The organism is Novipirellula herctigrandis, assembly GCA_007859835.1.
In the GTDB taxonomy this organism is placed as follows: domain Bacteria; phylum Planctomycetota; class Planctomycetia; order Pirellulales; family Pirellulaceae; genus Novipirellula_A; species Novipirellula_A herctigrandis.
This window is the reverse complement of record SJPJ01000001.1, coordinates 5282986-5340656: the sequence shown is the minus strand read 5'-3', so window position 1 is coordinate 5340656 and position 57671 is coordinate 5282986. Positions and strand designations below refer to the sequence as shown.

Here is a 57671-nt window from a genome sequence, read left to right as displayed (position 1 = left end):
CCCGCCGCGCCGCATTCAGCACAAATTCGAACGATCAACCAAATCTATTATGCGATCGACGACCCCGATTGCCCTAAATCTCATGATACGGGAATCGAGGCAACGACCGGTCGCGACCGGCCTAATGATGGCTTGCTGATGATCCAAGGGCCATTGGTGGTAAAACACGAGCGACCTTGGAGAAAACCCAGTGTCGAAAATGGCAATGTCGCCCGGTCCCAACCGTTGCTGGGCAACCGAGTGGATGATTGGTTACGAGCGAACGTCACTGTCACAGGACATTCGAAATGGCAATTCATCAAACTGCATACACATGGAGGAAAACCAGCGAACGCTGACGTTTGGCTCAGTGAAGAAGCCAAACGATTCCATAATCAACTCAATCGAATCGCTTCCGAACGAGACTTTCGATACTACTACGTCACCGCAAACGAAATGGCAAAGCTCGTCGCACAAGCAGAGCGGGGGATCATGGAACCCGATTGGGACTCTCTATGATGAATCATTCAACCAAAGGTCCTGCCGCTGGGTTACGCCGACTTGGATTGACGCTCAACGCACCTGCGTCAGCGACAGTTTCAACCACGCCCTTGTACTCTTCCTCGATACTGACCGGGAGTAATACCGAACATCTTTCGAAACTGTGCGGCCATGTAAGGCGTATTTCGGAACCCACTGTGAGCGGCAACTGCATCCAGCTTTAAGTCCGTCTCAGCAAGAAATTGTTTGACTCGTTTCAAACGAACTTGACCGATTTCCGCAAGCGGTGAATGACCGACCTGGTCACGAAACCGACGCTCGAGTGTACGACGCGATAGCGGGACATGATCCACGACATCACTGACTTCGATTCCATCGCAGGCATGACGCCGGATATAGGCCAAGGCCGTGGCGATGGCACGATCTTCGATGGCTAACGTGTCGGTCGACCGGCGAGTTTTCACACCGCTAGGCGAAACAATGACGGAACGCGCAACCGATTCGCCTCGCATTAGTTTGTCGAGCATCGCAGCGGCCTCGAATCCAATTTGCTTGGTGTCATGCATCACGCTCGAAAGTGGCGGCTGGCTGACTTCACAGAGCACTTCATCATTGTCGACCCCAATCACCGCAACGTCTTCGGGAACCGAAATCGATAGTTCTTGGCATACATCCAATACGACTCGCGCGATCACGTCATAGCAGCACATCACGCCAATCGGTTTGGGCAAATCAATCATCCAATCGACTAACTTCTTCCGGATTGGTTCCCATGTTTCGATTTTGTGGTTCGGGCCACTCGGCTCAATCACCGAGCAATCAAACCCCGCGTCACCGATACAACGGACAAACTCGTCTCGGCGTCGATCGGACCAAACGTGTCCAGAGATTCCCACGAATCCAAAATGGCGAAAATTTCGTTCGAGTAAATGCTCTGCTGCCAAATTTGAACAAACGACCTCGTCACATCCAACCGCATAAACCCCCGGCGGGTTGTCCTCACCGACACAGACCGTTGGAATCGAACGCTTCAAAATCTCGTGCATCTGGCTTTGCTGGCGAGTGCGAAGGATGATGCCGTCGAAGTGGTCGCTCGACAATCCGCGGGGGATCGGATCATCAAGCCCGCGTTCCTCAAAATACAGTGACCATCGACCGTGTAAATGAGCGTAGCGACTGATACTTTGGAGTAAACCACGCCCGAATGCCTTTGACGTTTCTACGATCAGGGCGACCTTTTTGCTGCTTTTCATAGGGAACACATGGTTCGCATTTGTTGAGTCGTATGTTCACCGAAAGACGAGAAACGACGTAAAACCCGCCAATGCATTGTAATTGGATTGTCGCAAATGTGATAGAAGTTGGCGTAAACGTGAATTGATTGTTTGAACAATTCCTGTAAAAAGGGAAACAGAAGGCGAGCCAATCGCCATGATCCAACACGCTTTATGAATGTGAGCCGACAATGCCCAATGCCGACCCGTCTGTGACATGGAAACAAATGCTGCCGGAGCGACTTGGCCTGCTCGGCCATCGCAATTGGATTGTAATCGCCGACGCGGCCTATCCTTGGCAAACAGCACCCGGGATTGACACTCGGTGTACCGGAGAAGACCAGTTAACCGTGCTACAGGAAACGGTCGACGTGATCGCGAAATCGTCCCACGTTCGACCGATCATTTATCTCGATGGCGAATTGCCTTTGCTAACCGAACAATACGCTCCGGGAATTGATTCTTATCGCAAAGAATTGGACCAATGCCTTCAAGGCAAAAATGTTCATTCGTTGCCGCATGACGATATTATTGCCAAGTTGGACGAGGCGGGAAAAGCGTTTCATGTCTTGTTGCTCAAAACAACAATGACGTTGCCGTACACGTCCGTGTTTATCCAACTCGATTGCGGCTATTGGGGCGAAGAGGCCGAACAAGACCTACGAAGTCGATTCAAATAGCCTCATCACGATAGCCTCTTGTCGCCCAACTCACACAAGAAGTCCATCACAACAAAAATCACTGCGTCCTCTTTCGATACTTTCCCTCCCCCTTCAATAGGTAAATTGCGATGTCATCCACCCCAACTTCCTTTTCAATTGCAGACGACGGCGTCGATCCGGCGGCGGTTCCATTCCATACGTTGCCATCCGGTGACAAGATGCCTTCCCTTGGGTTGGGCACTTTCGGCAGTGACCATGCGGATCACGAATCGGTAGCCGAAGCAGTGGTCGCAGCTGCGTCGGTCGGCTATCGGCACTTCGATTGTGCGGCGGTCTATGGCAATGAAGCTTACATCGGCAAGTCACTGAAACAGATTACCGATGGTGGCGTCAAACGTGAATCGCTATGGATCAATTCAAAGCTATGGAATGACAAGCATGCCGAAGAAGATGTGATTCCGGCATGTAAGCAATCGCTAAAAGATCTGCAACTCGACTACATCGATTTGTATTTTGTTCATTGGCCTTTTCCAAATTTCCATGCTCCAGGTTGCGACATCACCTCTCGCAGTGCCGATGCGAAGCCATATATCCATGAAAGCTTCATGAAGACATGGCGTCAGATGGAAAAGTTGGTTGAGATGGGCTTGGTCCGAAACATAGGCACATCGAACATGACGATCCCGAAGCTAAAGTTAGTCCTTCGTGATGCCAAGATTAAACCGGTCGTGAATGAAATGGAAATCCATCCCCATTTCCAACAACCCGAACTTTTCCAATTCATCGTCGACAACGGGATTGTGCCAGTCGGTTTTTCGCCGATTGGATCGCCCGCTCGCCCCGAGCGAGATCGAACGGCCGACGATACGGTGGATATCGAAGATCCAGTCATCGTCAAAATTGCTGCGGATCATAATATCCATCCTGCAGTCGTCTGTTTGAAATGGGCTGTCCAACGTGGTCAGATTCCGATTCCAATGTCAACCAAACGACGCAATATTTTGGCCAACTTGAAGGCGGTCACCGAAGATCCGTTGAGCGACGCTGAGATGCAAGCGATCGCAGCAATCGACAAAAATTGCCGGCTTATCAAGGGCCAAGTCTTCTTGTGGAAAGCAGACCAAAGCTGGGAAGACCTTTGGGATCTCAATGGCGAGATAACCCCTGCGTAATTCTCTTTTTCTCCTCCCTGTTTTAATCATCCATCCGACAAGGAAATAAACTCTATGTCTTCGATTCCACAAAAAATGACCGGCGTTGTACTACCGGGAAACAGCACAGTTGAATTTCGCGAATACGACGTACCCGAACCGGGGCACGGCCAAGTTCTCTTAAAAATGAAGGCCTCGTCGATTTGCGGAAGTGACATCCGAGCCATTTATCGCGAACATCTTGGCAAAGGCCCTGAAGCTTACCAAGGTGTGATTGCGGGCCATGAGCCAAGCGGCCAAGTTGTCAAAGTTGGTCCGGGATGCCGAGCTAGATCAGTCGGTGACCGTGTGGTGATGTACCACATTTCGGGTTGCGGTGTGTGCGAAGATTGCATGCATGGCTACCAAATCAGTTGCACGAGTGAAGAATATCGCCGCGCATACGGATGGCAACGCGATGGTGGTCACGCAGAATACCTTCTGGCCGACGAAATGGACTGTATCCCGCTTCCGGATGAGCTAAGTTATGTCGACGGAGCGTTTATGGCTTGCGGTTTTGGAACGGCATGGGAATGCTTGGAACGAATGCAAGTATGTGGCAAAGACCGATTGCTAATCACAGGCCTTGGGCCCGTTGGATTAGCCGCTGCTCAGCTTGGGCGTGCACTTGGTGCCTACGAAGTCATTGGTTTGGACTTGGCCGAAGGTCGTTTGAATCTCGCCAAGGAACTCGAATACCAATCAGGCGTTCCACTGGTCGACCATGTGATCAAATCGGATGACTCCGCGATTGACATCATCAAAGATTTGACGGGTGGAAAAGGAGCCGAAGTGACCATCGATTGTTCAGGAGCAGCGCCAGCGCGTTTACTTGCTCTGAAGAGCACTCGGCAATGGGGTCGATGCGGTTTCGTTGGTGAAGGTGGCAAGGTTGAATTCGATGTTTCGCCTTACCTGATTCATGAACAAGTCACCTTGTTCGGATCTTGGGTCACGTCGCGAAAACACTTGTCGGATTTGGCTCAGCTATTAGCGGTGCGTGGTGTTCATCCCGAAGCAACATGCGGTCGTAAATTGCCAATCTCAGAAGCAGCAAAAGCTTACGAGTTGTCGGACCAAGGCCAAGAAGGCAAAGTCTGCATCGTGATGGATTGACGCTTGCTTCCTTGATAAAATGAATTTTGCGACGTACGCTAGGCTTTCATGCCTGGCGTACGGCTTCGGAAAGGCAGTCACAAAAGGCTAGCTAAACAGCGCCACATTGGATTAAAAACGTCGTATTTTTCGATACGATTAGCCGCAGTGCGATATCGCGAGAGTCGGGCGTTGTCTTTACGCAAAAAACCGTGCGCTAGTACACGACAGCCAATCAAAAGCGGGCTGTTCAGTTAGAATTCGACACCCATCATCGCGTGATCGCTGCGGTTTCCTAGATTCCGAAAGAGTTCCGGATCAATATTTTGATCGATAAAGCGAATGGCTCCATCACCGAGCACGAACTGCGCACCGCCTTGATGCTTGCTGCTAAAACTGCCCACGCTTTCAGGATCCGCCTCATCCCAAATGTCCGGCGCGACACTCATTCCAAGTTGAATTTCACCGGTGTTACGAAGCGAGGAACTCGTCCCCGAAGCCCAACCAAGACTTTCTGAATTGGGTAGCATCTCACCGATTAAAATCGTATTGCTACTACCGTCGAAGATATCACCGTACCGCACCTTGCTGTTCAAAAACAAAAGTCCATCATCGTCCTTGTCGACCATCGCTTCGGTACTATTGTGACACCCTGCGTAGTTCGTCAGCCCCGCGGTTTCGGCAGAGTTCATGGAGGCGGGAAATGACGGGCAAAGAAATATCGAAACCGTCTGGGCCCGTGCTGCTGCATTCGCTGGATCGTAGGTCCCTTTGGCGATCTCGAAGTGCTCGGCGATTCCCTGTTGTTCGACATAGCCAAGTAATTGAACGAGAAAGCTAACATGTTGGCCAATCGGCTCGTTTCGGATCGGACCATCGGGGTTGAGGACACCACTTGGTAGGTATTCCCTTGCAAACTCAAAATTGTGAACGGCAATTCCAAGTTGTGCCAAGTTATTTTGACAAGAACAACGTCGCGCGGCTTCGCGAGCTGCCTGGACCGCTGGAAGCAAGAGTCCTACCAACACGCCGATGATCGCGATCACGACGAGCAATTCGACTAGCGTAAACGCGTCATGACGACGATTGAGAAAAATGGTTTGGGATGGGCGTCTCATTTTCAGCTTCTTCCTCTATTTCAGTTGGATTAGGTGCGATCATTTTTGTCTTGCGACAGAGCGACTAGAAATGAATGAGAACGACGCGTTGCATGTGCCAACGAATCATTTCCGCGAATCTCAGCGGTGACATTTATCCGAGTTGCGTTTGCTTCGGAACCTGACTTCATCACCGCGATCTCGATTCGCGATATCCAATTTGGTCCGAGCGATGGTGTTACAATCCATGTTTCCCCGTCGTAGCCAGTGTTGTTTTTCAATTGACTCGATGCACGGGCGATACCGGCGTCCAGAAGCCAACGAGTTTGCTCGAGTTGTCTTTCATGTTGCATTTGTCGTCTTGCTTGAAGGCTCGATTTGACCGATGTCAGAACGATTGCAGTCGCAATTCCCAAGCAAACCAAAACGCAAACGAGAATCGCACCCGAATGTTTTGAGGTCCGTATTAAGTTCGGTCTTTTGTTCATTTCAAATCTTTCACCATCTGTTTAAAACGTCCAAGTTGGGCCTTTACAAACAATGCGGAAGGGGCGGCAGAAGTGTCTTCGAACTGCGACAATTCGGCGGTCTTGCTTCCGAGAAAATATGCTTGTTTTGGCTTGGACGTGATAACCATTCCAACTTCGTCCCCCAGATCCAAGACACTCCATTGAACAAGGTAGTCGGGTGCAAGCCAATACTGTTGGCGGTGTGTCAATCTGTCATTTTTGGCGACTTGGCGCTCCACCGAATCACTGCTTCGGAATCGATAGGTGATGGATTCCGAATCATTCTGCTTCATGACAAGCGTATTCGGTGCAGGCAATTTCGCTGAACTGGCTGAATGAACATCATCTCGAAAATCACGAGCAAGTTGCAGCATACTTTGATGGCACCGGCTTCGATCTCGCATCGTCGACGCATGCTTCATCGCCCCGATGATCCACCCCACGGTGATAGTCATCAAAACAGCCGAAACGCTGATCACAACCATCAATTCGATGAGTGAATACCCATAACGTCCAATTTGACGATCATTCATGGTGCGGTCTCCGCAATCCACGTTGCCATCTCTATTGGCTTGGAAGGGTGTAATTGCGACCACGACAATCGCAAGGTCAAACGGCTTCCTAGTTCGTCTTGCGTCAACTCACCTGACACTTTTGGATTGAACAAAGACAACTTAGCTTCTGCTGAAGGCTCGAACTTTTGCAATTCAGATTGAATTTGCTCAGCGGGCATAAGACTTAATCGGTCAAGTTGATTGGAGAGTTCATTCATCGCGGCACGTTGATGGGCAACATCTTTCCAAACCAAATCGACACGATACATCAGTGTGGTGACAAAACTCATCACCGTGATGAGTAGACCTGCTGCAATTACGACTTCAATCATTGTTGTCGCAGTTCGGCGACAGCGTGTTAACCGATTCATGACAGCCCCCAAATCAAGTCACAAAGTGGCAAGAAGACTGCTATGGCCGTCCATCCGACGACGATCGCCAAAGTCAACGTAAGAAGCAGTGACAGCGTTTCCGTCCAGGCAAACCTTTGACGGTCACGGCGAGATTGCCGCTTGCTTGCAGACCAATCAAGAAGCCAGGCCTGAGTGTCCGGCGATTGAGTGAGCGCAAGTGCCCTCGCTTCACGGGAGCACAGAACCTTTGATTTTGCAAGTGCAGTCCATCCATCAGCGCCTTGTTCGATTCGACTTACGGCTCGCGAAAGCCGCTTGCCCGTATTGCCATGCCTATGTACATGGGATAGTGAGCAGACGATGGTCTCAATCGACTGTCCCGATTCAATCGTACTTGCTAGCAGCGAACGAACCTGCACCGGTGGCGAAGCTGTTTTTTTCCCCAGCGACATCAAACTCCATGTATTCCAAAGCGAACTGGCGAGCACAGGCGAACGAATCAATAACAGTAAGACAACACCCAAGATTGCTAACCCGATGTATGGCGACAGGTGCGCTGCGACAGCGATGAGCAAGACAGTGGGCGCAGGGAGAACAAGCCCGAACTCGTCAAACATCTTTTCAAATGTAGGCATGATGAATAGGAGTAGAAAGGTAATCACCATCAACGCAAAGAAAAAACTTGCTAAGACGCGAAGCATCATTTGGGTCGGGCTTTCGCCATCAACTCCCACCTCCTCCTTGCACCCATGATCCTGATCCAACAACGACTGGTAAGCTTCCGATAGCGTTCCTGATTGATTCGCAAACATGAGTATCGCATCGACCGATGGCGAAACGATACCGGGAAGCCCATGGATCGCATCAACAACGGGCACCCCTTCTGCTATCCGATTTGACAATAGCGAAATCCGATAGCCGTACGCTCCTGAAAATTCTTTGGCCAACGCGGCGACCAGCGGCGCAGGGTCGATATTGCGACGGTAACAGCGAGCCAGCACTCGCAACAGCGATCTTTCCGGTAACGAGATGATTGGCGAGGCTCTCATGACAATCCCGAAATGAGCTGAATTAGCGGACCGAAGATGGCTTTCAATACGATGGCGATTCCCATTCCGACCATGCCCGTCGTGATCAGCGGCAACCAAGTTAACCACCATCGTTCCTTATTCGAAGCGCGTTCCCAATACAACACGGCAGCCTCTCGCAAAAAGACGATCTGATTTTCGCGGTCTATCTGGTTGATCGCTTCATACATAAACGGGTAAGTGACTTTCGGTGGCCCTTCATTGGATAACGCGATGCCCACATTGGATTGGCCCGCGATTTTTTTTGCATCGACTTGCGACAGCCCCGCTTCGAGCAGAAAGGCAACATGCCAAGCCCAGTTTGCCCAAGTGTGCCCCGACATCCGCAATCGACGAACGACGAAATCCATCCAATCAGGCAACCGGCCCTGGCGTTGGTAGTACCGGGTAACCCCAAGCCCCACTATCGCTGCGACGGCTAGCAAGAGAAGCGTGCGGACTCCTTCTTGCCGAACCCATCGTGAAATCCCAATGATCCGCTGCGTTGGTCCATCCGTTGTCAGTCCAAACTCTTGGAATATTTGATCAAATTGAGGGACTAAGTAGATGCAGAACACGATGAAAACGGTGATGCTCATCAACATCAAAACTGAAGGATAAAGCAGCAATCGGACCAACCGTCGGCCACGCAGCGAATGCATATTCATCCGGGAAATACTTTGGCGGACTCCTTGTTCGATCAACTCAGGCGTCACGGAATGTCCGCTGAGCACCTGCGATAACGTTAGACACACCGTCAATGCATCCGAATCGAGGAGTACCTCCGCTGCTGAAATGGGGCGTCTAAATCGCCTGCTCAATCGTCGCAGATTCCGTCGTGACGCCCCCGAAAAATCCACCGATATCGACTCGATCACCGTAGAAATCCGTTCTCGATCACGCAGCACAAGCTCGATGGAGGCCTCTACTTGGGAAAGGGGAATTGGATTCATTTACAAACTCGTTGGCACCGCTAAGTCTCGAATCATCATGACCAGTGGCATGAACAACGCAAGACAATACGCTAGCACTGCCGCGCCTCCCAAGCAAAAGACAAGAATCATAGGAAGAGCAACTTTCATAACGACAAGACGGTCATCCGCCGCTGACTGAAAATTATCGGCAATCGCCCCCAGACTCCCAACTGCCGATTGCTCGGAAAGCCCAACGGTTGAAGATTGAATCATTGTTCGTTGCTTGGTGTTTGCGTCGACGAGGTCCAACGCAATCGAAACAGAGTCCCTGAGCGTTACGCCCTTGAGAAGCATTGCACGCGAAACTTCAGCCGCAGTTGCGGCCAGTAGGAGGTTTCGGAAGCGGCGGCCCCCAACCCAAAAAGCAAGCCAATACGTTCCTCCAAGAAAACGCACTGCTGCGGTCACCACGATCGCGACGAGCATCAATACAAGCAGGAAAGTCAACCAATGCGTTGTCTCGGAAGCTGTATCGACAATCATAGCGGGTGGTAGCTCTAAATCTTGTCGCATCTTCACAAAGCTAGGTGTGACCAGATCGCGAAAAAAACACAAACCAAACGAGCCCAGCGAGAAGAGGATGAGCAAGTAGGTTGCCGATGAGCGAAGCAATTGGGCGAGTTGCCGGTGGCAGTACCCATGGATGCTCAGTCCTTTGAGTACGATCGGCATTGAAGCGGTGGAGTCAAATGCGGCGAGTGCGGCAGCGTACTGAGACGGCAATTTGCTTCGAATACTCGCTGTGGATGGGACAACGTTCTGCAGTTCAGCGAGCTTCGCCGCCGTTGCATTTCCGCTGGGCAACGATGGATCGTGAGCATGCCCAAGCCGGATCGGGACCCCCAGCAAGACAGCTGCTTTCAATGCTTGATGAAAAATCGTTTGGCTACCTTCCTCACTCATCGACACCGCCATAAGCCTATTCTTTCACCGCATCGCCGCACTTTGAATCGCACTCGATTTACGAATCACTCGACATTGATGCAGTTCGAAAACTCTCACTTGACAGATTTTAGTGCAGAGAAAGACCCCACGCTATAGCGTCAATCAACAGTATCCGTTTTTGAAAAGTCTAGTTACTCAGGCCGCAACAGCTTCTGTTGGATCTAATAAATTTCAGCCTACTCCAAAAAAAGGGCATCGCGTTTCTTCCGTGCGAAGCATTGTTCGACTGCCGCCACCATAATTTCACCATCGACAATTAATGCCGCCGCCGAATCGTGATAGAATGCAGAGAGACCTAAAATGGCAGTCTTGAAAGTTTTGGCGTCAATGAAGTCGATGAATAGGAAACCGAACTTTCGGCGGTTCAGGCGTAGCAAGCTCGCTGCCTACACCGCAAGTAAATCACAGGCAAATTGGCATGCGTATGAATGCTCCCGCTCTAGGTGCCAAGCGATGGACACCGCGCCAAAAATGCTGGCTGTTCCGATTGCTGGCGGTGCTAATCGGTTTAATGCCAGCCCTTTTCTTGGAGGTGTCACTGCGAGCCATTGGTTGGGACCCCGCAGTTCCATTGAGTGACCCGTTCGTGGGTTTCCAAAGCGAGCGTCCGCTTTTTGTGCCCTCTGACGATGCCCGTCGCCTCGTGACTGCGCCGGATCGACTTGAGTATTTTCGACCAGAGTCGTTTGCGAATCCCAAGCCAGCGAATGAATTCCGAATTGTGTGCTTGGGTGGTTCCACGGTACAAGGTCGACCGTATGCAATAGAGACTTCCTTCAGCACCTGGTTGGAACTTTCGTTGCGAGCGGCCGATCCCGATCAGCAATGGGAGGTGATCAACTGCGGCGGCGTGTCCTATGCCAGCTATCGACTCGTTCCCGTGCTTGAGGAAATGCTCCGGTACGAACCGGACCTGGTCATTCTCTATACCGGACACAATGAATTTTTGGAGGATCGATCCTATTCGGCATACAAGCAACAACCGGAGTGGATCGCTCATGCTTACGGGGGTTTAGCTCAACTCCGCAGTATCAATTTCTTGCATCAACTGGTGTCCAACAACGCTCCATCGAGCCACCAGCCAGCTGAAAAGGACGTACTCTCAACGGAAGTCGATGCCTTACTTGATTATCGCGGAGGTCTAGAGGACTACCACCGAGATCCAGAGTGGAAGCGATCGATTATCAACCACTTCGAGTTCAATCTTCGCCGCATGACTCGCTTGGCTGCTGCTGCCAAAGTGCCAATGGTGCTTGTTGATCCGCCGGTCAACATGCAAGGATGTCCTCCGTTCAAAGTGGCTGACACCGCAGGACTTTCGGCGGAAGAGTTGGCTCAGTGCCACAGGCTCGTCAACGACGCCATTGCAATGATCCAGACTGACCGAACCAAGAGCATAAACCTGCTAGACCAAGCCGTCGCCGTCAACAACCAAAATGCAGGATTACATTATCAGCTTGGTATGCTACTTCATCAGGAGCAACGATTTGCTGAGGCGAAAATTCACTTGCAGGCGGCCAATGATGAAGACATTTGTCCGCTGCGAATTTTGAAACCGATGAACCAAATCATTCGTGCCTCCGCCAACGATTCCCGCTGTCCCTTGTTAGAGGCTCGACAACGTTTTTCGGAATTGAGCAAAGGCGGGATTCCAGGTGACAACCTTTTTTTGGATCATGTGCATCCGACCATTGTCGGTCATCAAATCCTAGCTGGCGACATCACGGACAAGCTCGTGGAGCAAAACGTGGTAACACCTCGCCCGGGATGGGAAAAGCAACGCGACAAACTCTACAAACTGCACTTGAACTCACTCGACCTCGTGTACTTCGAAAAAGGCAAGCAACGGCTCGAAGGTTTGCGAAGATGGTCCCAAGGTCGGGCGAAAAAACAACGAGTGCCGACGTCCAACTTGAACCAGGAAGCATTACAACCCGGTGATAACGCTTCCGCTTCACAGACTCGGCCTGCTCTGAAAAGATGGCATACGCATGCCGATGTCCCTCGGCGGATCGCCCAATTCGACTCGGTATTCTGGGACGCGCAAGATACCGACACTTTGCGTCCCATGTTGCGGGATGAGTTGAACGGAGGATCCAAGCGAGTACTCGAAATTGGCACGGGCACAGGTTGGTTGACGCTGTTTTGTTTGGATGCTGGGGCGGATTCGGCAGTAGCCACCGACATCAATCCCGCGGCGGTGGCCAATGCTCGCTTCAATGCAGCCCAGTTTGGCATGAGCAAAGCCCTTGAGGTCAGACTCGTTCCGACAAACGCGCCAAGCGCCTTCTCGGTCATCGGTGCGGACGAACGGTTTGATTTGATCGTTTCGAATCCACCATGGGAGGATGCGGTCCCCAAGGAACCAAGCGAACATGCTCTGTACGATCCCAACTTTCAGTTGTTGGACTCATTGCTAAAGGGACTGAGACAGCATTTGAATCCCGGCGGCAAGGCGTTATTGGCCTACGGCAGCACGGAAGGAATTGAATTGTTGCAACAGATTGCTCCCAAGTACCAATTGAAGACCTTCGTGCGTGACGATCGCGACCTGCAGGAATTACCAGCCGTGTTCCTGCCAGCAGTGGTAATCGAAGTGGTTCCCGATGATTGACGCCAGCAGGTTGTGGGAGATCATGTTTTTGGCCTGACAAAAATACCCTAACGCATATCAAGCACGAACGACCACACGTAGGTGCCAGCGGGGATTTGGTACTTCTTAATTGGCAACGCTTTGGGTGACCAAGAATCGGTTCCTCCGACGCCCATTTGCCGATGGTCAAGATTCAATGTGTAGAATCCTTGCGGTTTTAACTCGTACGTGTGTTTCGCTTGCGACACGTTTTCAGCCGACCATGGCCAAATGGAAAAAGCCATTGGCGACTCTCCTTGAATTCTCAGTGTTGGTACCTTGCCTGAAAACTTGATCCAGCGAATTTGCGTCCGATTTCCATTTTCTTGCGGCCGGACGTAATTCTCCGCCATCTCACTAATCGCTGCATCGTGCACTTTGACCTCCGCACTGCGACTACGGTCATTGTAATTCTCCCACGGTCCTTTGCCGTAGTACTGGATGTCGGCGTACTCGTCTGAGATTCCCACAGTCATGCCCAACCGGACTAGCGGCGGCAACGATGGGTCGGCAACAAAACGAATGCCGACTTTTATATCACCGTCTCCGTTAATGAAATAATCAATGTCAATCACGACCTGCTCGCCCAACGCTTTTCTAACGGCAACTTTCACCGTTTGATCGACTTGTACCTTTGCTTCAACCCGTTTGGTTTGAAGCTTATCAGCCAATTCCATCCAGAACGCTTGATTTTTGTGAGTTTTCCCACCGATCCGATCGTTGTCCGTCTGCGGACGCCAAAAATTCATTCGCATTGGCGACTTCAATAGATCAGTGCCATTGATTTCATAGCGAACCAAGTCACCCGATTTACGATCGAAGTCAGCCTCAAAACGGTCGCCGGAAATAGTGATACGCTGGTCCGTGTATTCGGTTGATGGGGCCTTAGCCGAAACAAAGGTCGAGACGACTGGACCGTCAGGGGACACTCTGAATTGTTCTTTGGCGATTTCAAACCCTGCATCGCACCAAAGTTGCGGTCGCTTTTCATGCAAGCTAACCCGCAGCCAATATTCCGCGTCTGGTCTCATCGGAGTCTGCGAATACGGGATCGTCATCACGCGACCTTGCCCCGGAGATACCTCGAGACTCGGTAATTCACCGTGGGCGACATCGAGGCCATTCTCGGAAAGCTGCCAGCGGATTTGGTATTCAGCGGTGTTCTTAAAGTTAAATCGATTGATCAACCGGATTTTGCCAACGCTCAGGTCGATCGACTCGAATGCCACCGGCTGGAACACATACTTGCATTCCCATGTTTGCGGCTTTGGCGAGCGGTCCGATGCGATCACACCATTCAAACAGAAGTTACTGTCGTTCGGCGTATCACCAAAATCGCCACCGTAAGCAAAGTACTCGTCGCCATCGTCGTTGGTCGTCAACAGTCCTTGATCGACCCAGTCCCAAATATAGCCACCGATCAAGTTCGGCTTGGACCGGATCACGTCCCAGTACTCAGCAAGATTACCGAGCGAATTGCCCATCGCGTGCGCATATTCGCACATCACGATCGGTCGCCTAATATGCGGAGCCTCACTTAGGTTCTGAAGTTGCTTCACAGTCGGGTACATGCGACTGATCACGTCGACATAAGCGGGGTCATTGGGATTGGCCATGACGTCCCAACGTTGCGACTGGTTCCCACCGCCCGGGATATAGTCGGGGCTGTTCGGATCCCCTTGTGCCCCTTCATAGTGAACGAAGCGAGTCGGATCGAAATCCTTGATCCAATGAGCAGCCGCAGCGTGAATCGGCCCGCAACCCGTTTCGTTCCCAAGCGACCACGAGATCACGGATGGATGGTTCTTGTCACGTTCAACCATTCGGATGATCCGTTCGTTAATCGCATAGTGCCACGAAGGCGTGTTGACCAACAATCCACGCACACCATGCGATTCCACATTGGCTTCGTCCATCACGTAGATGCCGTATTGGTCACATAGTTCGTAGAAGTACGGATCATTCGGATAGTGACTCGTGCGCACCGAATTGAGATTGAATCGCTTCATCAATCGGACATCTTCGCGCATATCGTCGCGAGTCAAAGCTTTGCCTTCGATATGGTCATGATCATGCCGGTTCACACCCATCAGCTTCACTGCACGACCATTGACCATCAATGCACCGGAAGAATCGATTTCAACCTGTCGAAAACCGACTCGACAACTCCGCGATTCTGCCAATCCCCCTTTCGGATCCGTGAGAGAAAAAACCAGCGAGTAAAGATACGGTTTTTCCGCTGACCATTTTTCTGGTTTCGAGATGTTGGCCTCAAGCAATCCGAACGGCACTGTGTCGCGTTGTGGATACCATTCTTTAACAATCTTGTTGACCGGAATCGAAAGTGGTTCGGCCAGCACCGCTTGGTCATCAGCGTCAAATAACTGTGCCGACAAATTCCATCCGTCTGTCGACGCGTTTTGAATCCTTGCGATCTTCGGACGAATTTGCAGTTTTGCATCTTGCAGGTCTTCATCAAACTTCGTGCGCACAAAGAAATCGTCTAATGCCACTTTGGGTTCAGCCAACAACAATACTTCGCGATGAATTCCGCTCAGTCGCCACATATCCTGATCTTCAAGATAACTTCCGTCGGACCATCGAAAGACTTGCACGGCAAGTTGATTAGGGCCTTCTTTGACTAAATCACTCACATCAAATTCGGCGGGCAACCGGCTACCTTGACTGTAACCGGCTAATTCCCCGTTCACCCATACATAGAATGCGGATGATACGCCACCGAAGTGAAGCACGACTCGCATGTCTTGCCAAGTCGCCGGAATGTCAAAGTCACGCCGATACGACCCAACGGGATTAGTACGATCAATCCGAGGGGGATCCGCAGCGAAAGGATAGGTTGCATTGGTATAGATTGGCGTGCCGTATCCTTTGACTTCCCAACTGCTTGGCACTGCGAGTGAATCCCAATCGCTTGCGTCAAAGTCCGCTTGAAAAAAATCGACAGGCCGGTCATTAGAATCCGCTACGAATCGAAATTTCCAATCACCATTTAGCGAGATCATTCGTGCACGAGCACGATTCCCAGCGAGAGCCTCGTCGGTCGACGAGTAGGAATACGATGTTGCACGAGCGGGCATTTTGCCCTTGGCAATCGTCGTCTCATTCTGCCAATCAAGAGGAAAACGATCTTCCGAAATCGCAACGGATTGAACGAGACAACTGATTGCAAGGAACAAAAATAGCAGGCGTTTCATCGTTGGGCGTCTTTCGGTTCTAATTCCGGCGGCCATTGATCAGGACTGTGAAGTCAAGATCATAGTCGTAGCTGAAAGACGAGTCAAAACGGCAAAGGCACTGCTTTGAATTCACCAGTGGTATTGCGAGCAAATTTCAGTCCCAATCCCGTTTCGACGCTAGGACGCGGGATTATCAAGCTCTTCAAACGTCTGCGCTTCATCAGGCCCTGGGTTCTTGTATGCGGGATCTTTGGCTCGGATGTAGATTTCACCATCTTTGAGTACTTGCACATCAAGCGGGACGATCGTCACTCCTTGTTCGTTGATCGTTTGAGCATTGTTACCGAGATCCCGGGCCTCAATCCCGTCACGGGCTAGTGGTGGCACGTTCGCATTGAAAAATGCCGTACACCACCACTTACCGTTCTTATCTTTGAAGGGCGTGCCGTGACCAAGAAAGCGACCGGCAAATTTCCGCGGTCCATAAGGCCCGGTAATCTTGTCCGCAACGCAGTAGTACAAATTGTAAGAGCCCTTTCGTCCCTGGTCGGTCGACCACGCCGTTCCTAGATGGACGTACTTGCCACCGACTTTCATCATCGTTGCGCCTTCGTGCCCAATCCGGCTGATCGGTTTTCCATCTGGAGCAGGACGAGTTCCAGACGGATCAATCCGGATTGGCTCGGCCGTGTACTGTGTCAAGTCTTCACTGAGCGGCGCGATCAACGTGTTCTGCCACAACATGTAAACCGCTCCATCATCATCAGTAAATAGCGATGGATCATGTCGCGGCCCCATGCCTCCATCCATGGGATGTGTCCACGGCCCCGATAGCTCCTTACCGGCGGAAACGGCCAAACTGGAGTGCGACTTCGGACAATGCACAAGCGCCCAACGATCACCCATCCAATGTATTTCGGGTGCCCAAATCAATCGCGATTTCATCTTCTTATTCTGATTCGCGGCTTTGTGGGTGTCGTCGACCGTAAAGATCGGTCCAAGTGATTCCCAGTCGATCAAATCTTTACTTCGATAGACACGGACTTGATCGCCGACAATACTCTCGCCACCAAGACCGATGTTGTATGGGTTTAATGCTTCACGCGGATCATTTTCGATGGGCTGGGTGCCGGTAAGATAGTAGTAATCGTCCGGGCCAAGAGTGATGTACGGGTCACGAATCCAACCTGATTTGATATAGAGTGCGCGGTCGTGCGAATCCAGACCGGCACGGATCGCCTCGGGATCCATGACGGGGACGGGCTTGCGATCGGTAGACTGTTCGATGAACGCTGATTTTGGAAACTCGTCAGCTTTTTTCGTCTCGATTGAACCGTAAAGCTTCGCGTGCAACTGGGCCAATTGGTCGGCCGGTATCTTGATCACTTTACGATCGTAGGTCATCAACCCATTGATCTCGCCCTCGACATCAGTCGTTTGTGTGTAGACACCTGCGGCGATCCCTTGCGAACGAAGTGTATCCAATAGCTCAATCGATTTCACATATCGCGATTTGTATTCAGCTTCATCTTTTGGCAATCCGCCATAACCCCAATTCCTTCGGTCTGAATCCCATAAGTGACCTTTCACCGGGTAACCGTGACCGCCAAACTCACCGACCACTTTGATGTAGTCGTCAAAGCGGCCATTACTATCTTGGTCGAACGGAAAGCCGGGGTCGGGATATTTATGGGCGTCCACGATATCGCCGATCGGCCAAAAATTCCCACCGCTGGCGACATTCACAAGCCGCGAAGGGTCGCGTTTGCTCGTCCATTTGCCGACTTCGATCGTGCGATGTTGTCCCCAAGCTTCATTGAAGGGAGTCCACACCACGATCGAAGGATAATTTTTGAGCGTGCTGATCATCGCTTCGAACTCGTCCATGAATTGTTGATGCTCAGCGTCGGGCCAATCAGCATCGACCGGATTTTCCACTAACCGCGTCCACTTTGGCTTCGGGCCACCACTGACTTGATCCTGCCAAACCATCATGCCTAGTCGATCACAGTGGTAATAGTAGCGACGTGGCTCGACTTTGATGTGCTTGCGGATCATGTTGAAACCCGCTTCCTTGAGCCACTCGATATCAAACAGCATTGCTTCATCCGATGGCGGAGTCAAAAGACCATCAGGCCACCAACCTTGATCGAGCGGTCCAAAGTGAAACAACACTTCACCGTTGAGCGTAAATCGCCAATGGCCGTCGGCATCTTGGATTTTACCCACCGTCCTAATTCCGGTGTACGACTCTACCACATCGACTGCCTTCCCCTGTTGATCGATCAATGTCACTTCGATCTTGTACAGATGAGGGGAACTTGGCGACCACAATTTCGCGTTGGGGATTTTCAATTCAACGGTGTCGGAAGCCGTCACTTTCGCAACCACTTGTTCGTCGTCTTTCACAACCACTCGGATCGATCCGTTTCCTTCGATGACAGGTTGCACACGGATCGTTCCGGCACTCGCATCGGTTGTAATAAACAAGTCTTGGATGTAACTGTTTGAAACTTGTTCCAACCACACGGTTTGCCAGATACCCGAAACCTGCGTGTACCAAATACCTCGAGGTTCGAGTGTTTGTTTGCCGCGCAACTGAAACGCCTCCGTCGCATCTTCGACACGCACAACCAACTCATTTTCGCCCACTTTTACCGAATCAGTAATGTCGAACGAGAAAGGGTTGTTTCCTCCTTGATGCGTACCAACGGACTTAGCGTTGACAAAGACTTCACAGCGATAGTCGACCGCTTCAAAATTCAACAACTGTCGCTCGTCGCCAGTTTGCTCAACATCAAATCGACGGTGGTACCAAAGCGTTTCTTTTTCATCGAGTGATCGCTCAACCCCGCCAAGTTTGGACTCCAAACAATAGGGCACAAGGATTTGGCCCGCCCATTGGGTAGGATGCTCTTCTTGATCAATTGAAGTGATGGCGTAATCCCACTTGCCGTTGAGATTCAACCAATTCTTGCGTTGCAGTTGGGGACGCGGATACTCCGTCCAAGCGTTTTGGGACGTGACCGATTCGCCCCACTTTGTGATCAATTCCGACGAGAACGGCTTATCAAGAGACTTTGAACGGGGTATTGACTTTGGCTTCTTTTTGCCACTCACAGGAGTGCCATTGTTAGCCGACTCTCGGTTGGGCATACCAACCGCAGTTGGCGGCACGACGACCACCTTGTGAAGAAGCACCTTTCCATTGAACGGATTTGGCGCATTGTAGTCACCTGCGGCAGATCGATCATCGAAACCAATGTTCATACCATCCATCGGCTGGACCGGAATCAACCCGGGTGAAGGACGCGATAGCGATTCGGTATCGTTAACCGATAGCGTCATCAACTCGGGGTTGAGTGTTGCCGTGAGTTCAACTTTGCCGCTCGAGGGTTGTTTCGCAATAATGCGTTCGACATGACCATCGACGCGAACATCAAACGCGGCGTGTCCATCGACAAAGTGCAATGCATAACCGTACTGTATTCCGCCGTGCGCAATCACGACTCCCTTGGGCTCTTTCGCATTGACAAGTGCCTCAATACGCAAATCGCGATTCACGATTTGCGGCGAATCAAGCCCCCCTTGGTTTTCCAAGTTCTTGGCAACGGGCTCATTCGGTTTCCAAATCACACCAACATGCCGCGCCCATTCTTCCCATTGTCCGACCATCTCTTTCAATCGCTCGGTCTGTTGCTCGGCAAGATCATTTAGCTCACAACGGTCTTGGGCAAGGTTGTAAAGTTCCCACTTAAGTTCATGAGGCATTCGCTTGGCATAGACCGCTTTCCAGTCGCCCTTCCGCAATGCATGAGCCGCTTGGTGGTCAAAGCCAAGCGTTCGATTTGGAAGTGCATCGCCACGCATCGCAGGCAACAAACTGGTTCCTTCGATCGGTGTGATGGCGTTGCCGTGAAGCGTTTCTGGGTACTTCGCCCCGGCCACTTCGATCAACGTCGGCATGATATCCATCACGTGAGCGGGATCGCGAACCCAATCCTCGGATTTGCCAATTCCCTTTGGCCAATGAGCGATGAACGGCGTGCTGATGCCACCTTCATGCGTAAAGTGTTTGTAGAGCCGGAACGGTGTATTGCCTAGATTGGCCCACGCACTGCCGTAGGATTGATGCGTGCCGCGTCCACCAATTCCTTGAATCGCATCGCCCGTTCTCAGCGTCGTCGTCCCACGTCTTGATTGGCCATCGAAACCGAACGGTCCCCATTCGTAACATGCGCCATTGTCACTAAGGAAAAGAATCAGGGTGTTATCGAGGTCATCGGTTTCCTTCAAGTGACCAACAATCTGGCCGACTCCGTTGTCTACCCCTTCCACCATCGCCGCGAACACCGACATGCGACGAGCCAGGTCGCGTTGCCGATCCTCATCAAGCGAATCCCAAGCAGGATTATCTTGTCCCGAAAAACCATTGGCGATGTCATCTCGGTCCACGGGCACGAGCGAACGAGGGCTCAGTTTCCATCGTTCACCATCAACCAAACCAATTTCTTGCATCCGTTTAAAACGTTCTTCACGCAACACATCCCAACCGCGCATGTAGACTTTCTCGTACTTGTCCGCGCGTTCTTTGGGAGCCTGCACTGGAAAATGGGGCGATGAATGACCAAGGAACAAAAACCATGGTTTTTCACTCTTTTGCCCTTTGCGAATGAAGTTTAGGGCGTACTCGTTGAAAACATCGGTTGCGTAAAACTCATCCGCAGGGGGATCAATTTCCTTCGCACGGCCCTCGGGCAAGCGAAAATAATAGTCCGCATCGTATTGGTCATGGGAATGATCATTGGTGTAACCGTAGAACTCATCAAAGCCACGTTTGATTGGTCCGGTTTCGGGATGCATGTGCCATTTACCAACATAGTAGCACCCGTACCCGGCGGGTTTGAGCACTTCGGCAATTGTTGCACATTGATCGTTCAGGCGACCAAGGTACCCCGGGCCGCGATTGGGATCAGGTTGCCTCGTCGTGAAGTCACCTATCCCAGCTTGCGATGGATACAATCCAGTCATGAGCGACGCGCGACTAGGGCAACACCGTGCCGAGTTGTAAACCTGAGTGAACCGAATACCGCCCTCGGCAAGGCCGTCGATATTGGGCGTACTCAACTCGCCGCCATAGCATCCAAGATCGGAATAGCCCAAGTCATCGGCTAGCACAACAATGATGTTAGGTTTGTCGGACGCGACAGCACACGTCGACAATATCACCATCGCAATGACTGCGACATCGATCGCAAAAAACTGTTTTGCATACTTCAGGTGGGGCATTTGTTTTACCGTGTTAATGTTTCAGTCGAGAGGTAGGTCATTGTCATGAAAGGGCGAGGCTGTTAGCCCTTGATCTTTTTAGGACGCTGTCGCGGCTTAGGTGCAACATCAACCGGCTTAGGCCCTGTCACTGGGTAGGGTTTGTTGAAAACACGTTGTGTGTCTCCTTGCGTCTTCATCCAATCATCGAGCATCGATGACATTTCTGCGATGGTGGCAGCCTGCTTAGGATCTTCGGCTAAATTGACTTGTTCGTGGGGATCGCTATCAAGATCGTAGAACTCGATTCCAGGACGCACATAGTATTTCCCGACGATTGCCGCAGCTTTCGGATCGTTTTTTGCAGCTTCGTCCCATGAATCCCAATACGCTCCAGCACCATCTTTGCGATCGATATCGGAATGATTCGAGTGATAACAATCCGGCCGCAGGTTTCGAATGTATTTGTACTTCTCCGTACGCACCGCTCGGATGGGATAAACATTCCGATTTCCATCCCCACTATGCGTGGAAAAGATCACATCGCGATGGTCGCTACGTTTGCCGAAGAGAACTTGCGTGAAAGAGCGTCCATCAATGTGACTTGGAACCGTCCCACCAGCAATGTCAACGAGGGTCGGCATCACATCGACCCAACTGACCATCGCATCGGTACGAACATTCGGTTTCACATGACCTGGCCAGCGGACAATCAGCGGTGTGCGGATTCCTGAATCATAGAGATTCCATTTGCCAAAAGGCCATTGGGCTCCATGATCTGCACTATACAAAAACAGAAAGTCATCGCCTTTGAAATAATCTTGGGCCATACGATCGACTTCGCCCACCATCGCATCCATCCCGGTGACATCGGCAAGGTAGCGTGCCCAGTGTTCGCGAGTTTCTTTAGTGTCCACCGAAGCGACGGGCAATACCACCTGATTTGGGTCGTACGACGATTCTTTGATCCATGCGACGTGAGGTCGATGGTCGCCCACCATCAAACACAGCGGTTTGTCCGATTGCCGATTCGCGAAGAAGTTCTGTACCAGCCCTTTGATGCCATCTCGATCGCGCTGTTTCGGATAGTCACGACTGTGGTCAAAACCCGCCATTTCGGTTTCCCTACCATGCCCCACCTTTCCGAACGCGACCACTTCATAGCCTTGTTGCTGAAGTCGGTTCACCATTGTCAATGCACCATCGTGTGGCATCGTATGGTTCGGCTCGGCTCCATTGCGTGCAGGCATTAATCCGCTCAACAGTGCGGCACGGCTTGGGCCACAAGCGGGCGAAGCAACAAACGCTCGATCGAGGACCATCCCCCGATCAGCCAATGATTGTAGGTTCGGTGTTTTTGCGCAAGAACTACCGTACACGGAACTATCCGCCCACCCATGATCGTCGGCGAGAAAGACAACGATGTTTGGTTTGCCAGCTGCCGCAGCGGCACCGGCTAGCATCAGAATGGCCGTGACGATTCGAGCAATCTTCGCCATTGATTTATCCTTTTGCCTTTGCAGCTTGCTTCGGTTGTTTTCGCCCCTTTCTCTTCTTTCCATTCTTTGGTTTCGGAAGCACATTGGCTTCCTTGGCCCACTTCTGCCACTGAGTTGAAAGTGCGGCGACTTGCTCTGGCATTTCACTCGCTAGGTCGTTCTGCTCGGTGCGATCCGCCTTCAAATCGAGCAATTCCCAATCGCCATTCATGCCTTGGCGAACCAACTTGCGATTCCCTACACGAATCGCGGCGTTGCCTTCGTGCTCCCAAAACAAGGGCCGATCAGCAAAGTTTCCTGCACCGACCATCAGTGGTTTCAAGCTTTGCCCCTGCATCGGCGTGATCGCGTTACCTTGGTAGCTTTGAGGGTAAGTCGCTCCTCCTAAATCAACGCACGTTGCCATGATATCGATCACGTGTGTTGGCGTTTCAATCCAACCACTAGGACCACTGAGGGGCTTGATACGGCGGGGCCAATGGGCAATCAGAGGTGTCGCGGTTCCGCCTTCATGGTTGTAATGTTTGTATTTGCGAAATGGCGTATTGTTCAAATGTGCCCAACAGCGACCAATAAAAACATCGGAGTGCGGGTCACCAGGATTCGCTCCGTTGTATTTTCCAGTCACCCCCGCCTCGGCATTTCCACCGTTGTCAGACAAAAATAGGATGATTGTATTGTCGAGTTGGTTGCGTTCTCGCAAAGCGTCGACCAGCTTGCCAATGTTTTTGTCCACTTGGTCAATCATCGCCGCATAAATCGCCATCATGTCGTCATAGCGGCTTTGCTCGTTAGGCGACAGCGAATCCCAAGCGGGGACCTCTTCGGGGCGTGCTTCAAGCTTCCAATTCGGATCGATCAAACCAGAAGCAATTTGGCGTGCGTATCGTTCTTCGCGCAATTTGTCCCAACCCGCCATATACTTGCCTCGATACTTGGCAATGGTTTCCTCCGGTGCCATGCATGGAAAATGAGGTGCCGTATGAGCCAAATACCAAAAGAATGGTTTGTTTGCTGCGATCGCTTCGTCCACGAAGTCTATTCCTTGATCGGTCCACAAATCACAGCCATACCACGGCGGATTCGCTCGCGGATCGTCCAACGCTATCGTCTCGCCATTGAGGAACAAGCTCGCGCCCCCTTTGCTGCCGGTCTGATTTGAAAAATGGACACCACCGGCCGCCAAGGTCAAGTTCCGATCGAACCCGCGACCCCAGGGATTCACATCATGGTTAGCACCGACGTGCCATTTGCCAGTGATCGCCGTAAAATAGCCAGCCTCGCGGAGGACCTCGGCGATTGTGACGCACTTGTTATTGAGCCGACCTGCATAACCAGGTGCACCCTGATCCGCAGTCATCCATCCAATGCCGGCTTGATGGGAGTAGAGCCCGGTCAACAAGGACGCTCGTGTCGGACAACATCGTCCCGTGTTGTAGAACTGCGAAAACTTCACTCCACCAGCCGCTAACGCGTCGAGGTTGGGCGTCGGGATCTCGCTGCCATAAGGGCCGATGTCCGAAAACCCCATGTCATCGACCATGACAACAACCATGTTCGGCCTGTCTGCTGCTGTGGCAACGTCAACGAACATGATCACGCCCAATACGATCACAAAAAAGCAAACGAGCAGATGGGATGGTTTCATTTTCGTTTCTACCTCGATGTGGGAAAGTCTGGATCGCCCGCGTCCGCGGGCAAGCTGCGGTTCCATTGAAGCACAGCGGCAACCAAACGTTTGGTTACTTCAGGATGCTGGTCACTTACATTTTTTGATTCCGACGGATCGGTGGTCAAATTGAACAATTTCGGACGGTCACCACTATAGTCGCACAGCAATTTCCAATGATCTTCGCGAACAGCCAGATCAGGCAAATTTTCGAATCGACGAAACTGTTTTCGGTCAGGAGGCCGACGAAAGAAGAGGGCAGCTGAACGTGAAGCATCTGCTTTGCCGATCAGAGTTTCGGCTAGGTTTTCCCCATCAAATTGCGTGTCCTCTGGGGCCGACACTCCCGCCAAATCCAACAGCGAAGGAACCAAATCAATTGCGGCAAAAACGGACGACCTATTGATCTTTCCTTGTCGATCGGCAGGAATCCATCCTGGTCCCCATACAATCAACGGTGAACGAATTCCGCCTTCAAAAAGAGTTGCCTTCAAGCCTCGAAAGGGACCCGCCGAGCCACCGTTTTGCTCAGGGCCGTTGTCAGAACAGATCAGAATTAGCGTGTTGTCTCGCAGTGCCTCATCGCTCCTGATTCGGTCAAAAAGATTGGCAAGTTGCTTGTCCATTTCTTCTAACACCGACAAGTAAAGTCCATGTGGATTGTCCGACCAATTTTCGACGTCCGGAAAATACGGAGCATGGACATCATCCGGCCAAACATTGATGTAGAACGGCTTGCCGCTGGCTTGCGTTTGGTTGATAAACTCGATTGCTTTGTCCGCGAACCCACCAGTGATCTCTGAACGCAACATCCACTTGACGGGCTCACCCAAGTTGACTGCGTTGCCCCATATCTTCCCTTTTTTCACACTTCCGTCTTTGTTCGGCACTTCGGTCAACGGCAATAGCTTTGCCCCCATCCCTTCAAAGTTGGTCAGCGAAGTATCGAACCCGTATGCAGTGATCGGAGGCGCGTCATTCACATCACGCTGACCACCCATGTGCCATTTTCCACAATGCGCCGTAGCATAGCCGGCTTGCTGAAGCGATCGAGCCAGCATTGGCGCGGCGGGGTCGAGCCAATTCGCCACACCACGTCGCGCGTTGTCCTTGCGATTGTTCAGAAACGACGAGATCCGGTAACGTTGCGGGTATTGGCCGGTAGAGATTGCTACTCGCGATGGCGAACAAATCGGCGAATTGACGTAAAATTGGTGAAAGCGAATCCCTTCTTCCGCCATCGCATCAATATGAGGCGTCGCGGCTTCGGTATTACCGAAGCACGAAAAATCTCCCCATCCCATATCGTCAATAAAGACCAAGACAATGTTAGGCTGCTCGGCGGCATAGCTGGAACAGGCGATCGTGACCGTGAACAAGAATAGAACAAGTCGAAGTTTCATGGCAGGGTGATTAATGTGGGTGGGCTCGGCTTGGGTAGGTTCAGCAGTGTCTTGATGATCAATATAACCTATCGATCAGCGCCGCCGCTGGCGCTTTCTTGATTGTAGGCCTCCATCTCTTCGGGGGACATCACCGTGTCCCCTGGATCAATGACGGTATTCTTTGGTTTACCACATCCGGCAACGCAAAACAGGATGAGACAAATTGACAGCAGCTGAATCGTCTTAAAGAACATAATGTATTTCAGAAGAAAATGTGTAAACAGATGTAGAGAGAAAGTCGCCCAGCGAACGTCATTCGCTGGCGACTGAAAAAACGCTAAGAATCACGCAGGAACGAAAAACAAAGGCTAGAAGTCGGCGTTAATCGTTTCCTTGCTAGCCCGAGTACCGAGGGCACCCCATAGACCAAACGGACTCTCGAAACCGGGGGCCTGAGTACCCGTTCCGCGAGCCCAAACAATCCCACTTCGACTCGAGCCAGCCTCGATCGATTCGGTAATGAATTTCACGGCACCATCAGCCATAAGCACATGAGCGCCTCCTTGATGGCGACTGCTGATCGACCCTTGCGATTCGGCAGAATCATTGCCTAACTGGCAAAGTTCGCTATTGGGCGGCAAAATCGTAGAAAAACCGGTCATTTGCGGAACACCATGACACCAACGATAGCCACGACTGCGGTTGACATTATCAAGTTGGTTGTTTGAAGGATTGCCCGTTGTTATTTGAACGATAGAACTATCCCAAAACCGCGGACGCAGCGGATCGATCGCCCCCGAGCAATTCTTCGGGTTGTCTCGTAGGGAAACCCAATTTCCGGGATTTCTCAGAGCAACGGTTGTGATATCGCGATCACCGAGATCCGTGTTAATCTCGCCGCACATGATCGTATTTGAAAGTCCGTCAAGGACGTCGCGGAACCTCATCACGAATCGCCCTTTGAAAACACCTCGGGCATTGCTGCGAACCGCCGCGATTCGAGCACTATCGTTGTCGCGCCAAGCTCCTCCACCAAAATAGATCGCCGAACCGTTGTTCCGCACCCATGAATCCCCTAAGCAGGCCGCATAGTTGGTTCGGCCCATCGCCGGAAGCCCATACCCGGGATCACTTGGGCAGCGGAAGGTGGACACTTCCGTCATCCAGGGAACATAGAGGGTTTGCCAAGGAGCAGGCCCCATCGCTGACCATGGAAGCGTAGGCGTACTTCCGTCCGAATTCACATTAAGTGGATTGGAAATCTGTTCCCAAAGCGCCTGCTGTTCGACGAAAGGCGTCAAACCTACAAGATAACTCAGATGCAAGATATTGTTACCGACGCCTCCGCCCGCAATCCCAGCGCTCATACTATTGGTTGGACTGCGCGTTCCGGTTTGCTGCGTCGGCAACTGCTGGTAGGCCGAATGATAGTTGTGGATGCCAAGCCCAATTTGCTTGACGTTGTTACTACAACTCATGCGGCGTGCCGCTTCACGGGCCGCTTGAACCGCTGGAAGGAGCAACCCCACCAATACACCAATAATGGCAATCACGACCAACAATTCAACAAGCGTGAAGGCTCGTCGGTCGTCTCGAAACACTCTCATCATTAACTCCAAAGAAGAAAAATTGCGAGCGCAACGGCGCTCAGAAACAAACAAATCGCTGCCAACCACAAACCCGTTGCGATTCGCACCGAGAAAATACGCTTCGCTTAGCTTTCACCCACGAGAATACGAATGTGATCCATACCCGCACCGACATTTAGATGGAAATAGAGTTGCCTTCCGTCCTCACTAATTCGCAGTGAGTCCGCAGGCAATAGACCTTCTTCGGTATCCACGTCTTCGAGCCATCGCATGTCCATGGACGCATAGTCAATGCCCGCAAGCCCAAACTCACGATCGCTTCGCTGGAGTTGAATACGCCCAACCGCAACGCCGAGAATTTCGTGCTCGAACGTAACGCTACCGCTGAGCGAAAGACGCCTAATGGTCTGCATATCCTCAGGCTGATACACCAACAGATAGCTGCTGACGATATTACCCACACCAATTTTTTGACGCACATCTTTGTTGGCCGGCCAGGATGCACCGGCCCCGAAAAAATCGACTCCAATGTCCCGAACAACTCGATGATTCAATTGCTCAGGGATCAGGAACAGCTTGTGATCGCTCGCCAGAGACTCAAAAGAAAGGTCCGGCCCTGGCGCAACAAACTCAATCAGGTTCGAAGCCTCATCGATCCCAACACTTAACGGCCATATGTCTTGATACATTTCGGGAGCAAATGGAATCTCTCGGAGCCCTTTTCCATCGCCCTTCGTCGAAAACCCCTTACCTTCAACAAAGGTTTGCTCCTCCGAGTACAAAGGATCGCTGGTCACACGTGCTGCAACCTTTCCATCAAAAACCGCAACATCCACCATTCCATTGTCGCGCGTCGATAGGCCAAACGCGGTCCCCATATCTCGAACCTCAAGATCGCCCGCGATGACTTTTAACTCGCTTTCTTCATGAGGCATCCTTGCGGTCATTTTCCCCTTCACCATCTTGATCGTCTTAGAATCCAGCAAACGAAACGAGGCTGGTCCAGCTATCGACACAATCGCGCCGCTTGGCATCTCAAAGCGTGTGGAACCGGCCTGAAGCTGATAATGATCGTGATGGTCGAGATACTTATCCAAAAGGGGAAGACTCGTTCCCTCCCAACGTGCAAAATTGGCATACGTGATAACAGCACATCCCGGCGGAACGATGACGCGGCCTTGAATCGCAACATCCAAGGACGGATCGCCATCGCGTGAGGGAAGTAAAAGAAAAAACGCAAGACAGCCAGCTAGCGCCAAGGATGCCCAAACGATCGGAACCAATCGCCACTTCAATTGCTTCGGTGACGCCACCATGGAATCATCGCTAACGAAGACGCGATGGCGACACAACTCCGCAATCGCAGCAGACTGTTTTTGAGTCTCAATAAATAGCTCTAACTTCTCGCGATCTTCCCGCAATTCAAGATCGAACTTTGCGAGTTCAGACTCGGCCAAGCCCCCGTCCTGATAGGCTGCAACTCGAGCCAAAAAATCATCCCGTTGTGACTCGTTCATTGGCTTTCCATCTCCAATCGCTGAGAAATACAATTCCCAAGCGTCTTGTGGATCCGAGAGATCAGCTGATAAGCCGACTCCACCTTGCCTCCGATAAAGCTCGCGATTTCACCTCCAGAGCGATTTTCAAAATAACGCAACTTGACGATCTCTTGACTACGTGGCGTAAGCATTTCCATGCATTGGGCCAAAGCCTCAAACCGCAACTCACGCCATGAATCGCCCGCTTCGGTCCAATTCTCCTCAAGCAAATCAAGCGTCTCAGTGGAAAGCCCCACGTAACGACCCTCGCGAGTACGAATAATGTCGATTGCACGATTCCTTGAACTGACTCGAAACCAATTGACCAAGTGATCCTTGGACGTGAACCGTTCTCTTTCACTCACCGCCTTGACGCACATTTCCTGAAACACATCTTCCGCGAGATGGTAATTCCGGCAGACGCTGTATACATACGACGTCAGCGAAAGCCGTTGCTGAAGAAGGGTTTCAGTTATTTTCTGTGGATTCATACGTGTCGCCTCGTGGACAATACGAAGGGAATGGACCAATCTCGACATAGCAACTCCCAAAAAACTTGTGAATATTCAAACCGCAGGTGCACTGATCACGACGGCAAAAATTGGTTTGCAACCGAATGGCCGGATCTTCGAAATCACTGCTTCAGTAAATGCCCCCTCCCCCCGATACTATCGGGATTCCTTATCATCATGGTTATGCCTCAACATGATGCTATCGGGGGACCATGGAGACATCCGAAGGCGAGATGCTTGGTTTCACCGATAAAGCCAGTTGAACAAGACCAGTCGAATTGGAGAAATGAAATGAGTCAAGAAGCAACGACCCCGCATCGCTTTTTCACTTGGGTCGAAGTCGTTGCCATCGTAGGCGTTATCGCTGTATTGGTTTGCCTATTGCTGCCCGCAATATCGGCAGCCCGCGAAGCTGCCCGACGAATGTCATGCAGCAACGATTTCAAACAGATTGGTTTGGCGATCCACAACTACCACTCTGCATTCAGATGCATTCCCCCGATTTGTTCGGGTACCGGACCGACGCCTGGGCAAGATGACTTGTCAAACCAAAGACGTCTTTCTGCCAACGTTCCGATGACTCCCTTTATCGAATCAAGTGCGATGTGGAGCATGATTTTGAATCCATACATTACCGATCGGAAGCCAGTGGTGGTGGTCGAAGAAGAATGGTCAATGAAATTAGACAGCCGATTTGCAGACGAAATTCTCGATCAACTTTCGACCGCCGACGGACCACTGATCAACGAAAACGGTGAGCACTATTTCCCTTCAATGGGACCGGCTCCGTGGCGAGCGATTGACTATCCTCCTTGGCAAATAGGGATGGCAACGTATCGGTGTCCCTCGGATACAACCGAACGTCCCGTGAAGCATGCTGCATTGTCGAACTATGCATTTTGCTATGGTGATGGCATCCACGAAGTCGGCTACGAACCAGGTTCTTATCTGAAGTTCCGCGATTCCAACGCAGATACCCTGTCACAGCGGGGCGCCTTCGTCAGTGGAACCTTCATCAAATTCAGAGACTGCACCGATGGCTTATCCTCCACCATCTTTATGGCCGAAGTCGTTACGGATACGGACCCGCAACGCATGGAAAGCAATATTGCGTCCAACATTGCGGGACTCAAAGACAATCCGTCGCTGTGCCTGAATACCATTACCAACGGTGGACGTTTTTCACCGGTACGGTACAAGCCGAACATCACGATGCGACGGACACCGGATGGCAAAGCTGCGCGCGGTGGCAATTGGGCTGATGGTGCCATTACTTGGTCTGGATTCAATACGATCCTGCCACCAAACTCGCCCAACTGCGATACCGCAGCCGAACATCGACTCGAAGGGGTCTTCAGTGCATCGAGCGCCCACGGCGGTGGTTGTCATGTCTTGATGGGGGACGGAGCCGTTAAGTTTCTCACCAATTCGATCGACACCGGCAACTTGACGGCCCCGAGCGTCTATTCAGGAAGCAAAGCCGACGTGGACGGGGAGAGTCCCTATGGCATTTGGGGCTCGCTTGGAACGATAGCGAGGGCTGAAACGGATGCCGAAATTAGCGAATCTGACTGAGCGAACGACTGCGGCCCTGTCCGAATCCGAAAAAGGGAGCTGATTTAGCGAGAAAACGTTTCCCGTGTGCTAAAATTGAGTTGTCGGTTGTGTTTCCCTGACCTCCTACTAGCCGCGAGTTCACCCTAATGGGCTTAACTTATTTCAAGCGATTTCGAATGGAGCTTGATCTCGCGCAGCCCCTGTCCGATGGGTTAACGACACCCGATGGCTATGAATTGGTACCTTATAGCGACGGTCTTGTGCGCGAACATGCGACGGCCAAGTACCGCAGTTTTCGCGAAGAACTCGATGCGAATGTTTTTCCCTGCCTAGCGCGCCTTGATGGTTGTTTGCGGCTGATGAGAGAGATTACCGGTCGTGCCGGTTTTGTGCCCGAAGCAACTTGGTTAATGAGGTTTCGCCCTAGCACATCGACTCGGCCCGAAGCAGTCGGCACGATTCAAGGATTACAAGCGGAAGGGTGGGGAGCGATTCAGAACATCGGGATTTCGCCCAAACATCGCGGAAAAGGACTTGGCTCCCTGCTGTTGCTTCGTGCCGCTCGCGGTTTTCGATCGGCGGGATTGTCCAAGATGCACTTAGAAGTCACCACCGACAATACAGCAGCCGTTCGACTCTACGAACGAATCGGTTTCCGCCGCGCTCAAACCGTCTACAAAGCGGCTGAAGTCGCTGGCGTTTAACCCCAACTGCTCGCGATCGCCACCGTTGAATCCGTGGGAACGCGTTGACGGTTTCTGCTTTTGCAAAACAAAACGCGACACTAAAAGGCACTACCGCCAAGCCGGAAAACCGACAGCGTTTGGCCTGCTGCACTGGGGATTGCCGCGATCATCCGACCGTCTTGAGAGAACGCTAAGGCGTTGATGTAAAGGACATTCCCCAAGTCAATCGTCGCTAGATGCTCTCTCGTTTCGATATCCCAAAGGTACGCTTTGCCACGTCCACCCGAAAGAAGCCATCGCCCATTAGGATGAAACTTTACCGCCCACTGTGTCTCTCGCAGATCCTTTGCCAATGAAGCTTGTGGCTTTCCAGTTTGCGTGTCGTAAACCGTGATCTCGCGTCCAGAACTGATTGCGACAAGCATTCCGTTCGGAGAAAATGACGCTGCTTGCGTCCCACCGCGGTCGAGCGGGATCGTGTTGGTTAACTCTGCCAAGCGGAGGTCAAACTTCACCAACGAACGCCCATCGGTCGCCATCGCGCCGACGCCCGTGGGCGGCAAGTGAACCGCAAGCACCTTGCGGTCCAGTGCTTTGAGCGTCCGCTCGTCGCTGGCCGAACCACCGTAAGCTTGCCACACGATCGTCCCATTGTCCCCCGCGCTGAGAACAAACCGCGCAGCAGGGCTTGGCAAGATCAAATTGGCACCGCGAGTATACGAGTGCAATGGACTCGATTCGCCAATCAGCCCACTGGCGTCAACTGCATGCACCTGCGTTTCGCCATTGGACGTGCTGCAAAAGAGTGTCTTGCCATCAGGCGAGAATGCAACGCATTCGACTTGGCCATCGCTCACCTTCTTTGCTTCACCGACCTGTTCCCCACTTTGCAAATCGAAAATCAAAACAGACCGATCGAGTTTTCCACCAGCTAACCAACGTCCATCGAGAGAAAACGCCAGCGATTTCACCGTCCAACCGAGATTGGAAAACTCAAATGCCTTTTCCACCGTGATCCCCTCGACGGACATGCTGGTGGATTCTACAGGTGGCGGGGGGTTGGTTGGCTGGAATCGAGGTGGCTGGATGCTGGGCGGCGGCGGTATTTGTCGCTGGGGTTTGCGAGTTGTCGGCGGACGAAACGAAGGTTCCATCGAAGGGATGTCGGGTGAGACACTTGGCGGCGGTTCCATCTCCGCTCTAGGAACGACGTTCTCCGCTTCGGTTGGAAGAATCGGCGAATCCGATTCAACAATCGACACAGGAAAATACTCAAATAACGATTCACGCTCGCCCAAGACATAATTCGATTCGCCATCCCCCTCCGGAACTTGTCCGGTCATCACGTCACCATAGAGCAGCGTTCCACGAAGTCCGACCGCCAAGCTATCGCCCGGCTTTAACACTTCAGCCGCTTTCTCACTGGCGAGCGACCAAGCAATGATGGCGAGCGACTCTTTTCCTTCGTCATCAAATTTCCGGTAGGAGGGAACATGTACGACGAAGGCACAACGATCCGAGTGCAATTCACAGTGCACGATAAATTTGCCCTGTGACAAACTCACGATCGGTTTGCGCTCGTCGGTAAACAGAGCCTCTCGTAACACTTGAAATTGTTGCGAGAAGCCCAGTGCCAACTGCTTCGCTTCGGGTGTGTTCCCCGTGGCTCCGTCGCCACCGCTTGCACTCATCACCTTGAGTTCGGCGTCCCGTAAACGCTGTTGCGACGTGCTGGCTTCAACCAGAATGCCATTTCCGCGATCCCGTTCCTGTTTGGCTTCGTTAAAACCTTCTAGAAAGGCGTTTCCAACCGACAACAGCATCAGGATAGAAAAAAGGAGCATTGGGTAGCCGACAGCTAACCCGGTAATGGCAAGTCCCTGGCCAGCGATCTTACCACTGGACGCGTTGATCCGTTTTAGTCCCATATGCCCCGTGACCACAGCGATCACCGACGGCACAATCGACAACCCGCAAAGACACAAAAACAGAGGCGAAAGCACCGCCGAAATCATGCTGGCCAGTGCTAACCCCGACGTTACCGGCGGTTGATTCGTTACCGGCGGTTGATTCGTTACCGGCGGTTGATTCGGAGCAACCTGCTTTCGAGCCGCCGCCGCTGCGGCAGCGGGATCATCATAAGGATTCAAACGCTCACCTCTCTTCGAGTTCAGGATGAATCGAGAAGTTCGTTCACACTAATTCGTTTTCCGAAGCACGATCAGACGTTCTTCATCATCGCCCGACGGGTAAGCCAACGTCACCTTGTAGCCACCCGGGACCACCGCTTGCTGTTCCTCTACCAAAAACTCACCCGTCCGCGGATTGAAGACTTCCACCGTGAACTCACCAGTCGCATCCGACAGGTCTAGTTCCGCTTGGTCGGCGGTTGCTAAAAAAACGAGATAAATCTCACCCGGCTTAGCAAGGCAATAACATGCGTTGTCGCGGGAATCCATTCCAACCAACGAATCGGATGGCACCATTTCAACAAACGGAATGTTTTGGTTACGGAAAAAGTTCAAAGCGATTCGGCAGTAGTCCCAACTGCGATCACGTGATCGCCAATCTTCACAAACCAAATCATTCTCGATGTACTTGTAGCCGAAATAGTACTCCACTCCGGCACCTCCACCCATCAAGCTTCCCCAAAGGGTTTGTCGACGTACATCATGTTCGGTGTAGGTATCTTTGCCGGAAGAGTCTTTTCCATCATAGCCTTTGTATCCGATATCGGGACATTGACCATGTGCGGCGGTTCCCGATTCGTCGAATGCGACCACCCATGGTTTGCCTGCTTTGGTTGACGCTTCCACCCAGAAAACGGTTTGCCAATGTGTGTCATGAATGCCACTGTTTTGCAGCGATACCCCTGTCAAATTCGACGCGTTGCCGAGCAGCGGTTGATAGACTTTTTTCTGCTGGTCGGGGAAGGTGTGAATGACAATGTGGTGGTCATAAGGATCGGTATCGGCGATGTAGTTGATCATCGCTTGCTGCTGCGCGGTCGTTTGTGTATTTTCTTCGCCGAGGTTCCAATTCAGTGCCAAATTGTGACCGAATCGTGCAATCAGTTCACGTAGATACAACTTTCGCTGTGGCCCCAAGTTACCACCGTCAAGTGACTCGGGAACAAAACGCGTGTTCTTTTTGTTGTGATCGTCAATTTCGGTTTCTTGCAACTTGAAATGCAGATACATGCTTTTTTGGGTGCCATGATCGAAAACGATTCCCCATTGGTCAAGTTTGCTGCAATCGTAATGCATCTTGTCATTGCGATCGATAAAGGGCCACACATTATCGCCGTCGCCACCCGCGTTGTAGGTCAAGAAAGAAAACGCATTGCATCCCTTACCGGCCAAATAGTTGACTGCACCAATCAAGCCTTTTCCTTTTCCTTCTTTCCACGTTGGATCACCCGCGTTCCAATCCGCAACGTGGGGTTGCCATGACTTGAGCGGCACTTTCTCTGCCTTGCCAGCGATCGTGTTATCGAAGTCGGTATAGGCAAGCAGCGTCTCAGGTGCATCCGCTCCTGCCTTCAGGAAGAACCTCTTGCTACCGGCGTGTTGTAGGTATCGCTTGCCAACGTATTGCAGTCGACCTTGGGCCAATAGCGCATCGCCCGTTTTGTTAGATTCGCTAACCTTGATCGTATTGGTTATTGAATCACACGATTGGATCGGAGTTGCACTCGCCGTTGAATCGACCGCGGTGTTCTTCCCCTGAACGAAACGAGTCGTATAAGTCCAGCGACCCGCTCGATCGGGTGCAAAGTGAACACGCCATTTTGTCCCCGATTCAGCGGATGTGTTTGCAGCGTCGCCATCCGCAGCAAAATAACCAGGTACATTGTAAGTGGTGCCATCATCATGGCGAAACTCGACCGAGAAGCCATAGTCGGTGAACGGATTGGGTTGGTTGTCTTGTTCGTGAGCAAAGGGACCATCAAGGGTCAACGTGACTTTGTGCCAAACCATCGCATCACCGGAAACGACAATATCGCCCTTTCCATCCGCACCACGAGGTTCGATCTTCGGAAGCGAACTAACGGGCTCCGTTGGACTGGACGATACGTTGCGAGAGTTTTCCGCTGGCTTTGCAACATCCACAGGTTTGGCGGCGACTGTTGGAAACGGTTTGGGCAACTTACCACGATGAATCGTCGTCGTTGGTCCTGCATCATCGGGTCGGGCAAAGTTGCGATTCGTCGTCATCAACCATTTATCGAACTCGAACCCATCTTCTCGCATCGAAAACGAGATGATGTGTTGACCAGGTTTGTCGATGTCCAAGTAAATCTTGTACGGTTCACCACAATGCTGCTTCTCGGTTCGCTGTTTGCTATCCCATCGCCAAGAGTTCTTGCCCTCACACCACTGCAAACGTTGTCCCGACGCAGGCCATTGGCCATCGATGCCGACGTGCAATCCGTTATCCTCCGAACCGCTGGAATAAGCTCGCACCCAAACGTAGTAACGACCGGGATTGCTAATTTGCACCTTATAGTGCAGCACAGCCATTTTTCCTGGTTGCGGCGAAAAGTTGACGCCAGTAATCAATTTGTCCGCATGAGTTCGCCGAGTGTCGGGCAAAATTTCCAGGTACGCCCCGCCGCTTGCGCCGCCAACATGGGGTGGATCACCATCCGGTTTGATGTCAGGACTTGTGTCGGAGGTTACCAAATAGAACGCGCGTGTTTTGGTTTGAGTTTGCTCAAAGAAGTGTTCAGCTTCGACCGCAACCATGCCGTCCTGTTCTGCGACAACCACGCCCGATCCCACGATCGGCGTTTGGGCATAACTAGGTTGCGAGATGAGCCCTAAAACAGAAAACAGCGCAACGAGGCAAGCAGTGCGAATCATGGTTTGAATCACTTCGTAGTTGGTAGGAGGAATTTCTTCTTCTAACAGACTACTTCGCTACGCTCACCGATGCTACGCCTCTGACGCTCGGTTGTACCGGTGGCTACAATTGGCCGCCCTCGTTCGCTGTGAATTCGGCATAGGCTGGCAAATGACTGGTCACCACTTCCGCCTCGGCCAAGCTGAGATTGTAGACTCGCAAAAAGTCGAGCACACCACCGCGACCTAGATACTCACTGCAAGTGGTCGTATCCATCAAGATATTGCTCGTTTGGTAGCGGCCAAAGATGTCCGTGGGAACGCTTCGCACCGCCGCCCGCACTCGATCGCCCGCGATAGTTGGTACTAGATAGGCATCGTCGGCTTGGAACAATCCCATCAAGACGACATCGTCCTCACCACGTCCGTCCGCACGAACGCTACTGGCGATTCCTGGTAACAACGCGACTTCCGTCGGCGCCCGCCCCAGATCGATTCGAATGTTCACCAACGAAAATGTCCATGCACTCCGTTGATCTGGCTGTGTCGCTTGAAACCAAGCAACTAACGGGTCAAAGCTCATTTGGTTTTCTGGGTCCGCAACGGTGTAAATTTGGGTTCGATCCACACGAACTCGCGCCGTATCAAAAACGAATGCTAGCTGTTCCTGACGTCCCGGTGGCCCACTTGATTCCCCAAGCACATAATCATAGCGGCGTCCCGATTGATTCACTTCGTCAACCAAGCGAGGAATGAGGTCGCGTTCGATCGCTGAAATCTGTTGAAGTGCAACGATGTCAAATTGATTGATAATGCGAACGACATTTTGGCGAGCAACTCGATTTGCTAATTTCGTGGGCCCAAAACCATCGAGCGCCCAAGCCGCGATGCGAATGTTCGGATAACGTTTTGGTGGGCGTCCCGAAACTAAATCAGCGGAGACCGCGTTACTGGCTCCAAATTCCGATGGCGTGCCAACCGTTTTTCGCGTCAATGTGAAGGGATTGTCATCGATCGATGAACCGGATGAGGAAGCCGCGTTAAAGTTCCCCGAACTATCGAAACTAGAATCAATGCCCCCAACGCCAGAGCGAAAATCGGCCAGCTCGATCGGCATATCACTCGATGGCTTTGCCGTCACGCCCACGCCATCAAGTCCATGAACTTGATAGTGGTGAAAAAAATACCCCGCTCCACCGACGAGCAGAAGCACGACGGCAGCGAGCTGTATCGAATTACCACGGTTGGATTCGGACATGCGTGAAAGTAACTGAAAATGATGAAAAGGGAAAACTTGTCCTCAATAGTGGCTTAGGATCATCTGCTCAGATCAATCCGACGCCACTGTTCAATCCGACGCCACTGTTGGGGCTATCGTTTTTGTGGGGACGAAAAAACCGAGTTCTCACCCAGCATGCGCATCGAACCAAACCACCCGAAGTCATCAGTCGCAGTAATCAAATCGAAGAGGCTAAGCCAAACGTGGCTCGTGTGAACCGCTCAATTCCTCTATCCGGCACACCTAGAAGGGTTTTCCCCGGTGGTTTTGCTGCTACACGCGTCATAATCCAGGCTCTCGTCAAAAGCAGGTAAAAAAGGCCACTGACAAACCATTCGCCGGGGCGGTACGATAGTAGAAAGTCCCTTTTCCCCTTGTAGCGAGCCGAAGACAATCGTGAGCGAGTCTATTAACGTCGATGTCCCAACTGTTGGCGAATCCATCAGCGAAGTGCAGATTGGTCAGTGGCTAAAAGCCGAAGGGGACTGGGTCAACGAAGGAGAGGATTTGGTCGAAATTGAGACCGAAAAAGCGTCGGTCCAAATCCCAGCACCGGCCTCGGGGATCTTAGAAAACATCACCAAAGCAACGGAAGAGTTTGCCACCGTTGGTGAAACCATCGCAGCCATTCGGGATGGCGAAAAGCCCGCCGCGGCAACGCCGCCTAGCAGCACAGAAAAAGAAACACCAAAGGCAACGCAAGCTAATAGCCCCCCACCATCGCCCTCCACCGCCTCGGGAAATGACGATTCGTTCGTGATGCCGGCTGCTCAACGGTTGCTCGAAGAACATGGACTGACCGCCAGCCAAGTTCCCGCGACCGGACCGGGCGGACGGCTTCTCAAAGAGGACGTCATCACGTTCGTTAAACACCGAAGCGAAGAGACCGGCGTGGCAGGTCCCACCCACATCGAGCAATACGCACCCAAGCCAGGTCCATCCGCTGCTTCGGTCCCCACGCGTCAAACCGCGACCACATCGCTCGTTTCGGAGTCGTTGCCTCATCGCAGCGAAGAAATCAAACCGCTCAGTATGTTGCGCCGGACGATTGCGGCTCGATTGGTCGAAGCACAACAAACCGCAGCATTGTTGACGACCTTTAACGAAATCGACATGCAACCAACCATGACGATTCGCAGCAAGTACAAAGACGCTTTTGCAGAAAAGCATGGTGTCAAACTTGGCTTCATGTCGTTCTTTGCCAAAGCGGCTGTCGAAGCGTTACGGCGATATCCAGCAGTGAACGCGGAAATCCAAGACAACAACGTCGTCTACCGCCATTACCAAGACATTGGCATTGCGATCGGTGGTGGGAAAGGTTTGGTCGTTCCCATTTTGCGGAATGTGGAACGAATGTCGTTTGCCGACATCGAAGTCACAATCAGCGAATATGCCAAACTAGCAGGCGAAAACCGTTTACAGCCATCTGATTTGATGGGTGGAACCTTTACGATTAGTAACGGTGGCATTTACGGATCATTGCTAAGCACGCCGATTGTCAATCCTCCTCAGAGTGGCATTCTTGGGTTACACTCAATCCAAGATCGGCCGATCGCTGTCGATGGAAATGTCGTCATTCGTCCGATGATGTACGTCGCCCTGACCTATGACCACCGCATCGTCGACGGCCGCGAAGCAGTTGGCTTTCTTCGCACCATCAAGGACGTAATCGAAGACCCTGCACGTCTATTCTTGGAACTTTAACGCGTTGCTTGGACCTGTAACGTCACACGCTTTCTCTTTAACACTACTTTTTCATCTCCGCTGCATTCAATGGATCTTGCATCTTTACGTCAAGAGTACTCGCGTGAAGCCCTTGACTTGGACTCGACCAATGCCGATCCGCTAAGACAATTCGAGCATTGGTTCGCACAAGCAATGCAGGCCGAACTGCTTGAGCCCAACGCAATGACCTTGGCCACTGTCGACGCCACCGGTCGTCCCTCAGCACGAACGGTACTGTTAAAGATGTTTGACGAACGCGGATTGGTCTTCTATACGAATTACAACAGTCGCAAGGCCCAGCAGATCGAACAAAACCCGAATGTCACGCTGCTGTTCCAATGGCTACCGCTACAACGACAAGTCGAGATCAACGGAACCGCGAGCAAGGTTTCAACGGCCGAATCGATGAAATACTTCATGGTTCGACCTCGCGGCAGTCAATTAGGGGCTTGGATTTCGCAACAAAGCTCGATCATCTCCAATCGCAAAATACTCGAGATGAAGCTGCAGGAACTTAAAGCCAAGTTTGCTGGCGGTGAGATTCCACTCCCGGATTTTTGGGGGGGCTATCGAATTAGGCCGCACCGTTTCGAATTCTGGCAAGGTGGCGAGCGCCGCTTGCACGATCGGATCGAATACACTTCCCAAAATGATGACGGTGATACCTGGACGCGCCAGCGTTTGTCGCCCTAACCCTTCTGTCCGGTCTGGATCGGTACGGCACGAAAAACCAAACCAGCTCTCTCTTCCCGCAGAACCAATCCGCATTGGGCCACCATGCCGTTGTGGCTATCCGGTTTCTTCTCTTTGTAGGGCACGAACTCTCTGAAGTTCACTGCCACGCGCAATGTGCCGAGTAACTTTGTGGGGCAGCGTTAATTCGGATTTGGCGTATGCGCTTTCATCATCGCAACCATCCGCCAAAAAAATGTTCGAGATCACACCTGCATATGTAATCTTCCATGGTTGGAAAATCTCACGATCCCGCTGACTCATACGATGCGTTACCATCCACTGCGAACGCAACGCATGAGCATCCTCGAATGTCGTTGCGACACGCTGCGCCGAAAGGTGGCATGCCGGAATTCAGTGATCTGATTTTAGCCTGCCGTCACCATTTGGTTGCAACATGCGTGATCGGCCTGATTGTGTCCTTGGGGCTAGCGATCGGTGCTTGGCATCTTATTCCTCCGCAATACCGAGCCAAGGGTTTATTGCGTGTACGTGAACAGCGGAATGTCGTCTTCGCGGCACAAACCACGCGTGCGGATGACCTTGCATTCTTTCGATCGCAAGCGAAGTTGGTGGCATCACCACAAGTCCTCGCAGTCGCGATGAACGATCAGGGACTAAAGCCTTTCACCAGTGAACTTCCCGAAACCGAACGCATCGAGTGGCTCGCAAAATGTCTCGACGTGGAAACCGAAGCGGGTTCCGAAGTGATGAGCATTGTTGCCTCACATCGGTCACCACGTCTTGCCCATGCGCTTTCGTGCGCTGTGACACAGGCTTACCTCGCCGAGATCACGAACCGTTTGGCCTATGACTACCAACAACGGGAAAGGGAACTCGAACGAGCGGCACGAGCTGCCGATGTTGAGCTGGACAAACTCTGGGACAAACTCAACAGCGTCGCGGAATCGGTCGGAACGGATCGATCGGAATCGATGACCCTTCGCGATGAAATGCAATTCCAAGCCTACCGTGATTACGCTCGACAACTGCAAGCAGCGCAACTTCGCGGCAACCAGTTGCAATCCAAATTGGCGGAAGAAGAGCAAGAATGGGCGGAACAAGTCGCAAGCCGTCCCGACGTTGCCGACGCAGCACTTCATCAACACCCTGAAATCATCCAAGCGAAAAACGCACTTGCGCGCTTATCACAAAAAATCAACCAACTTCGGGACATCGCGGTCGACCCAAATTCACCGCAAATCGTGACGCTGATGGAGCAACAACGGTTGATTCTCGACGACATTGCCCAAAACGAATCGCTAATTCGATCAGAAATCGCCGAGCAATCTCGCAGCCAAACCATGATCGAGCGTCAAGCAACGTTAACTGATCTGAAACAGCAAATTCAATTGAATCGAAGCGAAAAAGATTTCTTACGCGAACGGCTGTCCGAAATGGATTCCGTCGTTTCCGCGTCGGTCGAAACGACCGCAATCCCGCTGGACATGTCACGTCACGCAGTGGAACGCCAAAGCCGTTTAGCTGATAGTTTGTGGCAATCGCTGCAAGAGCTAAAAATTGAAGGACAATCGCAACCACGAGTGACACTGATTGAACTAGCCAAGCTTCCCGAACATGCCACGCATTCGAAGCAACTCAAAGCCGCCGCCGGCTCCGCACTTTGTGGTTGGATTCTTGTTGTATTTGCGATTGGCTACCGAGAATGGCGTGCTTGCCGCGTCCGTTTTGCTGACGACGTGGTTTCCCATTCACGTTTCCCCGTATTTGGCACATCTGCATTCGCCAAATCCCAGTCAAACACGCTGTCATGGGCCAAGCATATTCCTCAGGAGAATGGCGTTAACGAAGCCGCCGTGAATGTTTTCCTGAAGCGAAATCCATCGACGCTCGCGCCAACCGTAATGGTCACAAGCTGTACGCCCAAAGAACTGAGACATCGTGTTGCACAAGAACTTGCAACCGTGCTTGGGGGCTATCGCCGTCGTGTATTAGTGATCGACTGCGACACGGGACCGACGCGACTGAGCGACATGCTCGGAGTCGCCGATGCCGAAGGGATGGTCCAACTATCAATCGAACAGGCAATTTCGGATTTGGAAGGCGACTCGGGTGAAGAGGCTTTCGACGCAGTTGCCAAGCGAATCATATCAACCGATCACCCCCAAATTCATCTTTTGCCAGTTGGCTTTTTCGAACAGCAGCAAACGTGGATTGACCCGCGAACGCTGCGCCGTGTCCTAAATATGATGCAGTCGCGTTATGACGCGATCATTGTCAACGGACCATCCATATTAGGCTCTCCCCAGGGTCACTTGCTTGGCGCCGAAGTGGACACCAATCTGCTCGCGGTCCAGGTCAACAAGACCCGATGGAGTCAAATCGTTCTTTGCGAACAAGCTGCCTATCAAGCGGAATTATCGATGGGTGGTGCAGTACTTTTCGATACTCAAAACCCAATACAAGGCCAATTGCGTAGCGTCCGTCAAACACTCCCCAAAATTCCTCCAAAGAAGCTTCCCTCGCCAAAGAGTGCAACCGCACGCAAAAACTCCGATGAAGACCTGCTGTGCGTCGAAATCGAAGAATTACGAAGTGAACTGCGCAAGCTTCAGCCAACCTCCATTTCCTCCCCGTCCCACACGAACTCCCAATCCACTCATGATTCAAGGTCTCTCGACACCCACTGAACCATCGCCGACATCCTGGAACCTTCGCTCTGATTTCTACGTTCATCCTTCGCTTATTCGCTCAACGAGTAGATCAAGTGACGAGATTAACATCGCACCCCCAGAGCCAAGTCACTATTTCCAGATCAAGTCAGTGACCGACCGCTTACTATCCGTAGGCATTCTGACATTCGCATTGCCGGTGATGTCGGTCGTTGCGCTTGCGATTCTTATCTGTGACGGACGTCCGATTTTCTTTCGGCAAGTTCGAGTTGGAAAGAAAGGGAGTCTCTATCAAATTTGGAAATTTCGCACGATGCAGCGCAACGCGGAAAAGGGCACGGGCGCGGTTTGGAGTCATACCGCAGATGCGCGTGTGACTCCACTAGGACGTTGGCTTCGATGTTCTCACCTTGACGAACTGCCACAATTGTTCAACGTCTTAGCAGGTAACATGAACCTTGTAGGACCACGACCGGAACGTCCTGAATTTGTCGAGCGGTTAGCAGAGGAATTGCCCAACTATCTCGAGCGAACTCAAGTCAAACCCGGCATCACAGGTCTCGCCCAACTACGCTTGGGCTACGACGAATCGCTAGCCGGTATCCCGGAAAAGATCGCACACGACATGAAATATATTCACAGCGCGAGTCTGCTCGTCGACATCCGCTTGCTGGTTGTAACCCTGCCGCACGTTATTCGGCAAGTGTGGCTCAAAGTTGCGAGCAATCGACAGCGTGTTGTGGGGACTTCGTCTGGCCACCAACAGGAAAAAGCCATCACAACGATAGAGAAACGGAAACGTCCAATGACGCCTCCCACCGTCCGAACCCAGCCGATTCGCGCCACATCACTCACGCCCCAAGAAGTTGCCTAGCATCCACGCGATGACTCCCACCTCATCGGCACGCCCTGCCCTGCTGACCCCAGACGTTGTATAGTCTTTAGAGATCGGTCGAGTGGACCGATATGGATAAGACCAGACAATTTCTTTTTGCATGAGGGACTCAAACAGGGCCGATGGACGATCGAATCGACACCTACGCGTCATTGGCCCCCTACGCGTCATTAGCTCAGCGAGTGATCGTTATCACGGGTCCCACAGCGTCGGGAAAAAGCGAAATTGCATTGGAATTGGCCGCGCGGATTGGCGGCGAAATTTTGTCGCTTGATTCGATTGCCGTGTATCGTGGAATGGACATTGGCACGGCGAAACCGACGTTGGAAGATCAAAATCGGGTACCACACCATTTGATTGATTTGGTTGACCCAAACGAATCATTTAGTGTGGCATGTTATTTGAAAGAGAGCCACCGAATCGTCGATGAACTCGAGGCGAAGAACACGCCTGCGATCTTTGTCGGAGGGACACCAATGTTTTTAAAGGCCGTCCTGCGAGGTTTTGACCCAGGACCGCCCGCCGACGAAGCCTTTCGCCAGAGTGTCGAACGGGACCTCGCGCAATTTGGCCCGCTTGCACTGCATCAACGTTTACAGCAAGTCGACCCACTAGCCGCCCATCGAATCGCGCCGACGGATGCGCGCCGGATGATCCGCGCGCTGGAAGTGGCATATCATACGGGCCAACCTCTGAGCCACCGACAAATCCAGTTTGATCAAGCGGTTGCCGCTTTGGCGTGTAACGTGTTTTGGATGAGTTGGGACCGAGCGAAATTGCACCACCGCATTAACGAACGTGTCAATAAAATGTTCACATCCGGTTTGGTCCAGGAAGTGCGAGGATTGCTCGATAACTATGGGACGTTGTCCAAGACGGCAGCTCAAGCGGTAGGTTACCGCGAATTGATTGAGAGCTTCGAAACGGACAATGATCTCGAAAAAGCAAAAGAATTCATCGCGATTCACACTCGCCAACTCGCCAAACGCCAAGAAACATGGTTCCGCTCATTTAGCGAAATTCGAACGGTTAGCCTTGACGAGAACATGAATCCGGAATCCGTAGCCGCAAACATTGAAAAACAGCTCGTCTGAGCTGTTCACTGCATCTCACGCTACGGTCTCGCTATAGGATGAGAACTCTGGCACAATAACCTGAAGGCATTAAGGCGTTGTGGCACAGAAGCGATAACGCCACCTCCTTCATCGAGTCTCGCAAAACACAAAAAACATCATGCGTATGCTGCTAGCGGCCAATCGGCAATCGATGGGCAAATGGGTTGCCAAACAAGCATCCGAATGCCTTCGTCAAGCGATTGAAGAACAAGGAAAAGCATCGATCATCGTGGCAACCGGTTCGTCTCAATTCGAGGTGCTCGGCGCATTGATTAAGCAACCGAACATTGATTGGACGTGTGTCGAAGGGTTCCATCTTGACGAGTACATTGGGCTGTCCGAAGAACACTCCGCTTCCTTTTGCCGATATCTAAAAGAACGATTTGTTTCGCGAGTTCCGTTGGCGGACTTTCATTATTTGTACGGCAACCAACCGCCAACCGAGACCATTGACCGTATCGGCGGATTGCTCCGCGAAACCACCGTTGATGTTGCATTGGTGGGAATCGGCGAGAATGCTCACTTGGCCTTTAACGATCCGCCTGCTGATTTTCAAATTACCGATCCCTACATCACCGTCACACTCGATGAGGCGTGCCGTCACCAACAAGTCGGTGAAGGATGGTTTGAATCGATCGAGGATGTCCCCAGGCAAGCGATCAGCATGTCGATCCAGCAAATCTTGAAAGCGAAGCAGATCTATTGCACGGTCCCGGATGAGCGAAAAGCCAACGCTGTCCGTGCAACTTTAGAAGGACCGATCGATCCGCAAACGCCCGCCAGCATTTTGCAGTGGCATCATGGGGTCCACTTCGCTTGCGACCGCGCTGCAGCCAGCAAGCTTTCGCGAAACACGCTCGACCGTATGGAGCGGGTGAAGTGAGCGGCTTTGTCGATTTGCAAGTCAACGGCTACGGCGGTGTTGACTTCAATTCGGAGAAAACCGACGAAGCCGCGATGGTCGAGGCCTGCGAACGATTGAAGGCGGACGGCGTCCAATCGATATTGGCGACCGTGATCACCGCTCCGCTTCGGTCAATGGTTTCGCAAATCGATCGGATTGCGAAGTCGATCGACAACGTCTCCGAAATCCGCGATGTGGTAGCAGGCATCCACATCGAGGGCCCGTTTCTAAATCCCGACGACGGATTTGTCGGTGCTCATCCCAAAGCAGCTATTCGGCCGGCAAATTTAAGTGATGCACAACAATTGGTTGATGCCGGTCGTGGGCACGTTCGGCTCCTGACGCTCGCTCCTGAATGTGACCAATCTGCAACCGTCACAAACTTTCTGACGAATCAACAAATCACAGTCGCTGCGGGACATAGCAACGCTTCGCTTGATCAATTGGACCAAAGTATCGATGCAGGACTTCGCCTATTTACCCATCTTGGCAATGGATGTCCGGCGATACAGCCTCGTCACGACAATGTGATCCAACGAGTGCTAAGCCGATCCGATCGTCTAATGATTAGCTTTATCGCCGATGGGCATCACGTCCCCATGTTTGCACTAAAAAACTATTTCGCACGCGTGCCTAACGAAAATATCATTATCGTGAGCGATGCGATCAGCGCAGCCGGGCTTGGTCCCGGCGACTATCCGCTTGGTAACCAAACCGTCCACGTCGACCAAAGCGGGGCTGCCTGGGCCCCATGCCGGACGCATTTCGCTGGCTGTGCCACGCCGATGAATCGCATGAAGCAGCTTCTAATCGCGGAAATAGGGGCCGATAACGTGTCCCTTGATACTTGGATGAGAACGAATCCGAGAAGGTTGATCGAAAACGTCTAATTTCGCTCGCCCCGCGTGTCGTTTATGGTGATATGGGTGAGAACGCTCACTCGCTTGCCGCGATCGGGCAACCAGACGGAATTATTTCAGCATTATTTTTCGAGAGACTACCTCGCGTGAGTGGATTGCAAATTGGATTGTTGGCGGCCGCCTTGATTGTCGCTTTGACCGTTTCGGTCGCGATTTTTTCGCCGCGACGTTTCATCCGAGGCTTCATGCGACCTTTGCTTTGGGCGTTGTATCGAAAAGAAGTCATCGGACTCGAAAACTTGCCCACCGAAGGTGGCTATGTCGTCGGCAGTAACCATGTTTCGTGGATCGATGGAATTTTGATCCTATGGATGTTGCCCAAGAACATCCGTTTTCTCGTCGACGCCGAAAATTTCGACAATGCTATCACTCGATATCTAGGAGCCGGATTTGACGTCATCTTGATGAAAAGCAATCCGAAATCAATCGGCCGAGCCCTCAAGACGGCTCGCGAAGGCTTGAAGGCAGGCGATTCGATCGGCATTTTTCCGGAGGGAACCATTTCCCGAACGGGACAGCTTCAAGCGTTCAAGCCAGGCGTGCAGAAGATCCTCAAAGGAACCGATGCACCGATCGTTCCCGTGTGGCTCGATGGAATGTGGGGAAGCGCGTTCAGTTATTCAGGCGGCAAATTATTTTGGAAATGGCCGACCATGCTGCGACGGCGATTGACGTTGTACATTGGAAAGCCACTTCCAGGCGACACACCACTTGAAATGGTACGCTCCCAGGTGCAACAACTTGGTGCGCGAGCGACGATCGAACATCGCGACGCTTTCCCGGCGCTTGCACGACGAGTGATCCGCACATGGCGAAAAAAAGGACGTCTATTACAGTGCGCTGATTCATTGGGTACGGAAGTGAACGCCCGCGATATGTTGGTCCGCGTTCTCGTGCTCCGGCGTCTTCTGCGTCGCGAAGTATTGAGCAAGGACGAACAGTACGTCGGAATTCTTTTACCCCCGAGTGTCGCCGGAGTCGCCGCTAATGTGGCTTTAGCTCTCGACCGGCGCATTTCGGCGAATTTGAATTACACCGTTAGTAGCGATGTGATGAACCACTGTATTGGGGAAGCCAATATCAAGCATGTCTTAACAAGCGAAAAGTTCTTGAGCAAGTTAGATTTGCAACTCGATGCCGAAATCGTGCTGCTCGATTCTTTTGCCCAAAAAGTGACAATCATGGATAAGCTGATTGGCTTTGTCCAAGGTCGATTGCTGCCGACGTTTTTACTTGACCGAATTTTGGGTCTTCACAAAGTAGACAAAGATGACTTGCTCACGATCATCTTCACCAGCGGCTCAACGGGAATGCCCAAGGGAGTGATGCTGAGTCAAGCAAATATTAGCCACAACGTCGATGCGATCGAACGTGCGATCAAGCTGAATATTCACGATGTCGTGATGGGCATTTTGCCCTTCTTTCATTCTTTCGGGTATGCAGTCACGTTGTGGGCCGTCAATACGCTCGGCCCTGCGGGCGTTTATCACTTCAATCCACTCGATTCTCGCCAGATCGGAAAGCTGACGAAAAAATACAAAGCGACGGTCCTGTTAGGAACGCCGACGTTTTTGCGTAGCTATCTACGTCGGGTTGAACCCCAACAATTCAAGACGCTCGATGTGGTCGTGGTCGGTGCCGAGAAGATGCCCCGAGATCTATTCGATGCATTCGAAGAACGATTCGGTGTGCGCCCGGTAGAAGGCTATGGCACCACCGAACTGAGTCCATTGGTGTCGGTGAACATTCCGCCGACTCGCTCGAATGCGAAGTTCCAAATCGATCGCCACGAAGGAAGCGTCGGGCGGCCATTGCCTGGAATCTCCACCAAAATCGTCTCTACTGATGACGGGTCGGAATTAGCCGCCGGCGAAGATGGCATGCTGTTGGTGACAGGACCCAATGTGATGAAAGGCTATGCGAACCAAGAGGAATTGACGGGCAAGGCGATTCAAGACGGATGGTACGTTACCGGCGACATCGCCAATGTGGACGATCAAGGTTTCCTACATATTACCGGACGACTAAGCCGGTTCTCGAAAATTGGTGGCGAAATGGTTCCGCATGTCACCATCGAAGACGAGTTGGCGAGACTCTACGCCGATGGCGACGCGTCCGATAACGATGATGACGAGGGACAACGAGTTTGTGTGACTGCCGTTCCCGATGTCAAGAAAGGTGAGCGGCTGATTGTTCTGTTCAAACCACCCGCCCAGGATTACGACAAAGTTCGGGCCGCACTCAACAAGGCGGGATTGCCGAATCTCTTCATCCCATCGGCAGACAGTTTTTTGGAAGTCGAAAAAATTCCACTGCTAGGAACAGGCAAGTTGGACATCAAAGGTGCACAAACGGTTGCACTAGAGCATTTTGGTTCGAAGTCATAGGCATCACAGTGACAAGCTCGATCGTGCTACTGGACGGCCCCATCGGGACGCAGCTTTCGTGTCGGGGCGTAGCGGTTGATTTGCCGAGCTGGAGCGCCCGTGCGATCAACACAGCACCTGAAATCCTGTCGCAAATCCATCGTGATTATGCGGACGCGGGAGCGGTGGTGCATACCGCTAACACGTTTCGAACGCGGCATCGTACCGTTGGAAACAATTGGCGTGAGCTAACTGCAAAAGCTGTCGAAATCGCTCGCCATTCCGTTCCGATCGGACACCGCATCGCTGGCAGTCTTGCCCCAATTTTCGACTGCTACCGGCCTGACCTTTCGCCGAGCCACCCTCGAAACGAGCATGCCGAGATGGCAATCGAATTGGCCTCGGCGGGATGCGATCTGGTGCTTTGCGAGACATTTCCGCACGTGGGTGAAGCAATCGTGGCGGTGGACGAATCCGTTAAGACGGGGTTGGAAACCTGGGTCGCATTCACGGCGGGTCCGAATGCGGACTTATTGAGCCCTTATGAAATGGCCGAAGGTGCGCGGTGTGCCGTCGATGCCGGCGCTGCGACGGTGCTGGTGAACTGTACGAGCGCGGCACAGACGACTCCGTTCGTAAAATCGCTCGCTGGCGCAAAACTCAACGTCCCGATCGGTGCTTATGCCAATGCAGGCCCCGCCGAAGATTGCCTCGGATTTGCCAATGTGTCCGAACACGGCATCAAACAGTACTGCGACTTTGCGTTGCAGTGGATCGAACTCGGTGCAACGCTCATTGGTGGTTGCTGTGGCACAGGCCCGATGCATATCCGAGCGATTCGAGATCGATTGCTTCGCAACTAGGATTCAAGTTACGAACGCGCGTCAAAATGACCGACGGGGATGGGACTTGCGAGATGTTTTGCAATTGATCCTCGTGCGAGCATCGAGTCGAGATCGAGCAGGCCCATCAATCGACCGGCTTCGTCGACCACGGGCATTTGACGGTACTTACCGCCTGTCCCCAACAGAACATCTTCGAGGTTGCTGCCAACATGAATCGATGGCACGCCGTGGTCGGCTAATTGACCCGCAGTTGTATGTGGCGGTACTCCGGATTGGATCGCCGCAATAATTTCCTTAAAGGAAAGGACGCCCACGACTATCCCGCCCGTGGCAATCACGGGCAAGCTTGCCGACGACAGGGCCTGCCAACGCCCGGCAACGTCATCGAGCGTGGCATCCATAGCGATGGACGTTGGAAACTGAACCATGCAATCGCCAACCCGTAACCCACGGACCGATTCCATCATCTCGACTTGCTTGGCTTCGGCCATTCCCGCATAAGCGATAAACATGGCGATTAGCACTGGCACGGGGGCTTTGAAGTAGATACCCACGCTTGCCATCAAGATAGCGCACACAATCCCAATCCTTGAAGCCACATAGGTCGCGGTACGGTAATCCGTCACCATCGCCAAGAAACTTCGCAGCACGCGTCCACCGTCCATTGGAAACGCAGGGATCATGTTGAACAGGACAAGCATCGTGTTGATCGCCAACATCGCAACAGCAAATCCAAAGATCGATGGTTGGGCGAACACTTGGTTCGCGGCTTCGTAAGTTGCTTCGTCGGTAGGCAATCCCACCACGGCAAACAAGTATCCCCAAGTACCAAGCACGAGCATTCCGCCCAACAACAGGGTTACAATAACGACATTCACAGCAGGACCCGCGACAGCAACGACCAATTCTTGCCAAGCAATGCGGGGCATTCGCTGCAGTCGAGCGACACCGCCAATGGGCAATAAAGTAATATCGATCGTCGGAATCCCGAACCGCCGAGCAGCCATCGCGTGCCCGTACTCGTGCAGGGTGACACAAAGAAAGACACCAAAGAGTTGCAAAACGCCGAATGCCATTCCGCCGAGACCTTCGGTCTGCGATTCAAAGGCGACGTAGGCAATTAACAGTGCAAATGTCCAATGGACATAGAGATCAATCCCTAGATAGGTTCCAAGTTTTAATCGGCGTTCGAACACGCAGGCTCCGTTACAACGAATCTTGTTTCTGGCATAATAGCGACCTGTCCACGGGTCTGCTCCGTTTGATCTTACCCACGAATTGGTAAATGCCACCACCCGTACTGCTAATGTATTTTTTCAGGTGCTGCCGACAAGAGACGCCTTCACTCCGCAAAAGTGGGTAAAAAGTTGCACTTTCGCGAAGTAAAAGGTGACATTGAATCGCAAACCGGGCAGCTAACAACTAAGAGTCGTTTCTCTCCATTCTACTACTGGATTCCAAGATGCTTCGACACAAACTCCTACACCCCCAAATTTCCGCAGCCATTGCCGCGGCAGGCCATCACAGTACGATCCTCATTTCGGACGGGAACTACCCAGCGTCGAACAAGCGAGGGCCAAGAGCAGAACTCGTGAGTTTGAATTTGATGGTCGGCGTGCCAACATGCAATCAAGTTCTCGAGGCGGTTCTTTCGGCGGTACCCGTGGAAAAGATCCAAACCATGCAGACCGAAACGAGCGGCCCCTACGCCCTCGATGGCGATCCCGAAGTATGGCAGGACTATCGCCAAACGATCAAAAACGAAGGGCTCGATCTAGAGCTTGAACCGATCGACAAATGGTCGTTCTATGAAGCAGTCGCGACCGAAGACCATGTCTTGACGATTCAAACCGCCGATTTGCAGCGCTATGCGAATATCCTGCTGAGCATTGGCGTTCGCATGGACGACTAATCATCCAACTTCGCCAGCAGCGATGCGCAGACCAACTCTTCATCGTTGCGAGCGAAGATGTGTCCATCGGAAATCGCCGGTGCGGACCAGCAGACACCATTGCGCCGGTTTAACTGCACACGAGTCGGGCCGATCAGCTTGGCTCGAGAATGCTCATGGAAACCGTCGGGCGAAAGTGTTGCGTAGATCAACTCGCCCTGTTCGTTGAGCATAATTTCTGAATCACCGTGGCGAATGATGTGTATCGTTCCCCAACGATTCCGTTTGACTGCCGTAAGGTTTTCCCAAACTCGATCGCCGTTTGACATTTTCAAACAGCGAAGTTCGCCATAGCTATCGACGCCGTAAATGTAGTCTCCTTTCAAGATTGGGTTACTGATCATGCATTGAAGTGCGTCAGTGTTTTTCTCATCCACTCCGACACGATGCCACAGTTTCTTTGCCGTTGGCTTTTCCAAATCAAACTCGATCAACATTGATCCATCATAGAACGACGACACAAATAACTTGTCGTCTTGAACCACGGGCGTCGGAACCCCAATCGGCATCTGTTTCGGCAACATGGGAATGCCCCAAAAAACCTTTCCCGTCACTGGGTCAAGTCCGCTGACCGATTCGCCCGTCCAACAAACCACGACCTCCTGATCTCCTTGGCGGATCAATATCGGGGCACTGTAGCCTGCCTTCTCATCTAGCGACCGCCACCGCTCTTCGCCCGTTTCTTTGTCCAATCCCACCACGCATGCGCCATCTTTACCGGCAGCGACTTGAATGACCAAATTGTTGTAAACAAGCGGCGAAGCAGTGATACCCCAAATCGGCATTCGGGCTTTGAAATCTTTCGCCAGAGCGCGGCCCCAGACCACTTCACCTGTGGCTGCATCAAGACAATGAAAATCGCCCATCGCTCCAACCACAAACGCTTTCCCATCGTCAATCGTCACACTAGCGCGTGGACCTGCGGTGTATGAAATCGTGTACTCCACTTGATAGACGTGCTGCCACAGCGGCTTGCCGGTTTTGGCATCGAAACAAAGTACACGTTCGACCTCTTGTGTTTCATCCCCCGTGCCATGGTCCGTAACATAGACTCGCCCCGCGGCAACCGTCGGGCCACTATAGCCAGCACCGATGGTCTGCGTCCAAAGACGAGGAATTTGTCCATCGGGCAAAGTCTCCATCAACCCGGTTTCATGGAGCACGGCATCCCGACCGGCACCTCGCCACTGTGCCCAATCCTCGGCGTATATTGGTGTGATCCAGCAAACCAGAAGCGTTCGCATGAGAACGCGAATAAGTATTGTGCGCACGTGATATCAGTGAGAAGAGCTAAAAAGGTGTCCAGACGCTGCTTCTATTAGCGTAGCGTCAGCGACTCCTGTCAACCGTTCTCGGATCGCAAGAGTCACGCAACATGTCTCAGCGAATGCGTTTCTTCCTGAACCTTGTGACACCAATCCATATCGAAACTTGGCAGAATCGCATTAAGCTTTTGGCCTCGTAAATCTTCAAGCGTTACTGGAGGATCTAGATTCTGCTGAGAGATATTGATCCAATCGCGAAAAGTACAGACTGCCCAATTGCTGTACTCGTCTAGGTCACTCAGTCGGTGGTCAAGATGATAGTTATACTTTGGCCATAAGAAGTTCAAAGAGGATCGGTCCACGCAAATGAAGCGATCCGATAGAATTCGCCACCACTGCTGAATGCTACCGTCGAGCGGAATGTCGAGTTGCTCAAGAAAATGCCGACAGAGCATGACCTCCGACATCGGTTCGGAAACCCATTCGTCAAAGTTTTGTGGATACGTCAACTTGACCTCCGGTCCCGCCAAAGGCATGGACCAATAAAGGGTCAGATCTTCCACGCGTCCGAACATTAGAATGTCCGATGGGTGATAGGGAATATAGAGCCGTGTTGCATGATCAAGTACAGCGATTCGTTCTTGTTGAGCACCGCCTTGATCGATCGGAAAGGCTTTTAACAACCCTACCAAATAGTCTGCGATCCGCGGTGCGTGCATTCGTGAATCGGTTCGAGTCTTGACCGCATAGAGAGTGCCTAGTTCCTTGGCCTTCCTCAAACCGCAACGTGTTGAGACGATTTGCATGTTCAAATTGGCAGGCCCGGGATGCTCAGGTTCCGGGCTAGTCACAACATGAACGCCAAGATTCTCGATCGCACTCAACGTGGAAGGAGGCGTAGTATCCCAAGTCGATAGGATAATGGGATTACCAGGAAACAGATCCAAATAGGACTTTAATGATTCGAAGGTCTGGTTGTCTTCTTCAATGACAGGCCCCTGGACGACGACCGCGATATTGGTCTTCGATGTTGGAACAACAGGACGGCAAATCGAGGTTTTCGTATAGGTTCTTGTCACTTCCCAATTATCTTCATAGCGGCCCAATTCAGCGTTAACACGATCACGCAACCTGCGAAAGTGGTGTCCTCGCTTTTTGGGATCGCTCGTGATCAACGACACGAGCCAACAGATAAAATTCCACTTCCACATCCGAATGAACCTTCGTCTAAGCTGAAACGCGTCGTTGCGAAAAGGAAGATTGAATTCTGTTCTCGAATCCTCGAGCAAGAAAACGTGTCAGGTCGTCGGGAGTTCCTAATCCATGCATTTTACTCCCAGCATCTCCGATGTCACTTGTCGCAATACTTGCCCCTTTGCGGATCATTCGAGAATAAACCGGTGCAACATAAAACTCGTTCTTAGACCGATCATTCGCTTTTATCATTTCACAAGCGGAACTGACAAAATCTGATCCCCGAGCAAAATTGTAAATGCCAACGGTCGCCTCATCTGACACCACTTCTTTCTCGACGATTCCTCGAATCGAGCCAGTGGAATCACGATCAATGTAAGACCATTTCGGCGAATTGTCTCTCATCGTCATCACCAAACCATCGACACCGCTTTGGTCTGTTGCGTCAAGATAGTCATCAATGGAATAGTCAATCCATTGATCACAATTGGCAATCATCAAAGGGTTTGAGTTATCAATCCATTGCTTTGCCAACAGAACGGTACAAGCAGCCCCCTGTGTGACACCTTTAACCGAAACAATTTGGCAACTTGGTGCTTGTTGTTTGAGAGTGCGAGGCAATGGATAGTCTTTTAAATGTTCCTCTTGGCAAATAAACACGAACCGGTGAGGACGTTGGGGACGGACGTTTTCGATAACCGCTTGGATCATCGGTACACCATGGACGTCAATCAAAGGCTTCGGGTCCTGGTAGCCGGCCTCTGAAAACCGGGATCCCCGACCAGCCATTGGAATTACAATATTGAGCATCCTTGCCCTCAAACTAGATTGATGGTGAAAACGGAGTAAGAAATTCAGTCTAAATACTTGTCGTTTGGCTCACTGGGAAACTTCAAGACGACGGTCACCGTGTCTTCAATCGCAGTGAAATCCGTTGATTCATTCGGGTCCACTTGAACGATTTCTCCTGCAATGTATTCTCGATCGAACATGCGAACTCGCCCGGTGGCGACCACCGTATATTCGGTCGCAATGCGATGATGATGACTCGCCTCATGAGCTCCTGCGGAATAGCACTTCACAGCCACTTCCACGTTCTCTTGGCGTACCAAACACGGGTCAAAGTTGCCGGTCAGCCAACCTCCCACGAAGTCTTTTAAATGTAGTGTTGTAGCCATAAGAAATCCTTTGTGGAGCGACTATGCAACTTGATGTGTGGTCGTATCGCAAGGTTGCCGCTCGATCGTCATCGTCCCATGCTCAAAACTTAGCAAGAAGTCCGCCCTGTCGAGCATCGTTGCACGATGGGTGATAAAAATAACGGTGCAATCTTTACAGGATTCATCGAGAGTTTGAAAGATCAGCCGTTCGCTTTCCATATCAACTTGGCTGGTTGCCTCGTCGAGAATCAGTATCTCGGGATTACGCAAAATCGCTCGGGCCAATGCGATGCGTTGCCTTTGTCCACCACTGAGCCGAAGACCATTGTGCCCGATCATAGTGTCATACTGCTCAGGCAACTCATTGGTGACGAAGTCATCAGCGTGCGCAAGTTTTGCAGCCGCCACGATTTCTTCGCGAGTTGCTTGCTCGACACCATAAGCAATGTTGTAAGCAATTGTTTCGTTAAACAACTCGGTTGTTTGTGTGACTAAGGCAATGTGGCGACGAAGGTCTTTTAATCGGAGGCTACGGATGTCCACACCGTCAAGACAAACGGCCCCCTGTTGAGGGTCATAAAAACGGCAAATCAAGTTGATCAGCGATGATTTTCCTGCTCCATTAGGACCAATGATTGCTATCTTGCTACCGAACGGAATTTGCAGCGAAACATCATTGAGAACATTGTGAACCCCATCATAAGAAAAATGGACTTGATTCAACTCAATGAAGCGATGAGGAGTTGGCCTTTCCACTGGTTCGGTCGGATCGGCAATCAACGCTTGTCGGTCTAGTAAAGGATAAAGCATGTTGGCAGCAACCATCCCCGTATTAATGCCATCAATGACTTGCGCCATTTTCCGAACTGGATCGGTTGCCCCAACAAGCAACCCAAAGAAAATTAGCATTGACGCAACTCCCATCGGTCGATCCGCGATCGGAATGCCCCAAATCATCGTTGCGCGATTCAAGACCATATAGGAACCTGCAACGATGGCCGTCCCCATCATGCCCAATGCAAGTATTTCAGTGACGGGACGATTGAGTGCGTTGAATAGGACAATTCGCATTGAGAAACCTTGCATGTCCCTAGTCGCCTTGTCGAACCTTGCTTGTTCGTGCGACTCGCGAGTGTAAGCCTGGACCGTTCGGATATTGGACAACGATTCAAGCATCACATGATGCAATCCCATCGATTGCTCTAAAAACTTCTGGCAAATCGTCTTTAGGAAACGGCTAAGCATCACAATCATGAACACGACAACGGGAACCACAACTAGACTCAACAGCAATAGTCGCCAACAAATTAGGCTTGCACCGATCAAGCAGGACAGCAATTTCATTGGCTCACGAATCGCGCCACCATAGACACTCACAATTCCACCCGACAACATTTCGGTCGTATGAGTGATATGGGCAACAAACCCGCTGTTTCCGTAGCCCGCAAAACCAGCCTGGTCCATGCTAAGCGCCTTTGCAAAAATTTGTTGTCGTATTTGCCGGGCGATGGTGGTTGCAATAAGCGAAACCGCGTAGGTGTTGGCAATCATCAAGACATGTTTGATTCCTGTACCGATGCAAAGTAAACACATTACAAACACGACGGTTTGAAAGGGGCTCGCAGGCATGTAGTCGTCGATCCAAGGTTTCATCGCTTTTGATGATTTGAGCGAGGCGATTTCTGCGTCAAGTTGGACGTTCAGTGCTTCAACTTGCAATTGATCCTCAGCCTCAGCTTCCTGAAATTGCTGTTCGACAGCTTTGATATCGTTCTCGATGGAGACGATACGATTCTCCGTGGCATCGATTTCGTTATCAACCCATTGCTGCAACGATTCTCCAGCAATCGTCACTTTGATCACCGGGAAAAGCGCACCAATATTGGAACCCCACAGAGCCCCGGTACCAACCGAACAGAGCGTTGCTAGCAATAGCAACGGCCAAAAGCGAAATGCGTCGCCTAGAGCGCGGCGAAAATTCTTCATCCTTGTATCAACCAGCTGGCGTCCGTGCGATTGTTCAGGGGCTATGCGATTGTTCAGGGGCAAAATGTACATGCCCAACCGAACCGCCACATTAATATGCGGCCTCTTGTTGTCTCGTTCAACGG

The 57671-nt window shown here is 51.8% G+C and carries 44 protein-coding genes (1 of these 44 running past the window's edge); 17 read left to right on the top strand and 27 right to left on the bottom strand.

The window, feature by feature from the left end; translation table 11 throughout:
• Positions 1-498 carry the 3' end of a hypothetical protein gene (locus CA13_RS19520; RefSeq protein ID WP_146399460.1) on the top strand. Its footprint begins 555 nt before the window's first position, so the window shows 498 of its 1053 coding nt (coding positions 556-1053); its start codon lies beyond the left edge, outside the window; it ends in the stop codon at positions 496-498.
• Between the two features lie 80 nt (positions 499-578).
• Here CA13_RS19520 and CA13_RS19515 read toward each other — a convergent pair whose 3' ends face one another.
• Positions 579-1733 (bottom strand): AraC family transcriptional regulator, encoded by a 1155-nt coding sequence (locus tag CA13_RS19515; RefSeq protein ID WP_146399458.1) that lies wholly within the window; start codon positions 1731-1733, stop codon positions 579-581.
• Between the two features lie 212 nt (positions 1734-1945).
• Between CA13_RS19515 and CA13_RS19510 the strand changes: the two genes are divergently transcribed.
• The 3 genes from CA13_RS19510 to CA13_RS19500 all read left to right on the top strand — a co-directional run bounded on the left by CA13_RS19510 (position 1946) and on the right by CA13_RS19500 (position 4722).
• Positions 1946-2434: an RbsD/FucU domain-containing protein gene (locus tag CA13_RS19510; protein ID WP_146399456.1), complete on the top strand. Its 489-nt coding sequence runs from the start codon at positions 1946-1948 to the stop codon at positions 2432-2434.
• A 110-nt stretch (positions 2435-2544) separates the two neighbouring features.
• Entirely contained in the window at positions 2545-3588 is a 1044-nt protein-coding gene (locus tag CA13_RS19505) for an aldo/keto reductase (RefSeq protein ID WP_146399454.1), read from the top strand.
• Positions 3589-3642: 54 nt separating this feature from the next.
• On the top strand, positions 3643-4722 hold the full coding sequence (locus CA13_RS19500) for a zinc-dependent alcohol dehydrogenase family protein (RefSeq protein ID WP_146399452.1): 1080 nt from the start codon (positions 3643-3645) through the stop codon (positions 4720-4722).
• A 233-nt stretch (positions 4723-4955) separates the two neighbouring features.
• On the opposite strand, the gene CA13_RS19495 is transcribed toward CA13_RS19500, so the two are convergent.
• The 8 genes from CA13_RS19495 to CA13_RS19460 all read right to left on the bottom strand — a co-directional run bounded on the left by CA13_RS19495 (position 4956) and on the right by CA13_RS19460 (position 10577).
• On the bottom strand, positions 4956-5819 hold the full coding sequence (locus CA13_RS19495) for a DUF1559 domain-containing protein (protein WP_146399450.1): 864 nt from the start codon (positions 5817-5819) through the stop codon (positions 4956-4958).
• Between the two features lie 29 nt (positions 5820-5848).
• Positions 5849-6151: a hypothetical protein gene (locus tag CA13_RS19490; RefSeq protein WP_146399448.1), complete on the bottom strand. Its 303-nt coding sequence runs from the start codon at positions 6149-6151 to the stop codon at positions 5849-5851.
• 131 nt (positions 6152-6282) lie between these two features.
• On the bottom strand, positions 6283-6840 hold the full coding sequence (locus tag CA13_RS19485) for a pilus assembly FimT family protein (protein WP_146399446.1): 558 nt from the start codon (positions 6838-6840) through the stop codon (positions 6283-6285).
• Positions 6837-7193, bottom strand: coding sequence for a hypothetical protein (locus tag CA13_RS19480; protein WP_146399444.1), 357 nt, complete (start codon positions 7191-7193; stop codon positions 6837-6839). The genes CA13_RS19485 and CA13_RS19480 overlap by 4 nt, the downstream gene beginning before the upstream one ends.
• A gap of 35 nt (positions 7194-7228) precedes the next feature.
• Positions 7229-8263 carry a type II secretion system F family protein gene (locus CA13_RS19475; RefSeq protein ID WP_419194585.1) on the bottom strand — a complete coding sequence of 345 codons (1035 nt, stop codon included), beginning with the start codon at positions 8261-8263 and terminating at the stop codon, positions 7229-7231.
• Positions 8260-9234: a type II secretion system F family protein gene (locus CA13_RS19470; RefSeq protein WP_146399440.1), complete on the bottom strand. Its 975-nt coding sequence runs from the start codon at positions 9232-9234 to the stop codon at positions 8260-8262. The genes CA13_RS19475 and CA13_RS19470 overlap by 4 nt, the downstream gene beginning before the upstream one ends.
• On the bottom strand, positions 9235-10158 hold the full coding sequence (locus CA13_RS19465) for a type II secretion system F family protein (RefSeq protein ID WP_146399438.1): 924 nt from the start codon (positions 10156-10158) through the stop codon (positions 9235-9237).
• 218 nt (positions 10159-10376) lie between these two features.
• On the bottom strand, positions 10377-10577 hold the full coding sequence (locus CA13_RS19460) for a carbamoyltransferase N-terminal domain-containing protein (protein WP_146399436.1): 201 nt from the start codon (positions 10575-10577) through the stop codon (positions 10377-10379).
• 47 nt (positions 10578-10624) lie between these two features.
• Here CA13_RS19460 and CA13_RS19455 point away from each other — a divergent pair, with 47 nt between their 5' ends.
• The gene (locus tag CA13_RS19455) at positions 10625-12814 is read left to right on the top strand and encodes a methyltransferase (RefSeq protein WP_419194584.1); all 2190 of its coding nucleotides are present in this window, start codon (positions 10625-10627) and stop codon (positions 12812-12814) included.
• A 47-nt stretch (positions 12815-12861) separates the two neighbouring features.
• Here the strand turns inward: CA13_RS19455 and CA13_RS19450 are convergent, their stop codons facing one another.
• From CA13_RS19450 to CA13_RS19410, 9 genes are all read right to left on the bottom strand, one after another.
• On the bottom strand, positions 12862-16047 hold the full coding sequence (locus tag CA13_RS19450) for a glycoside hydrolase family 2 TIM barrel-domain containing protein (protein WP_146399432.1): 3186 nt from the start codon (positions 16045-16047) through the stop codon (positions 12862-12864).
• A gap of 159 nt (positions 16048-16206) precedes the next feature.
• The gene (locus CA13_RS35395) at positions 16207-21318 is read right to left on the bottom strand and encodes a sulfatase-like hydrolase/transferase (RefSeq protein WP_473087469.1); all 5112 of its coding nucleotides are present in this window, start codon (positions 21316-21318) and stop codon (positions 16207-16209) included.
• 62 nt (positions 21319-21380) lie between these two features.
• Positions 21381-22796, bottom strand: coding sequence for a sulfatase family protein (locus tag CA13_RS19435; protein WP_419194583.1), 1416 nt, complete (start codon positions 22794-22796; stop codon positions 21381-21383).
• 4 nt (positions 22797-22800) lie between these two features.
• The gene (locus tag CA13_RS19430; RefSeq protein ID WP_419195128.1) at positions 22801-24390 is read right to left on the bottom strand and encodes an arylsulfatase; all 1590 of its coding nucleotides are present in this window, start codon (positions 24388-24390) and stop codon (positions 22801-22803) included.
• A gap of 62 nt (positions 24391-24452) precedes the next feature.
• The gene (locus CA13_RS19425; RefSeq protein WP_146399427.1) at positions 24453-25868 is read right to left on the bottom strand and encodes a sulfatase family protein; all 1416 of its coding nucleotides are present in this window, start codon (positions 25866-25868) and stop codon (positions 24453-24455) included.
• Between the two features lie 68 nt (positions 25869-25936).
• Entirely contained in the window at positions 25937-26104 is a 168-nt protein-coding gene (locus tag CA13_RS35390; RefSeq protein WP_419194582.1) for a hypothetical protein, read from the bottom strand.
• A gap of 114 nt (positions 26105-26218) precedes the next feature.
• Positions 26219-27457: a DUF1559 domain-containing protein gene (locus tag CA13_RS19420; protein ID WP_419194581.1), complete on the bottom strand. Its 1239-nt coding sequence runs from the start codon at positions 27455-27457 to the stop codon at positions 26219-26221.
• Between the two features lie 107 nt (positions 27458-27564).
• Positions 27565-28956, bottom strand: coding sequence for a FecR family protein (locus CA13_RS19415; protein WP_146399422.1), 1392 nt, complete (start codon positions 28954-28956; stop codon positions 27565-27567).
• The gene (locus CA13_RS19410) at positions 28953-29468 is read right to left on the bottom strand and encodes an RNA polymerase sigma factor (protein ID WP_146399420.1); all 516 of its coding nucleotides are present in this window, start codon (positions 29466-29468) and stop codon (positions 28953-28955) included. Before CA13_RS19410 ends, CA13_RS19415 begins: the two co-directional genes overlap by 4 nt.
• 312 nt (positions 29469-29780) lie before the next feature.
• Between CA13_RS19410 and CA13_RS19405 the strand changes: the two genes are divergently transcribed.
• A complete protein-coding gene (locus tag CA13_RS19405; RefSeq protein WP_419194580.1) occupies positions 29781-31064 on the top strand; it encodes a DUF1559 domain-containing protein in 1284 nt (427 codons plus the stop codon).
• Positions 31065-31192: 128 nt separating this feature from the next.
• Positions 31193-31750, top strand: coding sequence for a GNAT family N-acetyltransferase (locus tag CA13_RS19400; RefSeq protein ID WP_146399416.1), 558 nt, complete (start codon positions 31193-31195; stop codon positions 31748-31750).
• Positions 31751-31830: 80 nt separating this feature from the next.
• On the opposite strand, the gene CA13_RS19395 is transcribed toward CA13_RS19400, so the two are convergent.
• From CA13_RS19395 to CA13_RS19385, 3 genes are all read right to left on the bottom strand, one after another.
• Complete coding sequence (locus tag CA13_RS19395) at positions 31831-33882, bottom strand: DUF4190 domain-containing protein (RefSeq protein WP_146399414.1); 2052 nt, start codon at positions 33880-33882, stop codon at positions 31831-31833.
• 48 nt (positions 33883-33930) lie between these two features.
• On the bottom strand, positions 33931-36597 hold the full coding sequence (locus CA13_RS19390; protein WP_146399412.1) for a DUF5060 domain-containing protein: 2667 nt from the start codon (positions 36595-36597) through the stop codon (positions 33931-33933).
• 103 nt (positions 36598-36700) lie between these two features.
• Positions 36701-37834 carry an exonuclease/endonuclease/phosphatase family protein gene (locus CA13_RS19385; protein ID WP_146399410.1) on the bottom strand — a complete coding sequence of 378 codons (1134 nt, stop codon included), beginning with the start codon at positions 37832-37834 and terminating at the stop codon, positions 36701-36703.
• A gap of 417 nt (positions 37835-38251) precedes the next feature.
• Between CA13_RS19385 and odhB the strand changes: the two genes are divergently transcribed.
• The 9 genes from odhB to CA13_RS19345 all read left to right on the top strand — a co-directional run bounded on the left by odhB (position 38252) and on the right by CA13_RS19345 (position 50008).
• Positions 38252-39559: a 2-oxoglutarate dehydrogenase complex dihydrolipoyllysine-residue succinyltransferase gene (gene odhB / locus CA13_RS19380; protein ID WP_146399408.1), complete on the top strand. Its 1308-nt coding sequence runs from the start codon at positions 38252-38254 to the stop codon at positions 39557-39559.
• A 69-nt stretch (positions 39560-39628) separates the two neighbouring features.
• Positions 39629-40273 (top strand): pyridoxamine 5'-phosphate oxidase, encoded by a 645-nt coding sequence (gene pdxH, locus CA13_RS19375; protein ID WP_146399406.1) that lies wholly within the window; start codon positions 39629-39631, stop codon positions 40271-40273.
• A gap of 269 nt (positions 40274-40542) precedes the next feature.
• On the top strand, positions 40543-42963 hold the full coding sequence (locus CA13_RS35385) for a GumC family protein (RefSeq protein WP_419194579.1): 2421 nt from the start codon (positions 40543-40545) through the stop codon (positions 42961-42963).
• Positions 42935-43819 (top strand): sugar transferase, encoded by an 885-nt coding sequence (locus CA13_RS19370; RefSeq protein ID WP_419194578.1) that lies wholly within the window; start codon positions 42935-42937, stop codon positions 43817-43819. The genes CA13_RS35385 and CA13_RS19370 overlap by 29 nt, the downstream gene beginning before the upstream one ends.
• A gap of 143 nt (positions 43820-43962) precedes the next feature.
• Positions 43963-44934 carry a tRNA (adenosine(37)-N6)-dimethylallyltransferase MiaA gene (gene miaA, locus CA13_RS19365; RefSeq protein WP_146399402.1) on the top strand — a complete coding sequence of 324 codons (972 nt, stop codon included), beginning with the start codon at positions 43963-43965 and terminating at the stop codon, positions 44932-44934.
• 139 nt (positions 44935-45073) lie between these two features.
• Positions 45074-45838, top strand: coding sequence for a glucosamine-6-phosphate deaminase (locus CA13_RS19360; RefSeq protein ID WP_419194577.1), 765 nt, complete (start codon positions 45074-45076; stop codon positions 45836-45838).
• Positions 45835-46749 (top strand): N-acetylglucosamine-6-phosphate deacetylase, encoded by a 915-nt coding sequence (locus CA13_RS19355; RefSeq protein ID WP_146399398.1) that lies wholly within the window; start codon positions 45835-45837, stop codon positions 46747-46749. Before CA13_RS19360 ends, CA13_RS19355 begins: the two co-directional genes overlap by 4 nt.
• Positions 46707-49166, top strand: a complete 2460-nt coding sequence (locus CA13_RS19350) for an AMP-binding protein (protein WP_419194576.1) — start codon at positions 46707-46709, stop codon at positions 49164-49166. The genes CA13_RS19355 and CA13_RS19350 overlap by 43 nt, the downstream gene beginning before the upstream one ends.
• Positions 49167-49174: 8 nt before the next feature.
• Positions 49175-50008: a homocysteine S-methyltransferase family protein gene (locus CA13_RS19345; RefSeq protein ID WP_419194575.1), complete on the top strand. Its 834-nt coding sequence runs from the start codon at positions 49175-49177 to the stop codon at positions 50006-50008.
• An 8-nt stretch (positions 50009-50016) separates the two neighbouring features.
• On the opposite strand, the gene CA13_RS19340 is transcribed toward CA13_RS19345, so the two are convergent.
• On the bottom strand, positions 50017-51186 hold the full coding sequence (locus tag CA13_RS19340) for a site-2 protease family protein (RefSeq protein ID WP_146399394.1): 1170 nt from the start codon (positions 51184-51186) through the stop codon (positions 50017-50019).
• 266 nt (positions 51187-51452) lie between these two features.
• Here CA13_RS19340 and CA13_RS19335 point away from each other — a divergent pair, with 266 nt between their 5' ends.
• A complete protein-coding gene (locus CA13_RS19335) occupies positions 51453-51902 on the top strand; it encodes an RbsD/FucU family protein (RefSeq protein ID WP_146399392.1) in 450 nt (149 codons plus the stop codon).
• Here CA13_RS19335 and CA13_RS19330 read toward each other — a convergent pair.
• The 5 genes from CA13_RS19330 to CA13_RS19310 form a co-directional block, all read right to left on the bottom strand.
• Complete coding sequence (locus tag CA13_RS19330) at positions 51899-53185, bottom strand: outer membrane protein assembly factor BamB family protein (RefSeq protein WP_146399390.1); 1287 nt, start codon at positions 53183-53185, stop codon at positions 51899-51901. The two genes, CA13_RS19335 and CA13_RS19330, sit on opposite strands and share 4 nt — an antisense overlap.
• A 122-nt stretch (positions 53186-53307) precedes the next feature.
• Positions 53308-54417: a WavE lipopolysaccharide synthesis family protein gene (locus CA13_RS19325; RefSeq protein ID WP_146399388.1), complete on the bottom strand. Its 1110-nt coding sequence runs from the start codon at positions 54415-54417 to the stop codon at positions 53308-53310.
• Between the two features lie 16 nt (positions 54418-54433).
• A complete protein-coding gene (locus CA13_RS19320; RefSeq protein ID WP_146399386.1) occupies positions 54434-55210 on the bottom strand; it encodes a glycosyltransferase family 2 protein in 777 nt (258 codons plus the stop codon).
• A gap of 44 nt (positions 55211-55254) precedes the next feature.
• Positions 55255-55578, bottom strand: a complete 324-nt coding sequence (locus tag CA13_RS19315) for a hypothetical protein (RefSeq protein ID WP_146399384.1) — start codon at positions 55576-55578, stop codon at positions 55255-55257.
• Between the two features lie 21 nt (positions 55579-55599).
• On the bottom strand, positions 55600-57671 hold a 2072-nt coding region (locus CA13_RS19310; protein ID WP_419194574.1), incomplete at its 5' end, for an ABC transporter ATP-binding protein.

Excerpts from the sequence above, each read along its gene's own strand:
- CA13_RS19480 (WP_146399444.1), bottom strand. The coding sequence starts at position 7,193 with ATGATTGAAGTCGTAATTGCAGCAGGTCTACTCATCACGGTGATGAGT.
- CA13_RS19330 (WP_146399390.1), bottom strand. The coding sequence starts at position 53,185 with ATGCGAACGCTTCTGGTTTGCTGGATCACACCAATATACGCCGAGGAT.
- CA13_RS19405 (WP_419194580.1), top strand. The coding sequence starts at position 29,781 with ATGAGTCAAGAAGCAACGACCCCGCATCGCTTTTTCACTTGGGTCGAA.
- CA13_RS19335 (WP_146399392.1), top strand. The coding sequence starts at position 51,453 with ATGCTTCGACACAAACTCCTACACCCCCAAATTTCCGCAGCCATTGCC.
- CA13_RS35390 (WP_419194582.1), bottom strand. The coding sequence starts at position 26,104 with ATGTTCTTTAAGACGATTCAGCTGCTGTCAATTTGTCTCATCCTGTTT.
- CA13_RS19430 (WP_419195128.1), bottom strand. The coding sequence starts at position 24,390 with ATGTTCGTTGACGTTGCCACAGCAGCAGACAGGCCGAACATGGTTGTT.
- CA13_RS19390 (WP_146399412.1), bottom strand. The coding sequence starts at position 36,597 with ATGATTCGCACTGCTTGCCTCGTTGCGCTGTTTTCTGTTTTAGGGCTC.
- CA13_RS19470 (WP_146399440.1), bottom strand. The coding sequence starts at position 9,234 with ATGAATCCAATTCCCCTTTCCCAAGTAGAGGCCTCCATCGAGCTTGTG.
- CA13_RS19455 (WP_419194584.1), top strand. The coding sequence starts at position 10,625 with ATGAATGCTCCCGCTCTAGGTGCCAAGCGATGGACACCGCGCCAAAAA.
- CA13_RS19510 (WP_146399456.1), top strand. The coding sequence starts at position 1,946 with ATGCCCAATGCCGACCCGTCTGTGACATGGAAACAAATGCTGCCGGAG.
- CA13_RS19435 (WP_419194583.1), bottom strand. The coding sequence starts at position 22,796 with ATGGCGAAGATTGCTCGAATCGTCACGGCCATTCTGATGCTAGCCGGT.
- CA13_RS19505 (WP_146399454.1), top strand. The coding sequence starts at position 2,545 with ATGTCATCCACCCCAACTTCCTTTTCAATTGCAGACGACGGCGTCGAT.
- CA13_RS35385 (WP_419194579.1), top strand. The coding sequence starts at position 40,543 with ATGGTTGGAAAATCTCACGATCCCGCTGACTCATACGATGCGTTACCA.
- CA13_RS19490 (WP_146399448.1), bottom strand. The coding sequence starts at position 6,151 with ATGCAACATGAAAGACAACTCGAGCAAACTCGTTGGCTTCTGGACGCC.
- CA13_RS19410 (WP_146399420.1), bottom strand. The coding sequence starts at position 29,468 with ATGAATCCACAGAAAATAACTGAAACCCTTCTTCAGCAACGGCTTTCG.
- CA13_RS19475 (WP_419194585.1), bottom strand. The coding sequence starts at position 8,263 with ATGAGAGCCTCGCCAATCATCTCGTTACCGGAAAGATCGCTGTTGCGA.
- CA13_RS19495 (WP_146399450.1), bottom strand. The coding sequence starts at position 5,819 with ATGAGACGCCCATCCCAAACCATTTTTCTCAATCGTCGTCATGACGCG.
- miaA (WP_146399402.1), top strand. The coding sequence starts at position 43,963 with ATGGACGATCGAATCGACACCTACGCGTCATTGGCCCCCTACGCGTCA.
- CA13_RS19325 (WP_146399388.1), bottom strand. The coding sequence starts at position 54,417 with ATGTGGAAGTGGAATTTTATCTGTTGGCTCGTGTCGTTGATCACGAGC.
- CA13_RS19420 (WP_419194581.1), bottom strand. The coding sequence starts at position 27,457 with ATGAGAGTGTTTCGAGACGACCGACGAGCCTTCACGCTTGTTGAATTG.
- CA13_RS19465 (WP_146399438.1), bottom strand. The coding sequence starts at position 10,158 with ATGAGTGAGGAAGGTAGCCAAACGATTTTTCATCAAGCATTGAAAGCA.
- CA13_RS19415 (WP_146399422.1), bottom strand. The coding sequence starts at position 28,956 with ATGAACGAGTCACAACGGGATGATTTTTTGGCTCGAGTTGCAGCCTAT.
- CA13_RS19385 (WP_146399410.1), bottom strand. The coding sequence starts at position 37,834 with ATGTCCGAATCCAACCGTGGTAATTCGATACAGCTCGCTGCCGTCGTG.
- CA13_RS19485 (WP_146399446.1), bottom strand. The coding sequence starts at position 6,840 with ATGAATGATCGTCAAATTGGACGTTATGGGTATTCACTCATCGAATTG.
- CA13_RS35395 (WP_473087469.1), bottom strand. The coding sequence starts at position 21,318 with ATGCCCCACCTGAAGTATGCAAAACAGTTTTTTGCGATCGATGTCGCA.
- CA13_RS19515 (WP_146399458.1), bottom strand. The coding sequence starts at position 1,733 with ATGAAAAGCAGCAAAAAGGTCGCCCTGATCGTAGAAACGTCAAAGGCA.
- CA13_RS19400 (WP_146399416.1), top strand. The coding sequence starts at position 31,193 with ATGGGCTTAACTTATTTCAAGCGATTTCGAATGGAGCTTGATCTCGCG.
- CA13_RS19450 (WP_146399432.1), bottom strand. The coding sequence starts at position 16,047 with ATGAAACGCCTGCTATTTTTGTTCCTTGCAATCAGTTGTCTCGTTCAA.
- CA13_RS19360 (WP_419194577.1), top strand. The coding sequence starts at position 45,074 with ATGCGTATGCTGCTAGCGGCCAATCGGCAATCGATGGGCAAATGGGTT.
- CA13_RS19315 (WP_146399384.1), bottom strand. The coding sequence starts at position 55,578 with ATGGCTACAACACTACATTTAAAAGACTTCGTGGGAGGTTGGCTGACC.
- CA13_RS19320 (WP_146399386.1), bottom strand. The coding sequence starts at position 55,210 with ATGCTCAATATTGTAATTCCAATGGCTGGTCGGGGATCCCGGTTTTCA.
- CA13_RS19500 (WP_146399452.1), top strand. The coding sequence starts at position 3,643 with ATGTCTTCGATTCCACAAAAAATGACCGGCGTTGTACTACCGGGAAAC.
- CA13_RS19370 (WP_419194578.1), top strand. The coding sequence starts at position 42,935 with ATGATTCAAGGTCTCTCGACACCCACTGAACCATCGCCGACATCCTGG.
- pdxH (WP_146399406.1), top strand. The coding sequence starts at position 39,629 with ATGGATCTTGCATCTTTACGTCAAGAGTACTCGCGTGAAGCCCTTGAC.
- CA13_RS19425 (WP_146399427.1), bottom strand. The coding sequence starts at position 25,868 with ATGAAACTTCGACTTGTTCTATTCTTGTTCACGGTCACGATCGCCTGT.